This window comes from Chryseobacterium populi (assembly GCF_000282115.1).
GTDB lineage: Bacteria > Bacteroidota > Bacteroidia > Flavobacteriales > Weeksellaceae > Chryseobacterium > Chryseobacterium populi.
Window position 1 is genome coordinate 1 of record NZ_AKJY01000027.1, and the last position, 57,671, is coordinate 57,671.

51 protein-coding genes and 1 pseudogene (1 of these 52 running past the window's edge) are annotated in these 57,671 nt (G+C 36.1%); 30 read left to right on the plus strand and 22 right to left on the minus strand.

The features are described from left to right. Window positions 1–132 precede the first annotated feature (132 nt). Window positions 133–2,205: an alpha-ketoacid dehydrogenase subunit alpha/beta gene (locus PMI13_RS08165; protein ID WP_034670232.1), complete on the plus strand. Its 2,073-nt coding sequence runs from the start codon at window positions 133–135 to the stop codon at window positions 2,203–2,205. A 98-nt stretch (window positions 2,206–2,303) separates the two neighbouring features. Then, window positions 2,304–3,335 carry a bestrophin family protein gene (locus tag PMI13_RS08170; RefSeq protein WP_007842607.1) on the plus strand — a complete coding sequence of 344 codons (1,032 nt, stop codon included), beginning with the start codon at window positions 2,304–2,306 and terminating at the stop codon, window positions 3,333–3,335. 43 nt (window positions 3,336–3,378) lie between these two features. Here PMI13_RS08170 and PMI13_RS08175 read toward each other — a convergent pair whose 3' ends face one another. Continuing rightward, window positions 3,379–3,837 (minus strand): Lrp/AsnC family transcriptional regulator, encoded by a 459-nt coding sequence (locus tag PMI13_RS08175; protein ID WP_007842610.1) that lies wholly within the window; start codon window positions 3,835–3,837, stop codon window positions 3,379–3,381. Between the two features lie 154 nt (window positions 3,838–3,991). Between PMI13_RS08175 and PMI13_RS08180 the strand changes: the two genes are divergently transcribed. After that, window positions 3,992–5,218: an aminotransferase class I/II-fold pyridoxal phosphate-dependent enzyme gene (locus tag PMI13_RS08180; RefSeq protein WP_007842611.1), complete on the plus strand. Its 1,227-nt coding sequence runs from the start codon at window positions 3,992–3,994 to the stop codon at window positions 5,216–5,218. 138 nt (window positions 5,219–5,356) lie between these two features. Here the strand turns inward: PMI13_RS08180 and PMI13_RS08185 are convergent, their stop codons facing one another. The 4 genes from PMI13_RS08185 to PMI13_RS08200 form a co-directional block, all read right to left on the minus strand. After that, entirely contained in the window at window positions 5,357–6,361 is a 1,005-nt protein-coding gene (locus PMI13_RS08185; RefSeq protein ID WP_007842612.1) for a glycosyltransferase, read from the minus strand. Window positions 6,362–6,505: 144 nt separating this feature from the next. Beyond that, window positions 6,506–7,276 (minus strand): GLPGLI family protein, encoded by a 771-nt coding sequence (locus tag PMI13_RS08190; RefSeq protein WP_007842613.1) that lies wholly within the window; start codon window positions 7,274–7,276, stop codon window positions 6,506–6,508. Continuing rightward, window positions 7,269–8,027, minus strand: coding sequence for a GLPGLI family protein (locus PMI13_RS08195; protein ID WP_034670234.1), 759 nt, complete (start codon window positions 8,025–8,027; stop codon window positions 7,269–7,271). Before PMI13_RS08195 ends, PMI13_RS08190 begins: the two co-directional genes overlap by 8 nt. Before the next feature lie 38 nt (window positions 8,028–8,065). Further along, window positions 8,066–8,275, minus strand: a complete 210-nt coding sequence (locus PMI13_RS08200; RefSeq protein WP_007842617.1) for a hypothetical protein — start codon at window positions 8,273–8,275, stop codon at window positions 8,066–8,068. Between the two features lie 154 nt (window positions 8,276–8,429). On the opposite strand from PMI13_RS08200, the gene PMI13_RS08205 reads away from it, so the two are divergent. The 3 genes from PMI13_RS08205 (at window position 8,430) to PMI13_RS08215 (ending at window position 11,160) form a co-directional block, all read left to right on the plus strand. Beyond that, window positions 8,430–8,798, plus strand: a complete 369-nt coding sequence (locus PMI13_RS08205; RefSeq protein ID WP_007842619.1) for a helix-turn-helix transcriptional regulator — start codon at window positions 8,430–8,432, stop codon at window positions 8,796–8,798. A gap of 497 nt (window positions 8,799–9,295) precedes the next feature. Beyond that, entirely contained in the window at window positions 9,296–10,309 is a 1,014-nt protein-coding gene (locus PMI13_RS08210; protein ID WP_007842621.1) for an SDR family NAD(P)-dependent oxidoreductase, read from the plus strand. 44 nt (window positions 10,310–10,353) lie between these two features. Further along, window positions 10,354–11,160, plus strand: a complete 807-nt coding sequence (locus PMI13_RS08215) for a helix-turn-helix domain-containing protein (RefSeq protein ID WP_007842624.1) — start codon at window positions 10,354–10,356, stop codon at window positions 11,158–11,160. Window positions 11,161–11,177: 17 nt separating this feature from the next. Here the strand turns inward: PMI13_RS08215 and PMI13_RS08220 are convergent, their stop codons facing one another. Both PMI13_RS08220 and PMI13_RS08225 read right to left on the minus strand, forming a co-directional pair. After that, a complete protein-coding gene (locus tag PMI13_RS08220) occupies window positions 11,178–11,588 on the minus strand; it encodes a hypothetical protein (protein ID WP_007842627.1) in 411 nt (136 codons plus the stop codon). A gap of 119 nt (window positions 11,589–11,707) precedes the next feature. Then, window positions 11,708–12,871, minus strand: a complete 1,164-nt coding sequence (locus tag PMI13_RS08225) for a THUMP domain-containing class I SAM-dependent RNA methyltransferase (protein WP_007842629.1) — start codon at window positions 12,869–12,871, stop codon at window positions 11,708–11,710. 137 nt (window positions 12,872–13,008) lie between these two features. Between PMI13_RS08225 and PMI13_RS08230 the strand changes: the two genes are divergently transcribed. Together PMI13_RS08230 and PMI13_RS08235 are read left to right on the plus strand one after the other, a co-directional pair. Further along, window positions 13,009–13,737 (plus strand): class I SAM-dependent DNA methyltransferase, encoded by a 729-nt coding sequence (locus PMI13_RS08230; RefSeq protein ID WP_007842630.1) that lies wholly within the window; start codon window positions 13,009–13,011, stop codon window positions 13,735–13,737. Continuing rightward, a complete protein-coding gene (locus PMI13_RS08235) occupies window positions 13,734–14,468 on the plus strand; it encodes a ZIP family metal transporter (RefSeq protein WP_007842631.1) in 735 nt (244 codons plus the stop codon). The genes PMI13_RS08230 and PMI13_RS08235 overlap by 4 nt, the downstream gene beginning before the upstream one ends. A gap of 74 nt (window positions 14,469–14,542) precedes the next feature. Here PMI13_RS08235 and PMI13_RS08240 read toward each other — a convergent pair whose 3' ends face one another. Together PMI13_RS08240 and PMI13_RS08245 are read right to left on the minus strand one after the other, a co-directional pair. Next, a complete protein-coding gene (locus tag PMI13_RS08240) occupies window positions 14,543–15,925 on the minus strand; it encodes an OmpP1/FadL family transporter (protein WP_007842634.1) in 1,383 nt (460 codons plus the stop codon). Between the two features lie 54 nt (window positions 15,926–15,979). Then, window positions 15,980–17,053, minus strand: a complete 1,074-nt coding sequence (locus PMI13_RS08245; RefSeq protein ID WP_007842636.1) for a hypothetical protein — start codon at window positions 17,051–17,053, stop codon at window positions 15,980–15,982. A 144-nt stretch (window positions 17,054–17,197) separates the two neighbouring features. Between PMI13_RS08245 and proS the strand changes: the two genes are divergently transcribed. The 5 genes from proS to dnaJ all read left to right on the plus strand — a co-directional run bounded on the left by proS (window position 17,198) and on the right by dnaJ (window position 23,529). Continuing rightward, window positions 17,198–18,673 carry a proline--tRNA ligase gene (gene proS / locus PMI13_RS08250; protein WP_007842638.1) on the plus strand — a complete coding sequence of 492 codons (1,476 nt, stop codon included), beginning with the start codon at window positions 17,198–17,200 and terminating at the stop codon, window positions 18,671–18,673. A 117-nt stretch (window positions 18,674–18,790) separates the two neighbouring features. Next, a complete protein-coding gene (locus PMI13_RS08255; protein ID WP_007842639.1) occupies window positions 18,791–20,098 on the plus strand; it encodes an OmpA family protein in 1,308 nt (435 codons plus the stop codon). Between the two features lie 112 nt (window positions 20,099–20,210). Then, window positions 20,211–21,545, plus strand: a complete 1,335-nt coding sequence (locus tag PMI13_RS08260; protein WP_007842640.1) for an Nramp family divalent metal transporter — start codon at window positions 20,211–20,213, stop codon at window positions 21,543–21,545. Between the two features lie 230 nt (window positions 21,546–21,775). Then, on the plus strand, window positions 21,776–22,312 hold the full coding sequence (locus tag PMI13_RS08265) for a nucleotide exchange factor GrpE (RefSeq protein WP_007842641.1): 537 nt from the start codon (window positions 21,776–21,778) through the stop codon (window positions 22,310–22,312). A 98-nt stretch (window positions 22,313–22,410) separates the two neighbouring features. Continuing rightward, window positions 22,411–23,529 carry a molecular chaperone DnaJ gene (gene dnaJ / locus PMI13_RS08270; RefSeq protein ID WP_007842642.1) on the plus strand — a complete coding sequence of 373 codons (1,119 nt, stop codon included), beginning with the start codon at window positions 22,411–22,413 and terminating at the stop codon, window positions 23,527–23,529. 69 nt (window positions 23,530–23,598) lie between these two features. Here the strand turns inward: dnaJ and PMI13_RS08275 are convergent, their stop codons facing one another. Next, window positions 23,599–24,522, minus strand: coding sequence for an acyltransferase family protein (locus PMI13_RS08275; protein WP_007842643.1), 924 nt, complete (start codon window positions 24,520–24,522; stop codon window positions 23,599–23,601). Window positions 24,523–24,564: 42 nt separating this feature from the next. Next, entirely contained in the window at window positions 24,565–25,446 is an 882-nt protein-coding gene (locus tag PMI13_RS08280) for a DUF808 domain-containing protein (protein ID WP_007842644.1), read from the minus strand. Between the two features lie 223 nt (window positions 25,447–25,669). On the opposite strand from PMI13_RS08280, the gene PMI13_RS08285 reads away from it, so the two are divergent. Continuing rightward, complete coding sequence (locus PMI13_RS08285) at window positions 25,670–26,539, plus strand: alpha/beta hydrolase (RefSeq protein WP_007842645.1); 870 nt, start codon at window positions 25,670–25,672, stop codon at window positions 26,537–26,539. Between the two features lie 184 nt (window positions 26,540–26,723). On the opposite strand, the gene PMI13_RS08290 is transcribed toward PMI13_RS08285, so the two are convergent. Both PMI13_RS08290 and prfB read right to left on the minus strand, forming a co-directional pair. Further along, on the minus strand, window positions 26,724–27,419 hold the full coding sequence (locus tag PMI13_RS08290; protein ID WP_007842647.1) for a DedA family protein: 696 nt from the start codon (window positions 27,417–27,419) through the stop codon (window positions 26,724–26,726). Between the two features lie 86 nt (window positions 27,420–27,505). Further along, window positions 27,506–28,618 carry a peptide chain release factor 2 gene (gene prfB / locus PMI13_RS08295; protein ID WP_007842649.1) on the minus strand — a complete coding sequence of 371 codons (1,113 nt, stop codon included), beginning with the start codon at window positions 28,616–28,618 and terminating at the stop codon, window positions 27,506–27,508. Between the two features lie 97 nt (window positions 28,619–28,715). On the opposite strand from prfB, the gene PMI13_RS08300 reads away from it, so the two are divergent. Further along, window positions 28,716–28,982, plus strand: coding sequence for a hypothetical protein (locus PMI13_RS08300; protein ID WP_034670240.1), 267 nt, complete (start codon window positions 28,716–28,718; stop codon window positions 28,980–28,982). A 144-nt stretch (window positions 28,983–29,126) separates the two neighbouring features. On the opposite strand, the gene PMI13_RS08305 is transcribed toward PMI13_RS08300, so the two are convergent. After that, on the minus strand, window positions 29,127–30,482 hold the full coding sequence (locus tag PMI13_RS08305) for an ATP-binding protein (RefSeq protein WP_007842656.1): 1,356 nt from the start codon (window positions 30,480–30,482) through the stop codon (window positions 29,127–29,129). Between the two features lie 116 nt (window positions 30,483–30,598). Between PMI13_RS08305 and PMI13_RS08310 the strand changes: the two genes are divergently transcribed. The 3 genes from PMI13_RS08310 to PMI13_RS08320 are packed head-to-tail and all read left to right on the plus strand — an operon-like array spanning window position 30,599 to window position 33,117. Continuing rightward, complete coding sequence (locus PMI13_RS08310; protein ID WP_007842658.1) at window positions 30,599–31,510, plus strand: ABC transporter ATP-binding protein; 912 nt, start codon at window positions 30,599–30,601, stop codon at window positions 31,508–31,510. After that, on the plus strand, window positions 31,503–32,348 hold the full coding sequence (locus PMI13_RS08315; RefSeq protein WP_007842659.1) for an ABC transporter permease: 846 nt from the start codon (window positions 31,503–31,505) through the stop codon (window positions 32,346–32,348). Before PMI13_RS08310 ends, PMI13_RS08315 begins: the two co-directional genes overlap by 8 nt. A 19-nt stretch (window positions 32,349–32,367) precedes the next feature. Further along, window positions 32,368–33,117 carry a hypothetical protein gene (locus PMI13_RS08320; protein ID WP_007842661.1) on the plus strand — a complete coding sequence of 250 codons (750 nt, stop codon included), beginning with the start codon at window positions 32,368–32,370 and terminating at the stop codon, window positions 33,115–33,117. 230 nt (window positions 33,118–33,347) lie between these two features. Here PMI13_RS08320 and msrB read toward each other — a convergent pair whose 3' ends face one another. The 4 genes and pseudogenes from msrB to PMI13_RS08340 form a co-directional block, all read right to left on the minus strand. Continuing rightward, entirely contained in the window at window positions 33,348–34,442 is a 1,095-nt protein-coding gene (gene msrB, locus PMI13_RS08325) for a peptide-methionine (R)-S-oxide reductase MsrB (protein ID WP_007842663.1), read from the minus strand. A gap of 20 nt (window positions 34,443–34,462) precedes the next feature. Next, window positions 34,463–34,898, minus strand: a pseudogene (locus PMI13_RS08330) (DUF417 family protein). Window positions 34,899–34,977: 79 nt separating this feature from the next. After that, window positions 34,978–35,250, minus strand: coding sequence for a hypothetical protein (locus PMI13_RS08335; protein WP_007842665.1), 273 nt, complete (start codon window positions 35,248–35,250; stop codon window positions 34,978–34,980). Window positions 35,251–35,263: 13 nt separating this feature from the next. Continuing rightward, entirely contained in the window at window positions 35,264–35,818 is a 555-nt protein-coding gene (locus PMI13_RS08340) for an RNA polymerase sigma factor (RefSeq protein ID WP_007842668.1), read from the minus strand. A gap of 401 nt (window positions 35,819–36,219) precedes the next feature. Between PMI13_RS08340 and alaS the strand changes: the two genes are divergently transcribed. The 4 genes from alaS to PMI13_RS08360 all read left to right on the plus strand — a co-directional run bounded on the left by alaS (window position 36,220) and on the right by PMI13_RS08360 (window position 44,386). Then, window positions 36,220–38,823, plus strand: a complete 2,604-nt coding sequence (gene alaS, locus PMI13_RS08345) for an alanine--tRNA ligase (protein WP_007842670.1) — start codon at window positions 36,220–36,222, stop codon at window positions 38,821–38,823. A 187-nt stretch (window positions 38,824–39,010) separates the two neighbouring features. Further along, window positions 39,011–41,464: a DUF5686 family protein gene (locus tag PMI13_RS08350; RefSeq protein WP_007842672.1), complete on the plus strand. Its 2,454-nt coding sequence runs from the start codon at window positions 39,011–39,013 to the stop codon at window positions 41,462–41,464. A gap of 183 nt (window positions 41,465–41,647) precedes the next feature. Beyond that, complete coding sequence (locus PMI13_RS08355; RefSeq protein WP_007842674.1) at window positions 41,648–44,065, plus strand: hypothetical protein; 2,418 nt, start codon at window positions 41,648–41,650, stop codon at window positions 44,063–44,065. A gap of 87 nt (window positions 44,066–44,152) precedes the next feature. Further along, window positions 44,153–44,386, plus strand: coding sequence for a hypothetical protein (locus PMI13_RS08360; RefSeq protein WP_007842677.1), 234 nt, complete (start codon window positions 44,153–44,155; stop codon window positions 44,384–44,386). A 37-nt stretch (window positions 44,387–44,423) separates the two neighbouring features. Here PMI13_RS08360 and folP read toward each other — a convergent pair whose 3' ends face one another. After that, window positions 44,424–45,269, minus strand: a complete 846-nt coding sequence (gene folP / locus PMI13_RS08365; protein ID WP_007842682.1) for a dihydropteroate synthase — start codon at window positions 45,267–45,269, stop codon at window positions 44,424–44,426. Between the two features lie 233 nt (window positions 45,270–45,502). On the opposite strand from folP, the gene PMI13_RS08370 reads away from it, so the two are divergent. The 7 genes from PMI13_RS08370 (at window position 45,503) to tpiA (ending at window position 52,622) form a co-directional block, all read left to right on the plus strand. Then, window positions 45,503–46,069, plus strand: coding sequence for a DUF1599 domain-containing protein (locus PMI13_RS08370; RefSeq protein WP_007842684.1), 567 nt, complete (start codon window positions 45,503–45,505; stop codon window positions 46,067–46,069). Between the two features lies 1 nt (window position 46,070). Further along, entirely contained in the window at window positions 46,071–47,177 is a 1,107-nt protein-coding gene (locus tag PMI13_RS08375) for a BT_3928 family protein (RefSeq protein WP_007842686.1), read from the plus strand. A 70-nt stretch (window positions 47,178–47,247) separates the two neighbouring features. Then, window positions 47,248–47,598 carry a tellurite resistance TerB family protein gene (locus tag PMI13_RS08380; protein ID WP_007842687.1) on the plus strand — a complete coding sequence of 117 codons (351 nt, stop codon included), beginning with the start codon at window positions 47,248–47,250 and terminating at the stop codon, window positions 47,596–47,598. A 26-nt stretch (window positions 47,599–47,624) separates the two neighbouring features. Next, the gene (locus tag PMI13_RS08385) at window positions 47,625–49,751 is read left to right on the plus strand and encodes a S9 family peptidase (protein ID WP_034670245.1); all 2,127 of its coding nucleotides are present in this window, start codon (window positions 47,625–47,627) and stop codon (window positions 49,749–49,751) included. Window positions 49,752–49,800: 49 nt separating this feature from the next. After that, window positions 49,801–51,189, plus strand: a complete 1,389-nt coding sequence (locus tag PMI13_RS08390) for an AAA family ATPase (RefSeq protein WP_007842692.1) — start codon at window positions 49,801–49,803, stop codon at window positions 51,187–51,189. Next, window positions 51,179–51,856: a DUF4276 family protein gene (locus tag PMI13_RS08395; protein ID WP_007842694.1), complete on the plus strand. Its 678-nt coding sequence runs from the start codon at window positions 51,179–51,181 to the stop codon at window positions 51,854–51,856. Before PMI13_RS08390 ends, PMI13_RS08395 begins: the two co-directional genes overlap by 11 nt. Before the next feature lie 7 nt (window positions 51,857–51,863). Beyond that, entirely contained in the window at window positions 51,864–52,622 is a 759-nt protein-coding gene (gene tpiA, locus PMI13_RS08400; protein ID WP_007842695.1) for a triose-phosphate isomerase, read from the plus strand. Window positions 52,623–52,918: 296 nt separating this feature from the next. On the opposite strand, the gene PMI13_RS08405 is transcribed toward tpiA, so the two are convergent. The 3 genes from PMI13_RS08405 to dnaG all read right to left on the minus strand — a co-directional run bounded on the left by PMI13_RS08405 (window position 52,919) and on the right by dnaG (window position 57,154). Next, window positions 52,919–54,181 (minus strand): esterase-like activity of phytase family protein, encoded by a 1,263-nt coding sequence (locus PMI13_RS08405; RefSeq protein ID WP_007842697.1) that lies wholly within the window; start codon window positions 54,179–54,181, stop codon window positions 52,919–52,921. 186 nt (window positions 54,182–54,367) lie between these two features. Next, the gene (clpP, locus tag PMI13_RS08410) at window positions 54,368–55,054 is read right to left on the minus strand and encodes an ATP-dependent Clp endopeptidase proteolytic subunit ClpP (protein WP_007842699.1); all 687 of its coding nucleotides are present in this window, start codon (window positions 55,052–55,054) and stop codon (window positions 54,368–54,370) included. Window positions 55,055–55,174: 120 nt separating this feature from the next. Then, window positions 55,175–57,154, minus strand: a complete 1,980-nt coding sequence (dnaG, locus tag PMI13_RS08415) for a DNA primase (protein ID WP_007842701.1) — start codon at window positions 57,152–57,154, stop codon at window positions 55,175–55,177. A 206-nt stretch (window positions 57,155–57,360) separates the two neighbouring features. Between dnaG and tsaE the strand changes: the two genes are divergently transcribed. Beyond that, on the plus strand, window positions 57,361–57,671 hold the 5' portion of the coding sequence (tsaE, locus tag PMI13_RS08420) for a tRNA (adenosine(37)-N6)-threonylcarbamoyltransferase complex ATPase subunit type 1 TsaE (protein WP_007842703.1). The gene runs 97 nt beyond the window's last position; 311 of the gene's 408 nt are visible here — the first part of the coding sequence; the start codon lies at window positions 57,361–57,363; the stop codon falls past the right edge of the window.

The window sequence follows — 57,671 nt, forward strand, 5'->3', positions numbered from 1 at the left end:
ATTCTTGAGGTAAAAACAGGTAAAGAAGTTATTTCTAAAAAGCTTATTAAGGAATAATCTTTCACATGATGCAATCTTTACAAAATACTAACAAGCGTTAGTATTTTGTTTTTTTATGTATCTTTGCTTTCTATGGAAAATACACTTCACGAAAAAGTTTCTCAGGATATTTTACTTAAGGCTTACAACCATATGATGTTGGCAAAAGCAATGGCAGACATCTATGAAGAGAACAGAAATGTTTGTAAATATGTTCATAGTACATCAAGAGGCCACGAAGCCATACAGCTGGCTACCGCCTATCAGTTAAAAAAAGAAGACTGGGTTTCACCTTATTACCGGGATGAAAGTATTCTGCTGGGAATCGGGTTTGAACCTTATCAACTGATGCTACAGCTGCTGGCAAAAGCTGACGATCCTTTTTCAGGAGGTAGATCTTATTATTCTCACCCTTCGAGCAGAGATGAAAATAAGCCAAAAATTATTCATCAGAGTTCAGCGACAGGAATGCAGACCATTCCGACTGCAGGAATTGCACAGGGTATAAAATATATTCAGGACTTTAATTTACAGCAATTTGAAAACAATCCGGTTGTCATTTGCAGTCTTGGAGATAATTCTATGACAGAAGGTGAAGTGAGTGAAGCACTTCAGTTTTCAGCTTTACACCAACTTCCAATTATTTTCCTTGTACAGGATAATGAATGGGGTATTTCCGTGACCAAAGAAGAAGCCAGAACTTGTGATGCCTACGATTTTGTAGCCGGATTTACAGGCTTGAGCAGAATGAGAGTAGACGGAACGGATTTCGCTGAAAGTTTTGAAGTGATGAAAAAAGCTGTAGATTTCGTACGAACTGAAAGAAAACCATTAGTAGTATGTGCAAAAACAGTTTTGATCGGTCACCATACTTCAGGAGTAAGAAGAGAATTCTATAGAGATGAAGAGGATTTAACGAAACACAGAGCGAAAGATCCGGGAGAAATCCTTAGGAATCAGCTTCTTGAATCCGGAGTTGATGAAGAACTATTAAAACAGATCACGAAAAAAGCCCGCTTAGAAACTGAAGAAGCTTTTGAAAGAGCTAAAAATGCAGAAGATCCGAAACCGGAAACTGTGATGCAACATATTTTTGCTCCTACCCCGATTATTGAGGAAACAGGAACACGTGAACCTGCAGGCGGAGAAAAAATCGTAATGGTAGACGCTGCCATCCATGCCATCCAGGAATTGATGTGGAAACATCCCGAGGCTTTACTTTATGGACAGGATGTCGGGGAAAGAATCGGTGGGGTTTTCCGTGAAACGGTAACTTTAGGTAAAAAATTCGGCAGCAAAAGAGTTTTCAATACCGCAATTCAGGAAGCTTATATTATTGGTTCCACAACAGGGATGAGTGCCGTTGGCTTGAAACCCATTGTAGAAGTACAGTTTGCAGATTATATCTATCCGGGAATCAACCAGCTGATCACGGAAATTTCAAAATCAAGCTATTTAAGCCAGGGAAAATTCCCTGTAAGTAATATTATCCGTGTTCCGATCGGAGCTTACGGAGGCGGAGGCCCTTATCACAGTGGCAGTGTGGAAAGTATTTTAGCGAATATTAAAGGGATTAAAATAGCTTATCCAAGTAACGCCGCAGATTTTAAAGGCTTATTAAAAGCCGCTTATTACGACCCGAATCCGGTAATTATGCTTGAACACAAAGGCCTTTACTGGAGCAAAGTTCCAGGAACCGAAGACGCAAAAACCATAGAACCGGCAGAAGATTATATTTTACCTTTCGGGAAAGGAAAAGTGATCATTGAAGCTGATAAAAATGAAACTGAAAAAGGAAGGACCTTATTGGTGGTAACTTACGGAATGGGTGTTTACTGGGCTAAAGAAGCTGCAAAAAGCTTTAACGGAAGAGTTGAAGTAATAGATTTGAGAACCCTGATCCCTCTCGATGAAGAGCTGGTTTTCGAAAGAGTGAAAGCTCACGGGAAATGTATCGTTCTGACAGAAGAGCAGCTTAATAATTCATTTGCAGAAGCTTTTGCACACAGAATCTCCAAAAACTGTTTCAGATATCTTGAAGCCCCGGTAGAAACAATAGGGTCTTTGGATGTTCCGGCTGTTCCTATCAATCTGGTACTGGAAAAAGAAATGCTTCCAAATGCCGAGAAACTCAGTGAAAAAATTGATGAGCTATTAAAACATTAATTCAGATAAAACTTTAAACCTCTAAAATAATTTTAGAGGTTTTTTTTGTACATTTTTTATTATCTTTAATAAACTTGCACTAAACTTTACATGCACTTATGATCACTACAAAATATTTCAATTACAGGCAGGTTCTCAATTTATCCGGCACTCATCTGATCTGGATTTCGATCTGGTGTACATTGATCGCTGCTCTTTTCTATTTTTTCAACTGGCACTGGATGACCATCCCCTGGGTTCCGGTAGCACTGATCGGTACCGCTGAAGCGTTTTTGGTTGGTTTTAAAAATAATCAGGCTTATGACAGGCTTTGGGAAGCCAGAAAAATCTGGGGTGGAATTGTAAATTCAAGCCGGTCATTAGCTTCCATGGTGTATGCTTTTAACACTGATAATGAAGAAGTAGGCACTTTTGATCTGGAAGACCGGAGAAAAAAAATCGTTTATCGTCATATTGCATGGCTGTATGCTTTTCGTGAACAACTGCTGGTACCTACCGAGTGGGAACACATCAGTGCAGAGGAAGAACATTATCATCATATCAACCAAAGAAGGAACAGATTGATCAAAGCGGGGTTTCCGGATTATGGAAGAACTCCGATTTTCCTTAATAAATATCTCTCTGAGGAAGAAGCGGATCTGCAATCGGATTATAAAAATTTTGCAACTTATCTTATTTCAAAACAGGCAAAAGATATAAATGAGCTAAAAAATATCAAGGCTATTTCAGACTTCAATCAAATGCAGTTACAGACGTGCCTGAATGAATTTTATGGTTTTCAGGGACAGGCAGAAAGAATTAAAAAATTTCCGTCACCAAGACAGTTTGCAAGTACTGCGTTTATTTTCAATGTTCTTTTTATCATGTTACTCCCTTTAGGCTTGGTCAATGAATTTGCAAAACTTGGTGACTGGGGTATCTGGACTTCTATTCCCTTCTGTATCATTATCGGCTGGATTTACATTATCATGGAACTGGTAGGCGATTATTCGGAAAATCCGTTTGCAGGGCTTATGTTTGATGTTCCGATGCTCTCTATTTGCAGAAACATTGAAATTGATTTATTACAAATAGCCGGAGAAACCGATCTGCCGGATCCTATTGTTTCTAAAAATGGGGTATTAATTTAAAATACTACAGGGCTTCGGATATAATTAATCTACATTTTCAGTTTTATAAAACAATCGACGTTGTATTTTTCACCTCAGAGATCATAAAAGAGCTGTGCGTACTGGCTATATGCTGTAAGGTAGTCAGTTTGCTCAACATAAAATTCCGGTAATCTTCCATATCTTTCACCCCGATTTTTAAAATATAATCGTAATCACCACTTACATGAAAACATTCTGTAACCTCATGGAGATTCATGATCTCACGTTCAAACTGAAGTACATACTCTTTTTTATGCTGCGTTAATTTCACATGGCATAAAACAATAAAATCCCTGCTCACTTTATGTTTATCCAACAAGGCAACATATTTTGAAATCACTCCGGAATTTTCAAGCTTTTTAATTCTTTCATAAACTGCCGTCACAGATAGCCCCAGCTTGTAAGAGAGCTCTTTGGTGGTTTGCTTAGAATCTTCCTGCAAAAAAAGAAGCAGTTTCTTATCCGTTTCATCAAAGTTCATAGATATTTTTTTGGTAAAAGCTTACAGCGATCAAATATACTAAACTTTTTTTCGGCAATAATAAATAAAAATAGATTTATATTCTAATATTTCAAAATACCATTGTAATAATTATGGAATTAATTCAAATTTAGCAGAACAAAATCTAAGATTTATGAAAGACTTTAATGCAGCCAATGAAATACAGGATTTACAGTATTTCGGTGAATTCGGTGGAGTGAACCCTTCTATTTCAGACAGTTCTACATATACTTTTCTTTCTGCAAAAACCATGTTTGATACTTTTGAAGGTAATGCAGACGGATGTTATTTATATTCCAGACATTCATCTCCCATGAACCTGTATCTTTCACAGGCCCTGGCAAAACTGGAAAACACAGAAACAGCCAATGTTACCGCATCGGGAATGGGTGCCATTACTTCTGTTTTGATGCAGGTCTGCAAAAGCGGTGACCACATTATTTCCAGCAGGACCATTTACGGTGGAACTTATGCATTCCTTAAAAATTTCCTTCCTCCTTTCAACATCAGTACCACTTTCGTGGATATTAATAATTTTGAATCTATTGAAAACTCCATACAGCCCAGTACAAAAGTTATTTACTGTGAAAGTGTGAGCAATCCTCTTCTTGAAGTTGCCGATCTAAGAAGGCTTTCAGAGATCTGTAAAAAATACAATTTACAGCTGATTGTAGACAATACATTTTCTCCACTTTCCATCTCTCCGAAATTGTTGGGGGCAGATATTGTCATCCACAGTTTAACGAAATTCATCAACGGAAGCAGTGATACTGTTGGTGGTGTTTATTGCGGAAGCCAGGAATTCATTAATGATACCAAAAATGTCAATACCGGAGCGTGTATGTTGCTTGGACCTACGATGGATAGTATGCGTTCGGCAAGTATTCTGAAAAATCTGAGAACACTTCACATCCGAATCAAACAGCATAGTCATAATGCCATGTACCTGGCTCAGAAATTTGAGGAAGACGGATTACGCGTGGTCTATCCCGGATTAAAATCCCACAGAAACCACGAATTAATGAAAAGCATGATGCATGAAGAATATGGGTTTGGCGGATTATTGACTTTAGATGCCGGAACGACAGAAAAGGCTAATGAATTAATGGAAATGATGCAGCAGGAAAACCTCGGATATCTGGCAGTAAGCTTAGGATTTTACAAAACTTTATTCTCGTGTTCCGGAAGCTCAACTTCTTCGGAGATTCCGGAAGAAGAGCGGGCTGCAATGGGAATTTCTGACGGACTGATCAGATTTTCAATAGGCCTTGACCACGACATCGAAAGGACCTATCAAAAAATGAAAGAATGCATGGAAAAAGTCGGCGTTCTTAACCATGAAAGCATATCTATATCCTAATTTTTATCATTGTTTATAAATGCTGTTGAAATTTCGACAGCATTTATTTTTATCCCTAAGAATCCTGAAGGAATTAATTTTAATCAAGCAAACTTAATATTCTTAACCGCTTAACCGGCCTTAATGGTTTAAAAAAGATTATTTTTTATGAAAATGCTTCGGAAATGCATCTTCCGCTTTCATCCTGAAGACATTCAGCAAAATCCATGATTTTAAAAAACCGTAACCGTACGAAAACATCTGAATATAAGTGGAAATCACCGCCATTGCTGCAATACTTATATTTTTAGTCACGATTAGCGCATGAAAAAGGACCATAAAAGTATACAATCCATACAAAGCCAGGATAATTCCTCTTCCTAAAAAGAAATATTCAATAAAGCCTAAAATATAACCTAACAGGAATAAAGTCGGGAATGCAAAAGATATCTTTACATAATTCGGATGTCTCTGATTAAGAATTGGCCTTGCACAGCCAAACTGGAATACCTGTTTTGAAAACTTCCCGAAATCCACTCTTCGTTTATGATAGACTGCAATATCATCAAAAAATGCTGTGGTAAAACCATTTTCCCAAAGCGTCATTGACAAATCCGAGTCCTCACCTATTCTCATCTCTGAAAATCCGCCCACCTTATCAAAAACAGTCTTTTTCACGCCCATATTAAAACTTCTCGGCTGAAATTTTGAAACCGTTTTTTTATTCCCTCTGATTCCGCCTGTTGTAAAAACCGAGGTCATGGAATACGAGATCGCTTTTTGCATCAGGTTAAAGCCTTTATGGGCCTTGTCCGCACCCCCGAAAGCATCACAGGGAATTTCTGCTATATCTTTTTTAATATTTTCAATATAATCTTTTTCTACAATGACATCACTGTCTACAAAAATCAGCCATTCGTTTTCCGCTCTTCCGGCACCGTAATTTCTTGTAAGACCGGGTCCGGAGTTATTTTTTCTGAAATATCTGATGCTCAGGAAGCTTTCAAAATGATGTATGGTCGGTTTCAGATCAATCAGGGAACCATCATCTACGATAATAATTTCAAAATCTTTATCGGTTTGTTGGGTAAGTGAAGTGAGCAGTTCGAAAAGCTCATCTTTTCGGTTAAAAATAGCAACGATGATGGAAATTGTAGGCTTCAAATCTGAAAATTTTTCAAAATTACTTATTCACGAAAGAATGCGCAAACAAGTAGGCAAAAATATAAAACGAAAAATCTTCATATAATATTTTTTCTACAACCAAAATAACTTAACTATTAATTCAAAAATTAACAAACTCATTTATTATTCAAAAGGTTTCAATTCCAGAGGATTGTTAAACATCTTTTTCTTTTTATCAAATATCTCTTGTGTTTGTTTTCTCATTCCCTCGTCCAGATCCGGAAAACCAGCAATTGTAAACTCCATATTATACCGGGCAGTTAAATAATTTTTTTTACTCATTAATTTATAACTCGAAAGGTTATATTTAAAAGTCTCAGAGTTTTTCTCAACTTTTGTAGCTATAAAATGGTAATCATCTCGTGTATCGTATAATTCAAAGATCAATCCTGGTAAGCCATTAAATTTATAAGGTCCTAAAGACTGAGGATATTCCTTAGAAAAATAAGCAATCCACCTTCTTCCGTATTTGTTGGTTGCTGCCATTTGACATTTTATTCCATTAATCATTTTTGTTTCTCCGTAAAGAACCCATTTTAATGATTCAGATTCTTCGTATCTTATTTTAGAATCTATTGCAATGGTGAAAACTGTTGTTTTATTATTTATTTTAATCACTCTTTCATTAAAAATGATATTGTTTGATTTAGAGTCAATTCCATCCTTAGATTTGTATTTTCCTGAATCAAAAAGATACAAATTATCAATACCAAAATAAAAATCTTGGGAGTTTCCAATCAAAATAAAATTTTTGTTTTTTTTTAAACTATCTCCTAATTTAAGATTTGCGTTATATGTTATTTGTATTGTAGGCTTTATTTCAATTTTTTGAGCCATTCCCATTAAAAATGAGAAAATCAAGAGGTAAAAGCATTTTTTCATATCTTCATTCAAAAGGCTTTAATTCTAATGGATTATTTTCTAATTTTTTTAATTTCTCTAGTAAACCCTGAAAATACATACTGTCTTGCCCTTCCATTCCAGGAAATCTTGCCATTGTAAATTCCAAATTATATTTAGCTTTTAAATATTTTTCTTTTGGAAAATTTTTAAATTCATTAAGGTTAAAATCAAAATCATCATTATACTTTCCCACTTTAGTAAGTGTAAAGTGATAATCATCTCTTGTATCATATAATTCAAAGATCAATCCCGGTAAACCTGTAAATTTATATGGACCAAGAGATTGAGGATATTCCTTAGAAAAATAAGCTATCCACCTCCTTCCATATTTATTGGTTGCTGCCATTTGACAATTCACACCATTAATTATTTTAGTCTCTCCATATAGAACCCATTTTAAATCAGTTTTTTCCTGATATCTTATTTTTGTATCTGCTAAAGAAATAAAAATATTTGTCAATCCATCTTTTCGTATCAATCTTTCCTGAAAATAATCGCTTATTGCTCTTGTGTCAATCCCTTTTGGAGTATATTGCCCTGTATCATTCAAATAATTCTGCCCTGCAGCAAAATAATAGTCTTGAGAATTTCCAATTAAAACAAATTTTTGATCATGTCTGTTCTTTTCTCCTAGCTTTATTGAAGCATCATAATTAACAACAATAGAAGTCTCTATATTTATTTTTTGTCCAAAAAACTTTAAACAAAACATAATTAAAAATAAAATTAATCTTTTCTTCATCTTATTATTAATAGGCGGCGTGCACTCCGCCTAATGAATTAAGGGTTAATTATTACATCAATCTCATCACCACATTCAACAAGATTTGCGGCTGCAATCCAGTTTTGCATTTGCTGATAAGTATAATTTTCAGGAAATGTAGTATAATGCTTTACACCACATGTAGAAGTCCAAACCGCTTGAAGGGTTCTCGCAAATGCCATAATGGAAATACCCATCATAGCACAAAATAAAATTTTCTTTTTCATTGTTTTGTTTTAATTGTTAATACTCTTTTTAGTTTTCTAAAAGTATTTCCGGATAACTTTTGCCACAAATCTATATCCCTACCTTTTGAAATACAAATAAAAATTATTCGAATTTATTCGCATAATTTTGTTTTATATTTGTAAAAAAATTTCTATGATCAAAGAAAAATTAATCAGGATGAGAAAAGAGAAAAAATTTTCTCAACAAGATATAGCTGAACATTTAAACATAAGCCAGACCCAATATCTCCGTAAAGAAAAAGGTGAAGTAGAAATTAAAGATGATGAGTGGGAACGTATTGCAAAACTGTTAGATGTTGAAGTTGAAGACATTAAGCAGTTTGACTCTGACAACTCCATCAGCCAGAACTTTGAAAATAATACAGGTAACTATATTGGAAGTAATAATGTATATTGTAATGTTCCCGAATATTTATTAGAAAACCAACAGGAATACATAAATATGTTGAAAAAAGAAATTCAAGAATTAAAGGAAAAAATTATAAAATTGGAACAAAGATAACCTCAGCTTAAGTTTCAAACCTTCCATACAAGTCCAAAATATATGTTTTGGATTTTTTTATTGCTCTTCATAACTGTATCAATGATATTTTCAGGTTCTGAAATCATCCGACGGGGTCTCGAATAAGTCTGTTGATCTAATGAACCTCAAAATTAAGGTTCATAACCGGAAATTTAGGGGTTCGAAACGTCAAAAAAGCACTTCTATAATGTGAAAAATGCGGTTCATAACCGAAACAAGGGATTCCAGAACCTCAACGGAGTATTCCAGAACCCCAACGGATTATTTTGAGACATAAACATAGATATCCAGAACCTAAAATCTTCTTCACAAATCCTTCAAAAATATAGGAATGGCTAATCTTTTTTATTAAATTGAAGTACAACTTTTCAATTAATAAATAAAATGACATTTCTAACAAAGCAATTTGACATTCTCAACACAATCATCAAACCTGATCTGCTCTAATTTTGTCTCAACAAATTAAAGTTAAAAAAATGAATACTTATCAGAAAAATTTACAGCAACCTATCGGATCAGGTTTTAATGCACAGTCTACTGCTCAGGAAGTAATCGAAGGAATTAACCTTACCGGAAAAACGGCCATCATTACAGGTGGTTACGCAGGAATCGGTTTAGAAACTACCAGAACGTTAGTTACAGCTGGTGCAAAGGTTATTGTTCCTGCCCGGGATATTGAAAAAGCAAGAAAAAATTTAGCCGGAATTAGTCCTATTGAACTGGAATTACTCGATCTAATGGATCCCGGATCTATTGATGCTTTTGCAGAAAAATTCATAGCTTCAGACAGAAAACTCGATCTGCTGATCAATAATGCAGGAATCATGTGGGTCCCTTTACGAAGAGACAAGAGAGGTATCGAATCTCAACTTGCTACAAACTACCTGGGGCAGTTCCAGCTTACGGCAAGGCTTTGGCCCACTTTAAAAAAGGCTGATGGAGCAAGGGTGATCAATGTATCATCTTATGGCCACCAGATGTCATCTTTCGATTTTGAAGACCCTAATTTTGAACATCGTGAATATCAGACATTACTGGGTTACGGACAATCAAAAACCGCATGTAATCTTTTTGCTGCCGAACTGGATAACAGGGGAAAAGAATTCAAGGTAAGAGCCTACTCTTTACATCCGGGATCTGTTTATGGAACCGATCTGGGAAGAGATGAACCCATTGACCTGTATATCCAGATGGGAACCCATGATCAAAATGGAAAAATAAAGCCTGAAGTTGAAGCTAAATTAAAAACCATCCCACAAGGTGCTGCCACGACAATATGGTGTGCTACGAGCCCTTTGCTTGATGATATTGGCGGTGTATATTGCGAAAACTGTGATATCGCTGAAATCGATCATGGCCAGATTGAACACCGGTACGATGACCCATCAACGATAAGAGGTGTTCAGTTGTATTCCCTGGATAAAGAAAATGCCGGACGTTTATGGACATTAAGTGAAGAAATGACAGGAATAGCATTCAATGTTGAATAAATGTTTTTAAATGAATAGTTTTGTTAGTGAAAAATGATAAGCCAATGGATTTTCATATCAAATATATCACACCGGACATCAAGCTTTCCACCTATGATGATAAACTGTTTAAAACGGAAACAGTTTTTGAATACCATATGCTGGTCTGGTTTATATCCGGTGAGACAAAAATCATCCAGGCTGACCGGTCTTACACTTTTCAGGCGGGTGATATTTTTCTGATTCCGAGAAACCACCTGGCAACCATAATCAATTACCCAAAGGACGGGCTTCCGCATAAGGCTGTAGTAATGCACCTTACCACAGAACGTCTTAAAAAATTTTATTCCAACATTGATACGGAGCCAAAAAACCTCAGGAAAAAAACCGGAATTCACATTTTTAACAATCATCCTTTATTGGAAAGCTGTATGGCTTCATTAATCCCTTATTTTGATATGAAGGAACCTTTTCCTGAACATATCGCTTCACTGAAAATCATGGAAGCCATTAGTATTATCAGGGAAATTGATAAAAATACTGATGCCGTACTGGCCGATTTTGAAGAGCCCGGAAAGATTGACCTCATCAGCTTTATGGAGAAAAACTATATGTTTAATATGCCATTGGAAAGATTCGGATATTTAACAGGACGAAGCCTCTCCACTTTTAACCGGGATTTCAGAAAGGCTTTTCAGAGAACACCTCAGCGATGGCTTACCAAAAAACGCCTTGAGCTGGCCTATTATCAGCTTACTGAAAAGAATAAAAAGCCAACGGATGTTTTTATGGAAGTAGGTTTTGAGGATCTGTCGCACTTTTCTTATGCTTTTAAAAAACAGTATGGATATGCGCCGTCTGGTGTGAGGTAACCTGAAAATAATTAATATCAGAATAATCCGGATTCAAAATAAATACATAAAACCACTGAAATACAAAATAAAATAGCTGAACAACTGAAAAACAGCCATTGGAATATATTTTTGAAATGATAAAATTCAAGGGTATGCAGGATAAAAAAGAATATCATTGAGACTGCAACTCCTATTAGAGAAGCCACAATCAAAGTTTGTACATAATTCTCCGCAGGTAACGGATCTTTAAATACGATAAATAATAGTATTAATGCTATTATAATAAAAACTGAACTGATTTTTTCAACAAGATATTTTGTTTTTCTAGTTTTTTTAGTTCTTCTGAACTTATCATCATAGCTGAGACTCCCGGAGGATGGGTTGCCGAAAAACAGATCAAGAAAATCCAATACAAATTCTACGGTTTCAAAAATATTCCAGGACATTTATTTAAATTTTGAATGAATGCAGGCTTCGAGAGCCTCAGCCTGCCGTACTTTTCATCAGTATTTAGATAATTTTGTTTATCAAACAAGCAGGCTGAGGCTCTCGAAGCCTGTTTTTCTTATTGATTTTCGAGCTTATGAACTTTCTTCGTTCCCTCATACATTTCGTACTGTAAAAATCGGGTTTCCAGTTTTCCGTTGAAAAGCTTGATTTTTCTTGAAGGGCGAAGGCCTATCTTTTTTACGGCTTCCAGATCGGAAGAAATCAGCCACGCTAATGTGTTTGGGTAATCGGTCTTGAAAGTATCTCCTATCTTTTTGTAGAAATCATCATCGCTGATAGAAATTCTTTCGTCATACGGAGGATTGAAAACCATCAGTAAAGGGAAAAGCTCTTTTTTAGAGTCAAAGAAATTCTGTTTTTTCACTTCGATCACATCTTCCATTTCCGCAGACTCAATATTAATTCTTGCTGCATTCAACATTCTTGCATCGATATCGTAACCTACAATTTTCCCGGTAAATTCTTTGATCCTGTTTACTCTGACTTCTTTGATTTTGTTAAACAGTTCAGCATCGTAATTTTTCCAGTTCTGGAAAGCAAACCTTTTTCTGAAAAGCTGTGCAGGAAGATCCATCGCAATCATCGCCGCTTCTATTAAAAGCGTTCCGGAACCGCACATCGGATCAAGGAAATTACCTTTTCCGTCCCAACCTGCAAGCTGAAGCATTCCGCTTGCGAGAACTTCATTAATAGGAGCTTCACCCTGTTCTTTTCTGTATCCTCTTTTGAATAAAGGATCACCGGAAGAATCCAGGGAAATAGTCACCAGCTCTCTGTCGATATGAAGATGGAATTTAATATCCGGGCTTTTAGGCTCTACATTCGGACGTTTTTTAAACTTCTCCTGAAAATAATCCACAATGGCATCTTTCATTTTCAGTGTTACAAACTGGGAATGCTTAAATGTTTCGGAATTTACGGTTGAATCGATCGCAAATGACTGGTCAACATCCATAAACTGTTCCCATTCCACTTTAAAAAGTCTGTCATAAAACTGGTGCTGGTTAAAAGCTTTAAATTCAAAAACAGGAATTAAAATTTTTAAAGCAGTTCTTGCAGAATAATTAATTTTATAAAGGAAGCCAAGGTCACCTTCACAATTTACGGCTCTGTTTTTAACTTCAACGTTACGTCCGCCCAATCTTTTGATTTCTTCTGCCAGGATCGGCTCCAGTCCGAAGAATGTCTTTATCTGAATTTTTAGATTTTCTGTATCCATATTATTACAATTAAAAGATTTAATGATTTAAAAACTAAAAGATTAGGGGTTCAATTTTTAAATTAATTGAATCTTTCAATACTTTAATGTTTAAAATACTTTTCTTTTAAGACCACAAATTTAGTTATTTTTGCATTATGGAATGGTTTGAATCTTGGTTTGATACCCCTTATTATCATTTACTTTATAGCAACAGAGATTATACTGAGGCAGAAAATTTCATTACAAAACTTACTGCCGACCTTCAGCTGCCGCCTTCTGCCAAAATCATTGACCTGGCTTGCGGGAAGGGAAGACACTCTGTTTTTCTTAATAAACTTGGATATGATGTGCTGGGGCTCGATTTATCAAGGCAGAGCATAGAATTTGACAAACAGTTTGAAAACCAGACCTTGCTTTTTGATGTTCATGATATGCGAAACCCTATTGATGCAGATCCGATGGATGCTGTTTTCAATCTTTTTACAAGCTTCGGGTATTTTGATAATGAAAGTGATGATAAGAAAGTTTTCCAGTCTGTTTATAATTCTTTAAAGCCCAGCGGATATTTTGTTCTGGATTATCTGAATGAAGAATATGTAAGGAGAAACATTCTTCCTGAATCAATCATCAGCCGCGGAGAGATTAATTTTAAAGTCTGTAAAAAGATTGAAGGCAGGCATATCATCAAGGATATCCGTTTTGAAGTTGACGGAAAGCCCTATCATTACTTTGAAAAAGTAAAACTTCACACTTTGGAAGCCATTAATTCCTATGCTACGGAATGTGGTTTTGAAAGGATAAAAATATGGGGTGATTATCAGCTGAATGATTTTCAAAAAGACACTTCAACCCGTTGCATCAATTTATTTAAGAAAAAAGTATGATCATAGTTCTTTTACTGATTTTAAGTGTAATTACAGGGGTATTCCTTGGAAAATATTTTGGTAAAAAGGAAAAGCTGGCAAAAAATTTATTGATTTTAAGTGCCGGTTTTTTAATTACGATTTGCTTAAATGAAGTTTTTCCACAAGTTTATACTTCTGAGGAAAGCGGCAACCTGGGAATTTTCGTTATCCTCGGTGTGCTGTTACAGATGATCCTGGAGGCACTGACTAAAGGTTTTGAGCACGGGCATTTTCATCATCATAATGAACATAATATACTTCCCGTTGCCCTAATGGCAGGATTGTTTATTCATGCATTTATTGAAGGGATTCCTTTGGCCAATGAAGACAACCTTGCCTCTCCTTATCTTCTGGGGATTATATTTCACAATATCCCGATCTCATTTATTCTGGGTGCTTTTTTGTTCAACAGAAAAGATTCTGTACAAAACAAACCCTCCTATCCTTCATTACTGATCGTTGCTTTATTTGCACTGGCATCTCCTTTGGGAATGTTATTGGGAAATTATTTCAACCCTGATTTACAACCTTATTTCCTTGCCATTGTAGGTGGGATATTCTTACATATTTCTTCGGTTATTATTTTTGAAAGCAACAAAAACCACAATATCGACTGGTTAAAAATAGGCCTGGTGATCGTAGGGGTTTCTCTCGCCCTGATCATGCATCTGTTCCATTCTCATCCTCATGCAGGTCATCATCACCATTAAAAAAAATTGATATAAAAATAAAAGCTCCGGACATTGTCCGGAGCCTCATTTAATCACTTTACACAATCTGGAAATTAGAATTTCCATCCAAATGTAAGAAAGAAGTTATTTCTGTTGTTTTTCACGTCAGATACTGCGTATGAATCGCTTGATATCAATTTGTTTGATGAATAATATCCGGCTTCTATATTATTTGCAGGATCTACAGTCCCTTGCATGAACGGATTGCTATACTTCGTGCTTATATTCTGATAAGTCGCATCAATATAGAATGATTTGAAATCATATCCAAGACCGAATGACAAAGCATTTCTGTCGTTTAAGATAAGATTGCCGTAAGACTCATCTCCTACTGAACCGTCATTATTAAATCTGCTGATGGTAAGCGCATCCAAAGGATTGGAAGCATAGGAATATCCTCCTCTTACCCTGATCTGCTTCACTCTGTATTCTGCACCTACTCTCACTTCAGATACGTTTTTATAATTATCTTTGAAGAAATCGTTCAGTTCTGATTCTGCAGGCCCATACTCTTTATATTTTGGTCTCGTTAAACCAAGGGTATAATCTATGTTCATTGAAAAGCTTTTGCTTGCAACGAAAGCAGCACTTACCGTGGCTTTAAGAGGTGTGGTCAGCTTTCTGTTTTCTACAGCATAATCATCACCGTATACAGGATCATTATAGAAATTATAGCTTCTGTCGATATCCCAGAATGTAGGAGTTTCCAATGATGCCCCTAATCTGAAATTAGGGCTTAATTTACCAATTACCCCTAATGAAGCTGAAAAACCGGACGATCTTTCATAGTAAGGTGTATTTTGCTTACTGAAAAGCTCGCTGGATCCGTTTTGAAGGGAGGTAAAAGATGCCGTATCAGACTGATCCATAGTCAGGTTGAAAAAGTTCAGTCCTGCCCCGATATATACATTATTGTTGTAGTTGGCTCCTACCCCAACGCTTGTTTTAGACAAATTACCATAACGGTCGTAAGCGTGACGTCCTAACGATGAGCTGTTATTTTCATCAAAATCATAGATTATATTACTGTTTCCCGGTGTTTCTACATAATTTTCTATAGATTGATTGGAAAAGTTAACCCCGACATTGATAAACTTCCATGCCCTTTCGGTCATCAATTGAAAAGTCATGATCCCACCTATGTTTCCGAGATCTCCTTTATTGATATTATATCCGTAAGAAGATCCTGCAAAAGAGGAGGTATTTTTATTACTTGTAATGGATAATGTAGCATTCACTTCTCCAGAAATAGCAACCCCTAATCCTGCAGGGTTGGTGAGCAGAGAACTTGCATCTCCACCCAAAGCCCCGTTAGATCCTCCCATGGCATTGAACTTTGCAGAACCTGTCATTGGAGAATTAGAGTATACATCAATAGAATTCCTGATCGCGGAAACATCCTGAGCCTGTGCAAAAAATGCAGCAGAAATGCTCATTATTACTAAAGATTTTTTTAACATTATTTTTTTGAATAGTTATTAAGTTTGAAATTATCTTCCGCCTCTGAAACCGCCGCCACCGCCGCCGGATCTGAATCCACCACTGCCACCGGAAGAACCGCCTCTGAAGCCGCCACTGCTTCCTGAACTTGAGTTGTTGAAACCACCGGATCTGAAGCCACTGTCATTTCTGTATCTTGGCTGAGACTGTTGTTGGTCGTAATTATAGTTGGGTCTTGTCTGAGGATTCGGATTACGGTATCCGGATTGATTTCTGAAGCCACCGTTATTCTGCTGTCTGAAGCCGCCATTAGTATTTCCTTGTCTGAAACCACCGTTGGCATTTTGTCTGAAGCCGCTATTCGCGTTCTGTCTGAATCCTGATCCGCTGTTTTTCAGACCTGATCCGTTCCCGTTTCTGAAACCTCCGTTGTATCCGTTATATTTTTTCAGGCCGTTACCGCCGGCATTGCTGTTAAATCCTCTTCCGTTGGCACCGCTTCTTCTGTAAACAGGATTGTAATATCCGTTCCCCCAGTATCCGCCTCCGTACCAGCCACCATAATATCCACCCCAGAACGGGTCGTAATATCCCCAATATGGAGAATATCCATAACCCCAGTAAGGATTATATCCGCCCCAGCCCCAGGAATTTCCCCAGCCGAAAGACATACCGAAGCTCCAGCCCCAGCCTCTGTTCCAGCCCCAATAAGGACTGTAACCTCCATACCAGCCCCAAGGTGAGCCCCAGCTCCATGAATTATCATAATAATTCGTTTGAGAACCGGCAAAATTTCCCCAGTCAGAATCTGTGGCATTCCCATTCCAGTTGGTATCACTCCATGAGTTATATCTGTTATCCTGTTCCTGGGAATTGGCTTCCGCATTTTGTATAACGTTTGAATCTTGATAATAGTCGTAGTAGTCTCCTACTCTGTTTCCGCCATCATTGATGATCACTCCTTCTGGCAGTGTATCTTTGTTGGGATCATAATAGACCCCGTCGGTCTCGCTATACCCACCCATTTGGGTTCCGCAAGACATCAGCAGTAATCCGCCTGATATAGCCAAAATGCCTTTAGATTTTAGCAAACCAAACAAATTTTTATGTATATTTCTTTTCATGATAACGTAAAAATTTTTAATTTAAATTATATTTGCAATCTGTACCAAAAATGTACCAAAAACACTGGTAAAAAATCTATCAAAAATAGATTTTTATTTTTAGATAACAATAATATAGAAAAGTTAAAAAAATTAAAAAAAATAATGGCAAAATTAACCTCAAGAAGCGAAGATTACAGCAAATGGTATAACGAATTGGTTGTAAAAGCAGATTTAGCTGAAAACTCAGGGGTGCGGGGATGCATGGTGATCAAGCCATACGGATATGCAATCTGGGAAAAAATGCGTGATGAAATGGACAAAAAGTTTAAAGAAACAGGTCACGTTAATGCTTATTTTCCGCTTTTTGTGCCCAAGAGCTTGTTTGAGGCAGAAGAAAAAAATGCAGAAGGCTTTGCAAAAGAATGTGCCGTTGTTACCCATTACAGATTAAAAACAGATCCGGATAATCCACATAAACTAATCGTGGACCCGGATGCTAAACTGGAAGAAGAACTCATTGTACGTCCAACTTCAGAAGCAATTATCTGGAATACTTATAAAAACTGGATTCAGTCTTACAGAGACTTACCGATATTGATTAACCAATGGGCCAATGTTGTACGCTGGGAAATGAGAACCCGTTTATTTTTAAGAACGGCAGAATTTTTATGGCAGGAAGGGCACACCGCTCATGCTACCAAAGATGAGGCTGTGGAAGAAGCGGAAAAAATGAACAAGGTATATGCAGATTTCGCTGAAAACTTTATGGCAATGCCGGTTATCCAGGGATTAAAGACTCCATCCGAAAGATTTGCAGGAGCTGATGAAACCTATTGCATCGAAGCATTAATGCAGGATGGTAAAGCTCTTCAGGCGGGAACTTCTCACTTCTTAGGACAGAATTTCGCAAAAGCTTTTGACGTAAAATTCACCAATAAAGAAGGAAAAATAGAATATGCTTGGGCTACTTCATGGGGCACTTCCACCCGTTTGATGGGAGCTTTGATCATGACCCACTCCGATGATTTCGGATTGGTACTGCCTCCTACTTTAGCCCCGATCCAGGTGGTTATTGTCCCTATCTTCAAAGGAGAAGAACAGTTAGACCAGATCAGCGAGGTTGCACTGGATATCCAGGCTAAATTAAAAGCTAAAGGTATTTCTGTGAAGTTCGATAATGATACCCATAATAAGCCGGGCTGGAAATTTGCAGAATACGAATTAAAAGGAGTTCCTGTAAGAATTGCAATCGGGCCAAAGGATCTTGAAAACAAATCCGTAGAAATCGCAAGAAGAGATAATCTTACCAAAGAAACTCATTCTATTGAAGGGCTGGATTCCTATATTGATGAACTATTGAAAACGATCCAGAAAGACCTTTACAATAGGGCCTTAAACTTCAGAAAGGATAATATCACTAAAGCAGATACCTATGAAGAGTTTAAAAAAGTTCTGGAAGAAAAAGGAGGTTTTATTTATGCTCATTGGGATGGTACAGCTGAAGAAGAAGAACAGATCAAAGAAGAAACAAAGGCAACAATCAGGTGTATTCCTTTGGATGATGACGTAGAAGCAGGCATTTCGCTTATTTCCGGAAAACCGTCACAGAGACGTGTACTATTTGCTAAAGCCTATTAAAATTTTGATAATTTTTCAAAATTTTAATTAAAGTTTAAAGAAATATTTAAAGAAACTAACTTTTAAGCAGATTTTTTGTTTAAATTTATAACAACATTAATCTCAAAAAAATTTATTATGTCTTTAAACGTCATCGACTTAATTAAAGGACAATTGGGTCCTGCTTTAGTGTCTCAGGCTGCATCACAGCTCGGAGAAAGTGAATCTGGTATTTCAAAAGCAATTGGAGGCCTTTTGCCGGCAGTTGTGGGAGGATTAGCAAACAATGCAGACAATCCCGGAGTTTTAGATGCAATTAGTGGAGCCTCATCCAGCGGGATTTTAGGAAATCTTCTCGGGAACTCTTCTAATAACTCTATTATCTCTACTTTGCTGTCATCAATTTTTGGTGATAAAATTGGAGGATTGGTCAACTCAATTGCTACTTTTGCGGGGATCAGTAATAATTCATCAAGTTCTTTATTAAATTTGGTGACAGGAGCCACATTAGGATCTGTCGGGAAATATGCGGCCGATAATAATCTGGATAAGTCCGGTATTTCAGGTCTGCTGAATGACCAGAAAGGAATTATTTCCACCTTGTTACCTGCAGGGCTTTCTTTAGCATCATTAAATATTGGTGACTGGGCTAAAGGATATAAGTTTGATAATGATAATGATGCAATAAAAACACCGCCTCAGGAAGAACCTAAAATAGAAGTTACCAGAAGTACCACTCCTACCGGAACCAATCCGGACAGGAATAATGAAAGTGGCGGTGGCGGCTCTATATGGAAATGGCTGCTTCCGCTTCTGTTACTGATTGCAGCTGCCTATTTCTTATGGAAGCAATGTGAGAAAAAAGAAACAACCACCACAACGGTTGCAGGGGACTCTACTGGTACACCTATGGATACAGCAACGGCAGTTTCTCCGGCAGATACCGCAGCAGCAATGCCTGCTACCACAAAAACCGATGAGAATATCGACCTGAACGGTACAATTCTTAAAGGATATAAAGGCGGAATGGAAGATCAGATGATTGCTTTCCTGAAATCTGATGGCTACAAAAATGCTAAAGATGATGCTGCTTTGAAAGATAAATGGTATGATTTTGACCATGTAAATTTCAAAATGGGAAGCTCTACCGAATTGGAAGCAGGTTCTCAGGGACAGCTTGAAAATCTGTCAGCAATTTTAAAAGCTTTCCCCGATGCCAAAATTAAAATTGGAGGGTATACAGATAAAGTGGGTAATGAAGCCAATAATGTAAAACTTTCAACAGCCAGAGCTACTTTTATCAAAGATTGGCTTGGGAAACAAGGGGTTGGAGCACAGGTTTTAGAAGCTGAAGGCTACGGAAGCAAATTTGCTACAGTAGATGCCAAAGCTTCTGACGCCGAAAGAGCTGTTGACAGAAAAATGGCAGTAAGATTTGCAAAATAATCTTTCAACAATATAAATTTAAAATCCCGGAAAAATTTTCCGGGATTTTTTCTTTTCGTATGTATGGTTTTTTCATTTATTTAATTACATTTGTTAGTCAATTCTAACATTTATGAATTTTAATTTAAAAAACGCCTGGCGTAAAGATAAATCAACACCTTCATTATCGGAAGTTTATTCGTCCATTAAAGTCCCAAAAAATGGGAGTTTCTGGAGAAAATATCTGGCCTTTGCAGGTCCTGGGCTTATGGTTGCTGTTGGATATATGGATCCCGGAAACTGGGCTACGGATATTGCCGGTGGCGCTCAGTTTGGCTATACTCTGCTTTCCGTAATTCTTATTTCAAATATTTTTGCGATGGTTTTGCAGCATTTATCCGTAAAATTAGGCGTTGTTGCAGAAAGAGATCTGGCACAGGCCTGCAGAGATCATTTTAATCCTACCACCAACTTTATCCTCTGGATACTTTGTGAAATTGCTATTGCAGCCTGTGATTTAGCCGAAGTAATCGGTTCTGCCATTGCCTTAAACTTACTTTTCCATATTCCATTGACGTGGGGAATTGTTATTACAACAGTGGATGTACTGATCATCCTGCTTCTTCAGGCAAAAGGTTTCAGATGGATTGAAAGTATCGTCGGCGGGCTTATATTCATTATTCTCGCCTGTTTTATTTATGAGATCGTCATCTCAAAACCTGCAGTCAATGAGATTTTAGGAGGCCTGGTTCCGCAAAAAGAGATTATCCAGAATCCCGCAATGCTCTATATTGCAATAGGAATCCTTGGAGCAACCGTGATGCCCCATAATCTCTATCTCCACAGCAGCATTGTACAGACAAGAGACTATACCCGTGACCGTGAAGGAAAAAAGGAAGCAATAAAATTTGCCACTCTAGACAGTACGGTTTCCTTAATGCTGGCTTTTTTTATCAACGGAGCCATACTCATTCTGGCAGCTGCAACGTTCCATATCACCGGCAATAAGCACGTTGCTGATATTCATGATGCCTATAAAATGTTAACGCCTATTTTAGGGGCCTCCATGGCAAGCATTGCGTTTGCCATTGCTTTATTAGCCTCAGGTCAAAACTCAACATTAACGGGAACTTTAGCCGGACAAATCGTTATGGAAGGCTTCCTCAACATAAGACTGAAACCCTGGCTGCGAAGATTAATAACAAGGCTTATTGCGGTAATTCCGGCATTAATCGTTACCATCCTGTATGGTGAAGAGGGAACGACGGAATTATTGGTTTTAAGCCAGGTTATTTTATCCATGCAGCTAAGCTTTGCGGTAGTTCCCCTGGTTATGTTTACCAGCGATAAAGCCAAAATGGGTGAATTTGTCAATAAGCCATTTCTAAAGGTTTGTGTCTGGATAATTTCTTTTATCATTATTATTTTAAACCTTTATTTATTATACCAGACTTTTTTTGGAGAATAGTCAATAGTGAAAACTGAATTGTGAGAGGTGAATTTATATCATTTGCCAATTTTAAATATCCGGATTCTTAATAAAATCAATATTGAAAATAAAGACAGGTTTAAAAATTGACTATTGACTTTTCACTATTGATCTTTCACCATATCCGCTTTCACTTTTTGTGACTTAATGTCCAGATTTCTTATTTGGCCGAATCTTTGACTAAAACATCTTTAAAATAGTTATTGAACATGGAAAATCAGGATATCAACGAAGAAAACATCAATAAACAAGAAGAAAACAACATTCAGAACGAAACATCTTCTGAAGAAAATGTGACAAATACTCCTACTGCAGAAGAACTTTTGGCAGAAGAAAAAGATCGTTACATCCGTCTTTATGCAGAATTTGAAAATTATAAAAAAAGAACTTCCAAAGAGAAAATGGAATTCTTCCAATATGCCAATCAGGATATGATGGTTTCTATGCTTGGGGTTTTGGATGATTTCGAAAGGGCCTTAAAAGAAATTGCTAAAAACGGAAATCCTTCAGATCTTCAGGGGGTTGAACTTATTTATCAGAAATTCAAAAATAAACTGACTGAAAAAGGGTTAAAAACTATGGAAGTAAAAGCCGGAGACAGCTTTAATGTAGATCTTCACGAAGCGATTACCCAAATCCCTGCCCCTTCAGAAGATTTAAAGGGTAAAATTGTAGATGTTATCGAAACCGGCTATACTTTAGGTGATAAAGTAATCCGTTTTGCAAAAGTGGTAACGGGAAATTAATATTAATAAGTGATAAATGATGAGTGGTAATGGTTTATATTTACTTCTTCCTCTCTGAATTTTTATTATCATTTATCAATAATCAATCATAAATTGTCATGTCAAAAAGAGATTATTACGAGGTTCTTGAAATCAGCAAATCTGCATCAGCCGATGAAATAAAGAAAGCATACCGTAAAATGGCCATTAAATTTCACCCTGATAAAAATCCGGGAGATAAGGAAGCCGAAGAAAAATTTAAAGAGGCTGCTGAAGCTTACGAAGTATTAAGTGATGACCAGAAACGGGCGAGATATGACCAGTTTGGTCACGCAGGTGTTGGCGGAAACGGAGGATTCGGCGGTGGAGGATTCGGCGGCGGAATGAATATGGAAGATATTTTCAGCCAGTTTGGAGATATTTTCGGTGGTCATTTCGGTGGCGGTGGTTTTGGCGGCGGGGGACGTCAGCAGGTGAAAGGTTCTAATTTAAGGATCAGAATTAAACTGAATCTTGAAGAGATGGTGAACGGAACCCAGAAGACTCTTAAAGTAAAGAAAATGAAGATGGCGGAAGGCGCCACTTCAAAAACCTGTCCTACATGTAACGGTTCAGGGGTTCAGTTGAAAGTAATGAACACCATGTTCGGACAAATGCAAACCCAGACGACCTGTGGAACCTGTCAGGGAATCGGAAAAGTTGCGGATAAAATCCCGCCAGGTGCCAATGCACAAGGCTTGGTAAAGGATGAAGAAGAAATCACAATCAATATTCCAGCAGGAGCAAGAGACGGAATTCAGCTTAATGTAAGAGGAAAAGGGAATGACGCTCCATTCGGTGGAATCCCTGGAGATCTATTGGTGATTGTAGAAGAGGAAGTAGATAAAGTAATCAAAAGAGAAGGTGACAATCTTCACCAGGAATTATACATTTCATTTGCAGAAGCAGCATTGGGAACTAAAAAAGAAGTTCCTACCGTTGGCGGAAAAGTGAAGATCACGATCGAACCTGGAACACAGTCCGGAAAAATTCTAAGATTAGCAGGAAAAGGCCTTCCAAGTATCGACAGCTATGGTAAAGGTGATATGTTTATTCATATCAATGTATGGACACCGCAAAAGCTGACAAAAGAACAGAAAGAATTCTTCGAAAACCAGATGTCAAGCGGAGAAATGGTTGCAGAACCTTCCGGAAAAGAAAAAACTTTCTTTGACAAAGTGAAAGATTTATTCAATTAAAAATATCTAAGAGGCCTTAATTAAAGGTCTCTTTTTTTATTTCAAGCCTCAACGAAAATATAAGTAAGCTTAAAGCAGATATTTTATTTTCCTGTTGGCATATACCAGAAGTATGCTTACTATCAGCAATACCACTATAAAAACAGCAGTTTCATAAGCGGAGAAATGCCTTCCCAACATCAGCTTCATAAGAAGTGGATGAACCAGATAAATTGCTGTAGATAGGTTCGCTAAAATTTTAGAATCAGAAAGCAGTACTTTACTTTTGCCATATAAAAACACTAGAGGACAGGCTATCATCAATGAAAAAAGCAGATCAATACTATCTTTTTTGTTTAATCCAATAAATTGATAATTACAAAAAGCTTCAAAAATAACCAACCCGGTTACCAGCAGAACCTGGAACAATGAAGGCTTTAACTTTACCTCTGTATTCAGCTTTTTAATCAGAAAACCTATTGAAAGAAAGGGAAAGCAAACAAATAAAAAATTCCGGTACAATGGATATGCATTTAAAGTGGAATCTGCTTTTCCAGGGAAAGGGTGAAGATTTCCCAAAAGCTGAATACCATATCCACAACAGAATAATATCAGGCTCATTGCAGCCAGAGTAACGGTAGATTTCTTTCTTAAAAAAAACAATATAATGCCTGCAAAAAAAGTCCCGATCAGATACCACAAATGATGGTAACCAAAAATCACATTCAGTATCCATGAATCATCATCTTTCCAGAACGGAATATAGATAACCGACCAGAGCGCATACAGTAAAAATAGTCTTACCAGCCATTTTTTCAGTTTACCGGCAGTATCGATATGATAGAAATAATATCCCGTTATAATCAGAAAAACCGGCACTCCAATTCTAAAAAGCCCGTTAACCAATACATAGCTCAGCTTCGGATAAGAATCTCTCAAAAGATGCATATGTAAAAAAACGACAAAAAATGCCAGTATGATTTTCAGTACATCTATGGATAAACTTCTCCTCATATTTTAAATATAACTGATATTCTGAAGTTTTACAGACAAAATCTATCTGCGGATAACAAGGGAATATATTTTCTTTCCCAGGGTAAAAATAGCTACAGCTGCAAGCCCACCTGCAATTCCGAATGTAAATTCTTTCAATATGGATGGCCAGGTCGGAAATAACTCATGAAGGTAATGGATATTATGAGCAAAAATGCCTCCCGATACCAGAATCAGAGCAATGGTGCCCACTACTCCCAACATTTTAATAATAACCGGCAGGGCTTTGACCAATAAATGTCCTAATTTTGAAAAAAAACCTTTGTCATTGCTTTTTCTGATCAGCTTAAACCCGGCGTCATCCATTCTTACAATCAGAGCAACGATTCCGTAAACCCCTACCGTTGCTAAAAACGAAACAAAAGTCACCGTAAGAATCTGGGTCAGCAAAGGATGATTTTCCTGGATCACAGTTCCCAAAGCAATAATTACAATTTCTATGGAAAGGATAAAGTCTGTAGTAATCGCAGATTTTATTTTTGCTTTTTCAGAGTCTTCAGAATCTTCACTTTTCGTGCTTTCTTCTACCACTTCATGCCCTTTTTTGGCACGGTGAAACAGAAATTCGATAATCTTTTCCATACCTTCAAATGCCAGGTACAGACCTCCCAGGATAAGAATAACTTCGATCGCCGGCTTGTACAGCCAGTTAAGCAAAAACGCAACAGGAAGTATAATTAATTTATTGATGAAAGAACCTTTTGTAATCGCCCATAAAACCGGCAATTCCCGGGAAGAAAGAAATCCGGTGGCTTTTTCCGCATTTACAGCTAAATCATCTCCTAAAATCCCTGCTGTTTTCTGTGTTGCCAGTTTACTTGTAACGGCCACATCATCCATCAAAGCCGCGATATCATCTAAAATTGCAAAGAAACCGGATGCCATATTATTTTAATCTTTTTTTAATATATGTTAAGTCGGACAAAAATAGTTATTTAATTCTAGTTTTCATTTTCTTTTAGAATGAATTTAACAAAGAAAAGATAATCATATCAAAAAAGAGATGAGAATTAAATTTATTTTTTCAAGCTAAAAATCAACATTCAGTAAGAGAAAAATCATAAGACCCCGACTACTTTTTACCACTATATTTGTGTACATTTAACCTATGAAAAAGCTCGTTCTCAGATATCATTTTTTTGTTTTAGGATGTATCAGCTTTTTACTCAATTCATGTAATTCCAGATTCCGGGTCTGGGTAGGGACCAATAACCAGCAAAAAATTTACAATTTAAAATACGGTGAACATAAAAGACAGAAAATGGATGTCTTTCTACCTTCAGAATATGCCAAAGATTCCCCGGTTGTTTTGATTGTACACGGTGGTGCCTGGAAATATGGACGGAAAGAGCATATGATCCAGATTCAGAAAATGCTGTTTAATCATAATATTCCAAGTATTAATATGAACTACAGGCCGGTCTCAAAATCAAAGAAGATCACCTACCGGGAGCAGCTGGAAGATATACGCTCAGTAATCACTAAATTTAATTCATTGGCCGACAAAGCAGAATTACAGCCTGATCATTACATCCTTTTAGGTGAAAGTGCGGGCGGTCACCTTGCCTTATTATACGGCTACCAGAATCCGGACCAGATTAAAAAAATCATTTCTCTGAGCGGCCCAACCGATTTTTATTCCGAAGAATATTTACGTTCTTTTTATTCAAAATATACATCCCCTACGGTTCAGAAAGTGGTAGGTACAAAGTTTAACCGTAAAAATGTCTCTGAAGAATTTAAAAAAGCAAGTCCCATTGCCAATATTACCAATGTTCCTACCCTTTTATTTCAGGGAAATCAGGATTTTCTGGTAAATCAGCATCAGGGCTTAGCATTAGATTCCGCCCTGGCAAGTCAAAATATACCTCATAAACTGATCTTTATGAAAAACACGGGACACGCACCCAGATTTTTCAGTAAAAGGAAAAGAGACAGTATTATTTATCCTAATATTCTGGAATGGGTTAAGGAGTGAAGAGTTATGAGTTATGAATTATGAGTTAAGAGTTGAGAGTTGAGAGTTGAGAGTTTAAAGAAGGTCTGACGGTAGATGTTAAATTATCCATTAACATTGATAACTCTTAACTCTTAACTCATAATTCATAACTCTAAAAAAAGCTGCCCCTTCCGGAACAGCTTTTATACTTTAACTTTTATAGTTATTCAAAATCCTGATCTTCATATTTGGAAAAATCTTCTTTTTTTCCAAATAAAAATTTGATAATCACCGGCAGTGTTGTTACTAATACAATTACTAAAATAATAAGTTCCAGTTTCTTTTTCAGATCGATTCCGAACTGCTCGATAAATAATTTATCCAGATAATGCCCTGCAAAGATCAAAAGGAATGACCACAGAACAGCTCCGATAATATTATCTCTTAAGAATTCTTTTTTATCCATTTTCACGATTCCCGCTACAATAGGGGTAAAAGTTCTTACCACCGGTAAAAACCTTGCCATTATGATAGCCAAAGCACCATGTTTTTCAAAGAAATTATGAGCCTGATAAAGGTATTTTTTCTTAAAAAGCATTGTATCCTGCTTCTTATATAATGTAGGACCTGTTTTTACTCCAAAATAATATCCCACTTCATTTCCTATGATAGCGGCAAGAGAAACACTTGTTGCCAGAATGGTTGTATCTAAAAAATCGTTCCCTGTGGAACCAAAAGTCTCTTTGATGATTTCAACGGCATAAATTCCTGAAACAAATAATAAAGAGTCACCCGGTAAAAAAAATCCTACAAACAGACCTGTTTCAGCAAAAACAATAAATAAAATCAGCCAAAACCCACCCATTTTGATATAAAACTCAGGGTTTAATAAATCCTTCCAACTATTGAAATCTTCCATACGTATTGATAAGTAACAAAAGTAAGCTTAAAAAATCTGAAACGGAAATATATTATAAGATTTTAACTAAAATTCAAACATGATATTTATAGGTCCATATCATCATCGGAAACTGCCGTCCCATCTGCCATCAGAAACGCTTTAAGGAATGGGGTAAGGTTTCCGTTCATTACAGAATCCACATCAGACGTTTCATGCCCGGAACGTACATCTTTTACCAGCTTATAAGGATGCATAACATAATTCCTGATCTGGCTTCCCCACTCGATTTTCATTTTATTGGCCTCAATTTCGTTTCGGGCTCTCATTCGTTCTTCAAGCTCCATTTCATATAACCTAGAACGAAGCAATTGCATAGCCTTTTCTTTATTCTGAAGCTGTGACCGGGATTCTGAGTTTTCAATAATAATTCCTGTAGGGGCGTGACGAAGGCGTACTGCTGTTTCCACTTTATTTACGTTCTGCCCGCCAGCACCGGAAGACCTCATTGTTTCAAAGCTGATATCCGCAGGATTGATATTGATTTCAATAGTATCATCCACCAACGGATAAACATATACAGAAACAAAACTTGTATGTCGCTTGGCATTACTGTCGAAAGGTGAAATTCTTACCAAACGGTGCACACCATTTTCTCCTTTGAGGTATCCGAAAGCATATTCGCCATCTATTTCCAAGGTAACGGTTTTCACTCCGGCAACTTCACCTTCCTGAAAATTGAGTTCCCTGATTTTATAGCCTTGTTTTTCTGCCCACATGGTGTACATTCTCATCAGCATGGAAGCCCAGTCACAACTTTCCGTACCTCCGGCTCCGGCTGTGATCTGTAATACGGCAGAAAGCTCATCCCCTTCATTGGAAAGCATATTTTTAAATTCGAGGTCCTCAATTTTTTCTACCAGTTTCGGGAAAGCTTCGTCCAGTTCCTTTTCAGAATCCGGATCTTCTTTTGCAAATTCCATCAATACTTGCAAGTCTTCAAACTGGGTATTGATATCTTCGTAATCTTCCACCCATTTCTTTTTAGAGCGAAGCTGTTTAAGGAACGCTTCCGCCTCTTTCGGAGTATCCCAGAAGCCGGGAGCTGCTGTTTTCTCATCATCATTGGTAATCTCTATCTTCTTTTTTTCAATCTGAAGATATTTATGAAGGTCTTCAATTCTGGATTGAACTTGTTTTATCTGGTCGTTATTAATCACGAATTTTTTCTTTTTTGCAAAAATAAGGATAAAATAAATTTAATCTTTAGCTATATTTACATTTATCAAAACTAATAATCTAAAAATACAAATGAGCATGAACACATTAATTAATGAATCCAGCGGCAATTTTACAAACCTTAAAAAGATTATCAATTTCCTGGATATGATTCCCAACGCCTCTGAAAGCCAGATTGACCTGGTTACCCACAAAATTTTAAAACATCTTGAAAATGGTGCTCTACCGGAAAAAATAAAAGGAGCCATAGAGAGCGAACTGATCATTACTTATGGTTATTATTCCTTTGAATTTGATGTAGATCGGGTAACGGAAGAGATTATGAATTGGTGGGAAAGAAGGTAATGAGTTGAGAGTTATGAATTATGAATCATTAATATATTAACGGCTAATTTAATATTTGCCATAAGGTTTTTCTTTCAACTCATAATTCATAACTCATAACTCATAACTCATAATTCATAACTCTCAACTCATAGCTCTAAATGCTCAACTTTTATCCGTTTCTTCTCCATTATGGTGAAAACCGATTTCCCTTCTCGGCTCTTCTACCACTCTATAGGTTTCAAGCTCAGTTCTTAAAGCCTGTATCCTGTATTGAAAATCATCAAGGTTATTAATGATTGCATCAGCTAAAAATCTTGCAATCTGCTCCAGATATTCTTCGGTAAGCTTTCCGGTTGCATCTCTTAAGGCTCCGTTCAGAAGATTCTGGTCTATTTTCAGATTTTCATTTTTGGTTCTCTGATAAAGGTTTTTGATACGTTTTTTCAGGCTCTGTGTAAAATCAATCAGCATGGTATTGCTGAAAACCTTCATTCTGGAGGATACTCCGTGCCAGAAAGGAACTTTATCCGCCTTATTATTTTTAAGGATTTTATAAAGCAGGGAATCATTCTCCAATCCTTTGGTCATCGCATAAAGAATAATTTCAGAACGCTCTGCTGCATTGGGTGGAAAAACCGGAATCATCACATCAAATCTACCCGGAGCCAGAATTTCTTCATCTATTTCAGATACCGAATTGGCAGAGCCCACCATCAATAGACCTTCCTGTTCAAATTTTCCGATATAGTGAAGAATCATTTCCTGGGTTTCCAGGTTGCAGGAAGCCACATCCGTTTCCGCTTTTCTTTCCATCATAATTTCATCAAAATCATCAAGAAACAGAAGCACTTTATCCTGGCTCATCATGGTCACCAGAAAATCGTTAAAATCAGTTTTATTTCCGTCTACAAAAGAAGTTCCCAGATAATTCTTCTTTACCTCCTTAAACTGGTAACCTATAATCTCCGCAATCTTATTGGCCCAGAAAATTTTACCGCTTCCCGGAGGACCGTATAAAATAATTCCTGCCGGCTTATTAATTCCCCAGTCTTTGATCTGCCGCTCATTTAAAAAGGGTTCCAGAACTCCTGAAATATAGAAAAAAAGATCTCTGTATCCAATAAAATCTCTATGCTGAAGACTCGTTTTATGTCCAAAATAATTGTATACAAACTGGTAATTCCCGCCTAATTTATTGTCAATTCCGTAGCTGGAAATAGAAGAACGGAAAAACCCGTTATCAAAAATATTCGGATTGGTTTCTTTTATGGCTTTTTCTACCTTTTCTTTAGGCTGATTAATGGTTTTCGCTATTTCCTCCAAAGTCTTGGTCTTATCAAGGTCTTTTTCATACTGTCTCAAAAAATCTACATTTTCACGGGCAAATTTTTCAAAATCTGTTTTCACCTCAAAGTTTGTACTGACACAGATCCCCGGCTCAAGATCAAAATCCTGTATAAACTGTTTAATAGCTTCTGCCGAAACATTCAATTCCTTTGCAAGTTCGATTAACTTCATATTCACAAATTATACTATCAAAATTAATGTTTTAATCTTAAAAATTTCAGACAATTTAATCTATTCTTGTAACATTTCGTAAATTATATAGACTACTACTATGTAAAACAAATTACATGGAGAAAATTTTATCAGTCAAAAATCTGACTAAGAAATTTAAGAGAGTCGTAGTAAACAATATCTCTTTTGATGTGGAAAGAGGTAATGTTTATGGTCTTCTTGGACCCAACGGAAGTGGAAAATCAACAACATTCGGAATGCTTCTTTCAACGATAAACCCTACAAGTGGAGACTGGTACTGGTTTGGAAAGAAAGGCACCGACCCTGATACACTGAAAAAAATAGGTGCAATCATTGAACAGCCCAACTTCTACCCTTACCTCAGCGCTGAAACCAATCTGAAAATAGTAGCAGAGATCAAACATGCTCCTTACGAGAGGATTGATGAAGTTTTAAAAACAGTGGGTCTTTTTGAAAGAAAAAAAGATACTTTCAGAACTTTTTCACTGGGAATGAAACAGCGTCTGGCTATTGCTTCCGCAATGCTCAACAATCCTGAAGTGATGATTCTGGATGAGCCTACCAACGGCCTTGACCCTGAAGGAATCATTCAGATCAGGGAGATTATCTCTAGTATTGCCAAACAGGGTATTACGATTATCATCGCAAGTCACCTTCTGGATGAGATTGAAAAGATATGCAGCCATGTAATCGTACTTAAAGAAGGGAATTCGATCTACTCCGGAAGAGTGGATGAAATGACCAATAATAAAGGTTATTTTGAATTAAAAGCGGATAATAATACTCAGCTTTTAAATGCACTGGAAGAGTTGCAGTGGTTTACTTCCGTTAAATCTGACGGCGAAATTATTAAGGCACAGATCCGCGAAGACGCTTCCGTTTCTGCATCAGCCCTGAATCAGAAACTTGTGGAAAGAGGGATTTTCCTGTCTCATTTAACGAAGAAAAAGCTGTCTCTTGAAACTCAATTCCTTGAACTTGTAAAAAACACAAACAACCATGCTTAAATTATTAAAACTCGAATATTACAAAAACCTGAACTACAGACCATTTAGGGTTTTTACCATCCTGTATTTTGCTATTTTAATTGCGTTGCTTTTCATTGGGCTGGTTGATTTCGACCTTTTCGGGGCAACCATCAATTTAAAAGAACAGGGGATTTACAATTTTCCTGAAATCTGGAATTTCACTACATGGATTGTTGCTTTACTGAAAATCTTCCTGGGACTAATCATCGTTTTTTCCATTTCACAGGAATTCAGCAACAGGATGTTTAAACAAAATACCATTGACGGATTAAGCAGGAACGAATTTATTGGCTCCAAGTTATTAACTATAGGTATTTTTACTGTTGTATCAACTTTAATTGTATTCTTAATTACCATCTTGCTGGGATATCAATATTCCAATACCACAGAATCTGGAATGGTTTTTAAAGAAATTTTCTTTATCGGGAACTATTTTGTAAAGCTGTTTACTTTCTTTTGTTTCCTGATGTTTCTTTCCATTCTGTTGAGAAAATCTGTGTTTGTTTTTCTTGCATTCTTTGTTTTCTGGATCGGTGAAAGTATTCTGACAGCCATAGAAACATTTTCAAAGGTAAGCGGAATGCAGGGCCCTCAGAGAAATGAAGTGCTTCAAAATGACTTTTTTATCACTCACCTTCTCCCGCTGGAAAGCATGTCGAGCCTTATTCCCAATCCTATGATGAGGCTGAATATGGCCAAAATGATGGGATTAAAATATGAATTCCATTACCCTACGGAAAGTATGATCGCATGTTTGGTTTGGTGTGTTATATTTATTTTTGGTTCTTACTGGATCCTGAGAAAAAGAGATTGGTAGGACTTTGGCTAAAAAATCAATGAATTTTAAATATCTAAAAATTAAAGTGGTTCGTTCGGATCACTTTTTTTGGCTTAAAATTTTCATTGGATTTTGGAAAATAATATCCCTGAAAAAGGTTTACTACGTTCCGGGACTAATCAGTGCTTTGCTGATTCCGATTTTGTTTTGGTATTATGGAAATCAGAAATTCGACACCATCAATCTTAATATGATTGATATCGGACTTCCTGCTAAAATCAGGTCCAGAGGTGATATTAATAACAAAATTTCTTTTGAGCCAATGAGAAAATGGAATTACAAAAAGGTAAAAATAGATCCGAATGCTGCAAAAGCGAATTCTCAACTTTATATTTCAGAAATCAAAAAACTTAAAGAAAGAAATCAAAAAGAAACCGGAATTGAATTCATTCTGGGTGATAAGAATACCTATGGTGATTTCGTTTCTCTGTTAAACGACATGATCATTGCAGAACAGGAAGAATATACTTTGGATATTGAAAAAACGGGACATCTTTTTGCTATTCATTCTTATATAAATCCGAATTCCGAGCCTTGTTTGCTTTGTAATGATTATATTGTTGCTATAGATTCCGGAGTTGAAAATAATGGAGAAGCTTATTTAAAATTTATTGAGCCCAAAGGCTATGAAAAGTTTAAAGATGTTTTAAGAAAACTACCCGGAGAAGTTTTTCTTATTATTTTCAGTTTCTTAATATTGCTGAATCTTTCTATACTCAGTATTAAAGAAAGATTTCAAATGCAATGAATTAGTTAATCGCAAAGTCGCAAAAGATGACCGTCCTACCCTATGTTTTTAAGACGCAAGAAAATCATAGATTTTCGGCTATAAATTTCTACGTGATTTATTTTTCTCAATAGCATATGATTAAACTTCTTTGCGCCTTAAAGCATAGCACATTTAAAAAACTTGCGGCTTTGCGTATAACTTAAAACAAAAAAGGCCGTCTTTCGACAGCCTTACTTTCACTTGATTATTTACTTTTTATCCAGCAGAGAAATGTATTCTCCATATCCTTTTTCTTCCATTTCCGCTTTTGGAATAAACTTCAGTGAGGCACTGTTGATACAGTAGCGTAAGCCTCCTTTATCCGCCGGGCCGTCATTGAAAACGTGCCCCAAATGGGCATCTCCGGTTTTACTTCTTACTTCCACTCTGGTCATTCCGGCAGACCTGTCCATTTTTTCATCAATTAATTTTTTAGTAATCGGTTTTGAAAAACTTGGCCATCCGCAACCGGATTCAAATTTATCTGTTGAAATAAATAAAGGCTCCCCCGTTGTAATATCTACATAGATCCCTTCACGGGTTTCATCCCAGTATTCATTCTGGAATGGTCTTTCTGTTCCGTTTTCCTGAGTTACCCTGTATTGTTCCGGAGATAACTTATCTTTTAAAACTTTTTTATCCTGTTTTTGATATTTTGCCTTTGGAAGTGGGTTTGCATTTCTCGCCATTTCAAAAAGTCCCGGTTCAATATGACAGTAACCTCCCGGATTTTTATCCAGGTATTCCTGGTGATAATCTTCCGCTTTATAAAAATTTTTCAACGGAATGGTTTCAACCACCACCGGCTTATTATAATTTTTAGCCAATTTCTGAACCTCCTCTTTTACTACAACATCATCTCCTTTTTCGGTATAATAAATTCCGGTTCTGTACTGATCTCCTCTGTCATTTCCCTGTTTGTTCAGACTTGTAGGATCAATGGTTTTGAAATAAAGATCAATTAATAATTTCAGGTCAACCTGAGTGGCATCATATTTCACTTTTACGGTTTCCGCAAAACCTGTTGTATGACTTACCACTTCTTCATAAGTTGGATTGTTGGTTTTCCCGTTAGCATAACCTACCTCGGTAGCCACAACTCCGCGAATCTGTTGAAAAAAATGTTCTGTTCCCCAAAAACACCCGCCTGCAAAATAAATTTCTCTTACGTTTTTATTGTCCATAATTTCTTGATTTTCTTTTTCTTTTTTTACTTCTTTGGGCTTTGAATTTAAAAACCCTGATTTTGTAGCAAATACGGCTATACCCAGAATAATTCCAAGCATTATAAGTATATTTTTCATATTTATCTTTTTATTCATTTTTAATTATTTTGAAACAGTGTTAATCCAAATCCCAGAAACATCACGTCTTTCAGGATAAAAAAATCTGTAACAGGTATTCCATCCACTATTTTCCATATTCCCGGTGTTGTAAACAAATAGCTTAATGTCACTAGAAAAGTAATGGTCATTGCCACTCCTGCATATCTTTTCAGAAATGCAAATTTCACACTAAATATCAGTAAAAAGGCAATGATAATTTCTATCACTCCGATAGCATTTGACACAGCCTGAACGCCCATAAAATCATAGACGAAAAAAGTGAGAAAATGGTTTTCCACCAAAGGTTTTATAGCATTGGCTTCCGTCGGTGTAAATTTGAAAATTCCGATCCATAGTAAAATAAGAGCAGCTCCGAAAAAGCGAAAGGTAATATCCCGGTCTTATTTTTGTAAATTGTTGTAATGTTCCGTTCATATTTTAAGATTTTGAATGACTACTTTAATATTTTCAAAAGTATAGTCGGAACAATTTCAAAATCCTGACAAAGTTTTTCTTAAATGTCTAATTTTTCGAGCACTTTGTTTTTAAAATCCTGAATATCAGATTGATTAACTTCACTCTCCTCTTTCTGAGAAAGTTTTCTTTTCAAAATATCGTCTAAAATTTCCAGCTTTTCTTTGTATGCCCTGCACCATTTACAGATTTTAAGATGCACGGAAAGCTTCCAGTCTTCTTTCCTGGAAATGGTCTGTGCATTTCTTTTTTCCATGAGCAGGGTTGCTTCACGGCAAGGCAAAAATATCAGATGAATAATTTTTTTTAACATTTTTTATAATTCATTACGATCTCGCAAACCAGTTAAAATCCAGGCATTCTCTCAGCTGCATTCTACTTCGTTGAAGAATCTTCCATAGATTAGTCGTAGAAATATTTAATTCCTGACTTACTTCCGGTGCTTTTTTTTCATGAAGATAATACATTTTTAGTGGAATTTTCCATCTGACCGGTAATTCTTCAATACAATCTTCCAGAGTCTTATTAAAATTCTGATCATCCAAAAGCTCCGTTTCTTTATCTGAAGCATCCCAATCATTCAGCACATCATTATTTTTCCATGAACCTGTTTCATCAAAAAAATGATCAAGACTGATCTGTGGTTCCGATTTATACTTTTTTCGGTAAAAATCGGAAACTTTATAATTAAGAATGCTGTAAAGCCAGGTTAAGGGTTTACTTTTTTCTTCAAAAGAATCATATGACGTAAAAGCAGACAGAAAAACCTCCTGAACAACATCTTCAGCTTCACCCTTATCTGAAAGCAGATACATAGCCCTTCTCAAAAGAGCCCCGGAATATTGCTCCACCCAACTTTTCAGTACTTCATTTTTCGTCATATTAATCTTTATCTTTTCAGATCATAACGAAGATAATAAGTTAAAAGGAAAAGTACAAGAAATATGTATCACTAAATTCCCCTCCTCTGGAGGGGTGGCGAAAATTCTTTTAGAATTTTTGACGGGGTGGTTAATAATGTAAATTTTAAAAGGGAATGGTCAACAGTCAATTTTTCCCGGTCTGGATTACAGCGAAAAAGGGAAAATAGCTACTAAAGAGAAGGAAGCCGGATGATGGAAGTTTATAGGATTGAAAACAATAAATTTCTTCTTCATTGAAATAACGAAATGTAAATTTTATAAACAATTTAAAACGTAAAACTATTCTTTTACATTACTTTAAAAATCTTAAATTTGCATCTTATCAAAAAATTGTAAAAAGCAAAGCAACATATATCATTATGACATCACAAGAGATACGTCAAAAATTTTTAGATTATTTTAAAAGCAAAGGCCACCTTATCGTTCCTTCAGCACCAATTGTGTTGAAAGACGACCCTACTCTAATGTTTAACAATTCCGGAATGGCACAGTTTAAGGATTTCTTCCTGGGCTACAAAACACCTGCCGCCCCGAGGATTGCCGATACACAGAAATGTCTGAGAGTTTCAGGGAAGCACAATGACCTGGATGATGTAGGTAGAGATACTTATCATCACACCATGTTTGAAATGTTGGGAAACTGGTCTTTCGGTGATTATTTCAAAAAAGATGCTATTGCTTTTGCCTGGGAACTATTGACGGGAGTTTACGGAATTCCGAAAGAAAACCTGTATGTAACGATTTTTGAAGGAGATGCTGCTGAAAATCTTGAAAGAGACCAGGATGCTTATGATTTCTGGAAATCCCATATTTCCGAAGACAGAATTATCAATGGAAATAAGAAAGATAATTTCTGGGAAATGGGTGAAAGCGGACCTTGCGGGCCATGTTCGGAAATTCATGTTGACTTGAGAACACCGGAAGAAAAAGCTAAAATTTCAGGACTTGATCTTGTGAATAACGACCACCCTCAGGTGGTAGAGGTCTGGAACCTGGTTTTCATGGAATTCAACAGAAAAGCTGATAAATCCCTGGAAAAGCTTCCTGCGCGCCACGTTGATACCGGAATGGGCTTTGAACGTCTTTGCATGGCGCTTCAGGGGAAATCCTCCAATTATGACACCGATGTTTTCACTCCGCTGATTGCTAAGGTTGAAGAGCTTTCAGGAAAGAAATATACAGGGACTTTAGAAGACGAAAAAGATATTGCCATCCGTGTGGTGGTAGACCATATCAGAGCCGTTTCTTTTGCAATTGCAGACGGACAGTTACCTTCAAGCGGAGGAGCAGGTTATGTGATCAGAAGAATCCTGAGAAGAGGTATTTCTTATTCTTACAGATTCCTGGGGATGAAAGAGCCTTTCCTTTATAAATTAGTTGCCGTTCTTCAGGAGCAAATGGGAAAATTCTTCCCGGAACTTGAAAAACAGGGAACGCTGGTAACCGAAGTGATTAAAAGTGAAGAAGAATCTTTCCTTAAAACCATTGAAACCGGATTGATCAGAGTTGAAAAATTAATTCAGCAGACGATTGCCGACAATCAAAAGATATTACCTACCCTGGAAGTTTTCGAATTGTATGATACTTATGGTTTCCCGGATGATTTAACAAGAATTATCGCGGAAGAGAAAGGTTTGACGATTGATGAAGAAGGCTTTAAAGCTGAAAGGGAAAAACAAAGATTGCGTTCAAAAGAAGATTCTGCTCAAAAAGTTTACGACTGGGTAACCCTGGAAGAAAGAGATGAAAACTTTGTCGGTTATGATAAAATTGAATCTGAAACTTACATTACAAGATACAGAAAAGTAGAAAATAAAGACGGTGAATTTTATCAGGTGGTATTGAGCGAAACACCTTTCTACCCTGAAGGTGGTGGACAGATCGGTGATAAAGGGATTCTTGAAAATGCTGTTGAAAGCTTTGACGTTTTAGAAACTAAAAAGGAAAACGGATTGATTATTTCTTTAATCAGCGGACTTCCTAAAGATGCAGGTGCAGTTTTCTATGCTAAAGTAAATGCAGCTGACAGAAAGAACTCTCAGGCTAACCACTCTGTAACCCACCTGTTGCATGAAGCTCTGAGAGAAGTTTTAGGAACTCACGTTGAGCAGAAAGGTTCATTTGTCGGCCCTGATTATCTGCGTTTTGACTTCTCCCATTTCAATAAAATGACAGAGGAGGAATTAGCTTTAGTTGAAAATAAAGTAAACCAGAAAATCAAAGACAGTATCGCTTTACAGGAATTCAGAAATATTCCGATCAAAGAAGCTTTTGATAAGGGAGCCACAGGTCTTTTCGGTGAAAAATACGGTGATTATGTGAGAATGATCCAATTTGGAAGTTCAAAAGAACTTTGTGGAGGAACTCACGTAAAAAATACCATTGAAATCGGTCACTTTAAAATTGTTTCCGAAAGCTCTGCTGCTGCGGGAATCAGAAGAATTGAAGCCATTTCGGGAGATAAGTCTGAAGAATATTTCAAAAATTTAGAGAAGCAGGTTACAGAACTTTCACAATTGCTGAAATCTAAAGATATTGTAAAATCGATTGAAAAATTAATCGAAGAAAACGCTTCATTAAGATCTGAAGTTGATGCCTTGAAGAAAGAAAAAGCAAAAGGAGAAATCAGTGATTGGAAAAACGCTTATGAACAGAAAGGAGATAAACAGCTTTTAGTGAAGAAAACGTCTCTTGATGCAGGATCTGTAAAAGACATTGTATTCCAGCTGAAAAGAGAAATTCCGACCTCTGTGACAATCATACTTTCTGATGCAGATGGTAAACCAATGATCACTGTTGGGGTTTCTGATGATTTAGCAGCTAATTATCAGGCAGGAGCTATCATAAAAGATCTAGCTAAAGAAATCCAGGGCGGCGGCGGCGGAAACTCAGGTTTTGCCACTGCAGGCGGAAAAAACCTTGACGGCCTGGAAAATGCGTATCAAAAAGCACTGAATGTTTAATTTTACAATTCAAAAAAGATTTAAAATCTAAAATAATTGTTCATTATTTCATTTGAACAACTCTTAAATCAGCTGTATTATTGTTCAATACAGCTGATTTTATTTAAATTTTTAACAAAACATTATATTTTCCCCTATGGTTTTGTAACCTTCTTATCTATAGTTTTGTCTTATCTATAAAAAACTAATGACAAAGCTTTTATCCTCTTTATTTCTATTTTTTACGGTTTTATTTTTCAGCCAGAGCCAACTCAAGGTTCTCAACAAAACCAACAACCAGCCTATTCAGAATGCAGCGGTTTACTGTGATGACAACTTGCTCGGCAAAACCAGCCACGAAGGCATGTTATCATTCAAAACAAAATGTAAAAAAGTGGAAATTCTTGCCAGTAATTTTGAAGATGCTTTATCAGATGTAAAAAAAACGATGGAAGTGTCTTTGCAGCCATTATCTGAGAAGAGGGATAATATCGACAGGGTTGTCATTACGGATAAAAGTGATCCCAGAGCTCTGAAAATTTTGGATGAAGTTAATAAAAGAGCCAAAGAAAATTCTCCAAAATCTTTGGATTCATATAATTTTAAATCTTATTCAAAGTTTTCTATTGATGTAGATCAGGATTCTGTTGACATCTTTAAAAACTTCCTGGCTGTCAGGAAAGATTCACTTTCAAAAGCTGAAAAAAGAGAATTCAGGCAAAAAGAAGGCGAAAAAAAAGATTCGCTGATCACCGAAGATTTTATCAATGCAACAGAGGAAAGCCAGATGTTTCTTTGGGAAAAAGCAACGGAATACAAATATTCCCGGAAATTTGGTGAAAAAACCAATATCATAGACAACAGAATGTCGGGATTTAAAAATCCGATTTATGAGGCTTTGGCTATTAATATTTCTAATTTAGACAGAGTTCCGAGACAGCTAAGACCGGAAAACAGGAAATTATTTAATTTCTATCTTTCTGATACTTTACAGATGGACGGCAGAAAAACCTATGTTATCAAATTCAAAGAAATTACAGATAAGAAAAAACAGAATCCAAGAAAATTTAATGGTAAAATATATATAGACGCTGAAAACTTTGCCCTGAAAAAGTTTGAAAGTGTTAATAAAAAACAAAACGAAGGGAACATTGTTTCTGTCTGGAAGCCCATCAATAATAAATGGTTTCTAGATTATGAGGATATTAAATTAAAAATGAGCAGCCAATCTTTCAACACTTCTAAAAAAGACAGTCTAAAAGAGGGAGAAAGGACCCAATACAACAAAAAGAAGTTTGGAAATTATCTGTATGTAAAAAACCGTTTCTTTGATTTTAATCTGAATGAAGCACAGAAAGCATCCGATTTTAAAGGCTATTCCCTTGAAATGAAAAACACAGACGGAAGCCTGCTTCAGCAATACAGAACTGACAGTCTTACGGCAAGAGAAAATTCAACCTACACAAAAATTGACAGCTTTGTACAAAAGCACGATTTTGAAAAGAAACTGAACTTTTTAACTCAATTAATGCGGGGAAATCTGCGTTATAAAATCGTTGATTTTGACCTCACCAAGTTTTTCAGTTATGATAAATACCAGGGATTGCGTTTGGGAGCCGGCGTAAAGCTCAATGAAAGGTTCAGTAAAACATTCTCACCTGATGCCTATTTCGGTTATGGTTTTAAGGATCATCACTGGAAATATGGTCTGGGTCTGGATATGAAACTTTCCGACAGAAGAACCTCCGTTTTCCGTATCGATTATGTAGATGATGTTTTCGCAGCGGGAAGATTTAGCAATAATATGTGGGATATGATGATGAAAGTTTCAGATATTAATCTCGACCTTCACAATGCAACTTTTTATAAAAATCAGAAATGGGGGGCTTCCTTCCTTTATGACCTGACGAATTCATTAAGCATGAAAATTGCGGTAAATAAGGAAAAACAACAGGCATTTTTTGATTATCAGTATAAAAATATGGGCAATAGTTTTGACAATATAAGTACTACACTTTCTTTAAAATTTGCTCCGAACGATAAGAATATTATGACTCCAGGCGGAAAATTCACCTATGAAAAAAGCTTTCCCCAGCTTTTTGTGAATTATGAAAAGGGAATTGAAATTTTAGGTGGTGAGCTTAATTATCATCGTTTAGATGCACTCATTATTCATCAGTTCAGATCTAAACTGGGCCACACCAATATGAAACTTTTCGGTGGAATATCTTCCGGAACTGCACCGATCTGGAAAAATTTTGAAATTGCCGGCCAGAACGACAAAAACGTTGATAAGTGGTATTCGAATATCAGCACACCATCCAATTTAGGATTTTCAACAATGCCTTCAGGAACATTTTTCGCAGATAAATTTGTTGCTTTTAGAATATCACAAAATCTTCCGTTCAGATTTAAGACTTTTGGGACAAAATATTCAGATATAGAACTTGAATATCAATCTGCCATAGGCAATTTAAAAAACAGGACAGACCATCAGTTCGATTTCCAGGTGCTCGATCATTACTACCAGGAAGTAGGATTTATCTGGAACAGATTTCTGGGCAGGAATTTTGGGGTAGGCTTATCTTATCGTTTAGGATATTACCAAACCTCTGAATTCAAAGATAATGTCGGAATAAAAATAAGATTAAATGCATTTTAGAAAAACAGATTCCATAAAGAATATTAAATTAATTACAGAATAGTATGGTCATACATTTATACAATTAACAATAACTCAATCATAGTAAAATCCTATCAGACCAGATAGAAAAAACTAAAGTAATACTTTGTAAAAAGCTTTTTAAAAAAAAGAAATATCATTAATTTTGACAAGTTTTTTTACATGAAAAGGGTCTTATTAGTTATATTTTTCTGGACATCTGTTTTTGGTTATTCACAATCAAAAATTACCGTTATTGATGAGTCGGACAAAACCCCTGTTTCCCAAGCCGAAATTCTCTGCAATGGTAAAATCATCGGCAGGACAGATTCACAAGGCATTTTAGAATTCAAAACCCAATGCAGAAGTGTTGAAATCCGGGCAAGCCATTACCAGAAAGAAACAGTTCCGGTAGACGATAATATGGAAGTTTCGTTGCTTAAAAACTCTTCCAAAACCACTACTATTGAAACTGTAATCCTTGAGGACAAAAGTGATCCGAGAGCATTGGATATTTTAAAAAAAGTCAATCAGAATTTTAAGGACAATTCACCTAAAAGCCTGGAATCATATACTTACAAATCTTATGAAAAAGTTTCTCTTGATATCGATGAAGACAGTATTTCCCAGTTTAACCAGTTCTTTAATGATTCCAACCTTTTCAGAAAAAAAAGAGAAAAAGATTCAATAAATAATCTTTCCGCAAGACAGATCTTTTCAAAAAGTAAATTGTTTCTCTGGGAAAGAGCCCAGGAATTTTTATATTCTAAAAAATACGGTGAGAAAATCAATATTCTCGACAACAGAATCTCCGGATTGAAACAGCCCATCTATGAAATGATTGCTTTACAGCAAAGCAACAGAGATAAAATCCCGGGCCAGATTAAGCAGGAAAACAGAGGTTTATACAGGTTCTTCCTTACTGATACCCTCGAACTGGATGGGAGAAAAAACTTTGTCATCCGCTTCCGTGAAGTGAATTATAAAAAAAAGGATAAAAAGAGGAAATATAACGGTGCCATCTATATAGATACAGAAACTTACGGAATAAAGAAAATAGAAAATTTCAGCAAAATTAAAAATGATGGAATTATTACAAGCACCTGGATTTTCTACAATAACAAGTGGTTTCTTTCTGATGAAACCGTTAGGCTGCGGATGAGTAAAATGGGCATGGAAGAAGAGGAAAATAAGGAACAGCCCAAAGAAAACCTACCCAAAAAAGACAAGAGAAGTTTCGGAACCTATGCATTTCTTACGTCAAAATATTTTGATTTCAAATCGCCCGTTGAAGAAAATCAAAAGGATTTCAAGGGTTATACTTTCTCTGTAAAAAATGCTGACGGAAAGTCACTTGATTTATACAGAACAGACCCTTTAACCGAGCGGGAAAAGAATACCTACACAACTATCGACAGCCTTGGAAAACTCTATAATATTGATAATAAAGCAAAAATATTAACCGGGTTGATCAATGGGCAGATCAGAGTGGGAGTTGTCGATTTTGCAGTGGATGAAATTGTAAACTACAACCTGTATGAAGGATTCAGAGTGGGTCTGAAAGCCAAGCTTAATGAAAACTTCAATCCTTACTTTTCTCCGGATTATTATTTCGCATACGGCTTTAAAGACGACAAATGGAAATACGGAATCGGCCTTGATATGAAAACCACCCTTGAGAAACAATCATTTTTCAGGCTTGAATATTACAACGATGTAACCTCATCAGGAGAATTTTACAGGAAACTATGGAATTTCAAAATGCGGATGATGAATTACGGAAATAACCTTAATAATGATAAATACTTCCATTACAGAGGAGCATCACTCTCTTATCTGAATGATGTCACCAACGGGCTTACCGTTATTTTCGCAGCCAGAAGAAATTTTGAGGAAGCTATGTTTGATTATCAGTTCAGAAACCGGGGGCCGGCATTTGAAAATTTCAATACTTTATTTACCCTGAAATTTTCACCGAATTCCACCAATATCATGACCCCTCAGGGGAAATCTATTATTGATCAGAAATATCCGGAACTTTATTTCAATTATGAGCAAAGTTTTAAAATAATGGGCGGAGATTTTAATTATACCCGTTTTGATGCACTTTTTGTTCATAATTTTAAAACAATACTGGGAACAACAGGATTCAGACTATATGGCGGATTAGTGCTGGGAAATGCCCCGATATGGAAAAATTTCACCATGAACGGTCTTGCTTCTCCAGGCAGAGATATCAATTTCAACCTTACATCTTATCTTGGTTTTGCAACCCTGGAAGGAGGAAAATTTTATAATGACAAATTCATTGCTTATTATTTTACCCATAAACTCCCTTTCTATTTCAAAAGTATTGGCCAGAATGTTTCAAGCTTTGACTTTGTTTTAAGAGGAACCATCGGTGGTATGAAACATCCGGAATACCATCAGTTTCAGTTTAAAAAGCTGGATCACCTCTACCAGGAAGTTGGTTTAGAATGGAATAATTTTCTATCAAGCTATTTTAATTTGGGATTATTTTACAGGGTAGGTTATTATACAACACCGAATTTTAAACAAAACTTCGCCATACAATTTAAATTAAAACTATTGGAATTTTAATCCTCTCAATTCCCCTCCCACGGAGGGGTGGCGAAAATTCTAACAGAATTTTTGACGGGGTGGTTAACAACAATTAAATATTTCAACATGCAAAAAATAGAAATAAAAGCAGATCAGTTTTTTGAATTATTAAAATTAAAAGATACCTCAATGTGGGAAATCTTTGCCCAGATGATCGACGGAAATGAAAAAGAAATTATCTTCCTCAATCATGAAGACAAAATCCTTTTCAACTATATTCTGCCAACAGCACAGGAAAAACTGGAAGAAGACAGAAAGGAATTTTCAAAACAGTTTTCTGAGAAGCTGGGTAGTTTTTAGAGTTATGAATGATAACTCATAACTCATCATTCATAACTCATAATTTTACAAACTTCTGAATCGTTTTTTTGGCTTCGGCAACATCATGGACCCTCAGGATTTTTGCCCCCTGCTTCAGAACTTTCATATGAAGTTTCTGTGTTTCTTCGTTGATATCCAAAGGCGATTTTCCGAGCGGTTTATATATGAATGATTTTCTTGAAATACCAATTAATAAAGGAAATTTTTCAAACCCAAGATATTCTACTTCATCGATCATTTTCATCTGATCTTCAATGGTTTTCCCAAATCCGAAACCGGGATCCAGAATGATATCTTTCACTCCTTTTTGCAACAGTTCATTTATTTTTCCTGAAAAATACCGGTTAATTTCCATGGTAATATCTTCAAATCTGATTCTTTCATGCATTGTCCCGTAAGATGGATTAACATGCATCAGGATGTAAGGAAGTCCGGTTTCAGCAGCAGTATCAAACATTGTATCATCGTACTGCCCTCCCGAAATATCATTAATCAGATCAATCCCTTCATTATAACCGAACCTCACTGTTTCCGAATAAAAAGTATCCAACGAAATGAGGGCTTCTGGAAATTTTTTTTTAATCTGGGAAATAATCGTTCCGATTCTTCCTATTTCCTCTGTACTGCTTAAAAACTCCGCATTAGGACGTGTGGATTGAGGACCGATATCGATAATTTCTGCGCCGTCTTTTAACAGTTTTTCTGTATGTTGCAAGGCTGATTTTTCATTATTAAACTTTCCGCCATCCGAAAACGAATCCGGAGTAAGGTTTAAAATCCCCATAATTCTGGGTATATTCAGATCAATTAATTTACCGTTGCAGTTTAACGAATGAGTATTCGATGATAAATGATTTCGCATACTGCAAAATTAAAAACTTTTGGGAGTTATAAGTTAGAGTGATGAGTTATAAATTATGAGTGATGAATTATCTGGAATAAATAACAGACAAGGATAATTTAAACTCTCATCTAAAATCCTTTTCTCAACCATCAAACTCATCACTCATAATTTATAACTCATCACTCAAAAATTTCCCCCTCATTCCCGTTACCTAAAACCGAATTCGTATATTTGAAAGATTAAGAGAATTTATGTTAAAAACTTCAATACAGTTCCAGAAAGTTATTGTTCAGTGCCGGGATCTTTTCAGTAAAAAAATGCAGGATTACGGTGCTGCATGGAGGGTGTTAAGGCCAAGCTCCATTACAGACCAGATTTACATCAAAGTAAACAGAATCCGTACGTTACAAATGACTGATAAAAGAATGGTGGATGAGAATGAAGAAGATGAATTCATTGCTATTGTGAACTACTCTATCATCGGGCTTATTCAGCTTGAGAAAGGCCTTTCAAATGATTTTAACGAGAATAATGACGAGATTTTAAGCCTTTATGATAAATATGCCAATGAAGCCAGAGCCTTAATGGAAAAGAAAAATCATGATTACGGGGAAGCCTGGAGGGATATGAGGATTTCATCCATTACAGATCTTATTTACCAGAAAGTCCTCAGAACAAAGCAGATTGAAGACAATCAGGGAAAAACAATCGTTTCTGAAGGATTGGATGCCAATTATTTCGATATGCTGAATTATGCTGTATTCTGTCTTATAAAATTCTCTGAAAAGGAAAACAATTTCGAACCCAAAACTATTTAACATGATCAAAGGTTTATTACGTTTCATTATTGCCGTTATTTTTATTCTGTCAGGCTTTGTAAAAGCAGTAGATCTGGTAGGATTCTCCTTTAAAATGGAAGAATATTTTTCACCTGCTGTTTTCAATATGCCATTTTTTGAAAAATTTGCACTTCTGTTTTCTATAATTGTAGTGGTATTGGAGCTTTTCTTAGGATTTATGCTTTTAGTAAAGCTGAAACTTAAATTTACCCTTTCAGCATTGATTGTACTCTGCATATTTTTCGGTTTTCTTACTTTTTACTCAGCTTATTATAATGTAGTGACAGACTGCGGATGTTTTGGGGATGCGATCAAATTTACCCCTTGGCAGAGCTTTATTAAAGATGTTGTTCTTTTGGCCGGCTTAATTATTTTATTTGTTTTATACCGGAAAGATTTTGTCAGAAAAGATGAGTACAGTAATACAAAAAAATCTCCATCCAAATTCAAATACTGGTTATTAGGTCTGTTTTCATTGGCTATGGTATACATTATGGCCCAGGGAATCTTGCATGAACCGTTAATTGATTTCCGCGATTATAAGATCGGAACCGATATCAAAAGTGAAAAAGAAAAAATTGCTAAAAATCCGTCTGAATACAAAACTTTTTACTCTCTTAAAAATCAGAAAACAGGAGAAGTTTTAAAAGTTAACCAGGACGATTATATTAAAGAAACAAAATACTGGGCAGAAGGTTCTCCATGGAAAATCGAGGAAGGAAAAAATGAATCTGTCCTGGTAAAAGAAGGCTATAAATCTGAGATCGTTAAATTTAAAATAGAAGATCCTACAGGAATCGAACTTACAGAAGAAATCATCAAAGCTCCGAAAGCTATTTTAGTTTTTTCCTATCATCCAAAAGATGTTCCGGCTGACCTTCTTCAAAAAGTTGAGGCAAAAGTAAATGCTCAGAAAGGAGCAGTCATTTATGGTGTTTCGACGGATCAGAATACTTTTAAAACCATTAAGAATGCAATGATGGACGGAACTGCCATCAAAACCATAGCCCGAAGCAACCCGTTTGTACTGATCCTTCAAAATGGTAAAATTGCAGATAAGCAGCCTGGAAAAGATTATATTAAATAAGTTAAAACGATCAGTTGTGAATGGTGAATAATCACCCAAAACTATACAATTATCAAAATTAAACATACTCATGCAAAAATCAAATAAGCCCATTGCCGGTTACCATTTATTAATGATACTTTCTTCTGTTGACGGAGAATTTGCACCTGAAGAAGGAATGCTTATTCAGCAATATCTGGCAGACGAATTTCCTTTTAAAATAAATCTCGATAACGAGCTGGAGACAATTGCCTTACTTCAGCCGGAAGAATGGAAAGATCATTTTGAGTTTCATGCCCGCTGTTTTCATGATGATTCTACAGAAGAAGAGCGTGTAAATTTTGCAAAATTTGCTAAGAGCCTCATCAAAGCCGATCATAAAGTAACTGATGAAGAGCATACTTTTTATAAGCTTTTAAAAAATATGTGGCATCTCGAATAACCGCTTACACCAAACAAAATATAACAATGAGAAAATTTTATTTAGGATTATTAATCATGAGTGCTTCTACAATTCAGGCTCAGAAATTTCCTGATCTTAAAGCTCCCATCGCGGAAAAACAGGAACATATCAGAGAAATACACGGAGATAAAGTAAATGATCCCTACTACTGGATGATCGATTATTTCAAAAAAGGAAAAGATTCCACAAAAATTGTTGACTACCTGAAAGCAGAAAACAGCTACTGGGAGGGGATGATGAAAGATACAGAACCTTTTAGGGATAAACTTTTCCAGGAAATGAAAGCCAGAATCAAGGAAAAAGATGAATCTGTTCCTACTTTTAAAAACGGATATTATTACTATACCCGAACAGAAACCGGAAAACAGTACTTCAAGTATTGCAGAAAAAAAGGAAGCCTTAATGCTCCTGAAGAAATTATCCTGGATGTTGACCAGCTTGCTGAAGGACATCCGTATTATTCTGCTTCAGGATTTAGCATAAGTCCGGATAACAGCAAAATAGTTTATGGTGTAGATGATGTTTCCAGAAGACAGTATAAATTATTTCTGAAAGACCTGTCCACAGGAAAAACAACTGATCTAGGCATTAAAAACACAGAAGGAGATGCAGTATGGGCCAATGATAATAAAACTCTCTACTATACAGAAAATAATCCTGTAACCCTATTATCTGAAAAGATCAAAAGGCATACACTGGGAACAGATCCGGGAAAAGATGCTGTGGTTTATGAAGAAAAAGATAAATCCAATTATATCGGTGTAGAAAAATCAAAGAACGAAAAATTTATTCTGATTTATTCTGCTGCCACTACCTCGTCTGAAACAAGATACCTGAATGCAGATAATCCCAATGGAACATTCAGGGTTTTTCAGCCAAGGATAAAAGATGTATTGTATACCATAACTCCTTTGGAAGATAAGTTCCTGATCACAACCAATAAAGATGCCTTAAACTTTAAAGTGGTAGAAACTCCTTTAGATAAAACAGGTGTTGAGAACTGGAAGGATTTTATTCCTCACAGAAAAGATGTATTGATGCAGGGAATCAGTGAGTTTAAAAACTATCTGGTTTTCAGTGAGAGGCAAAACGGCCTGTCCCAGTTGGTGATCTTCGACAGAAAAACAGGTAAAAAGGAGTTTGTAAAATTTGATGAGCCCACCTATACCGTATCTCCCGCAGGAAATCCGGAGTATAATACGGATAATTTCCGTTTCGGATATACTTCTATGATCACACCAAGCTCTCAATTTGAGCAGGATTTAAAAACCGGAAAAAGGACATTACTAAAACAGCAGGAAGTTCTTGGGGGTTACAATAAAGATAATTATGTAACAGAAAGACTTTTTGCTACAGCAAAAGACGGCACCCAAATCCCTCTTTCCATTGTTTACAAAAAAGGATTTAAGAGGAATGGGAACAGTCCATTATTGCTTTATGCTTATGGCTCTTACGGAAATTCTTCAAATGCATCTTTCAGCAGCCCCAGATTAAGTCTTTTAGACAGAGGCTTTGTTTACGTAATGGCTCATATCCGTGGCGGCCAGGAAATGGGCAGACAGTGGTATGAAGACGGTAAAATGATGAAAAAGAAAAATACTTTTACAGACTTCATTGATGCAGGGGAATATCTGGTTAAAGAAAAATATACCTCGCCAAAACATATGTATGCTCAGGGAGGAAGCGCCGGAGGTTTGCTGATGGGGGCTATCGTTAATATGAGCCCCAATCTGTGGAATGGTGCAATTGCTCATGTTCCGTTTGTGGATGTAGTGAATACAATGCTTGATGAAAGTATTCCATTGACAACCAACGAATACGACGAATGGGGAAATCCCAATAACAAAGAGGCTTATTTCTATATGAAATCCTATTCTCCGTATGAAAATGTAGAAAAGAAAAATTACCCTAATCTTTTGGTAACAACAGGTTTACACGATTCTCAGGTGCAATATTTTGAACCCGCAAAATGGGTGGCAAAGCTGAGAGATATGAAAACCGACAAAAATATATTATTATTAAAAACAGATATGGCTTATGGCCACGGTGGTGCTTCAGGAAGATTTGATTACCTGAAGGATACAGCTCTGGTCTATGCTTTTATGTTTAAATTAGAAGGAATTAATCAATAAATTATAATTAAATTTGTTTTGCACTTCTTAAAACAACAATTTTGACAAAATGATTACAAAGATTAAAATAAACGGATTTAAATCATTTCATAACTTTGAAATGACTTTTACCCCATTTACTATAATCGCAGGTACAAATGCTTCTGGTAAAAGTAATCTTTTTGATGCTTTAGAGCTATTGTCAAAACTTGCAGAATCTGATAATATAAAAAAAGCACTTCAAAGCCAAAGAGGAGATTTTTTAGAATTATTTAGCATGTATGATAAAGGTATATATGCAGATGTAATGGAATTTGAGGTAGAAATGCTTGTGAATCAAAAAGTAAAAGATGCATGGGGTAATGAAGCTGTTTTAAAATATACTAGGCTTCAATATCAATTGAAACTAAAAAGATTTGTAAACCCATCTGGATTAGATGATATTGCTGTAATTCATGAAAAACTTATTAACTTAAAAAAAGATAATGAAGACTTATGGATTAAAATAATTCCAAAAAATAAAATTGAATTATGGAGGCCAAAAGTAGATGGAAATAGAAAAGGAAAACCCTATTTAGATACAATTAATAAAAATAGTATTGATACAGTAGTTATTCATCAAGATGGATCAAAAGGGACTTTCCGCCAAATACCAATTGTTAATGCTAATAGAACGGTTTTAAGTAGTATTGATAATGTTGATTTTAAACATGTACTAGCCGCAAAAGAAGAGATGAAATCTTGGAAGTTTCTACAATTAAACCCCGATGATTTAAGAGAACCAACTAACAAAAGTAACGGGGAAGATGAAATTACAAGTTCTGGTAAAAATTTGGCAGCCGCTTTATATAGGATTTCTCTTAATAATGACTTTGCACTAAAGGAGATTTCCAGAAAATTGAATAAATTTCTTCCTCAATTTATTGATGTAAAAGTTTTTGATGATAAAGAAAATCGTCAATTTATCATAAAGTTAATTGATGTTGATAAAAAGGAATACACGTCACGTGTACTTTCAGAAGGAACATTAAGAATTCTAACATTATGTATTTTAGAATATGATGATAACTTTGGAAGTTTATTATGTTTTGAAGAACCTGAAAATGGAATACATCCTGCTAGAATTTCTACAATGTTAGATTTATTGGCAGATCTCAGCACAGATTTTTCTGATAATGAACTGCCTTTAAAACAAGTAATTGTAAATACTCATTCTTCTGTTCTAGTCGGTAATTTCTGGGCCACTTATGGGAACGATGAAAATAAGTCTTTATGGTTTAGTAAAATGGTTACAAAAATTGATTTTTTTGGAGATAACAAAATAAAATTTGAAACCACAAAGCTATCGCCTGTTGATAAAAACTTTATTGCTGAATTATTCACAGATAGAAAAGTCTCAATAGTAGAAGTTCAAGATTATTTAGACAAAGGAAATTTTTCTTCAGTAAATGAAAAGTAGTCAATTATTTATAGGAGTAATCTCCGAAGGTCCCACAGATAATAGATTTTTATTTTCTATAGTAAAACGGTCTATAGATGAAATAATTTTCGCATACGGCGGGACAACTGAAATATATATTGAAGAAATTAAAAAAGATACGGGAAAATCTTTTGTAAATCAAATTATTGATGCAAATAGAAATCATCATAGAGAAAACTTTATAAACATTCTTTTAATACATAATGATTCTGATCATAAAGATGACTCTAAAGTATTAAATGATAAATTCAACCCCTTGATGGATGAGATAAAATCAATTGATAATGAAGTAATCTGTAAAGAAATTATCCCAATAATTCCTGTTCAGATGATAGAAGCTTGGATGTTAGCCGATATAGATCTTTTTCTTGACGTAATTTCCGCAGCCAAAAATAAAGCAGATTTAAAACTTAATGGCAATCCTGAATCTTTTACTGATCCTAAAGACAAAATAAAAAAAGCTTTACAAATCATAAATCAAGAAAAACCTAAAAAAAGAAGAAAAGATTTGCAAATAAATGAATTATACCAATTAATCGGTCAAAAAATAGAAATTGAAAAATTATTAGAGCTTAATTCCTTTAGAAAATTTCATAATAATTTAATAAGCTCTTTAAACAAATTAAAATTTATATATAAACAATAAATAGTATATGAGAAGAAAAATAGTTGCAGGAAACTGGAAAATGAACAAAAATGTAATTGATGCTCAGCAATTAATGATCCAATTACTAAGTTATAAAAATAACAATACAACCAAATGTGAAGTGTGGATCGCACCACCGTCTTTATATTTAATGATGGCAAAAGATATCTTCGAAAAAGATGAGATCGGTGTTTTCTCTCAGGACATGAGTGAGCATGAAAGTGGCGCTTATACCGGTGAACTTTCTGCAGACATGCTGGAGTCTATCGATGTAAACGGCTCATTAATAGGACATTCTGAAAGAAGACAATATCACGGAGAAACAGACTCTCACTGCAACAGAAAGATCAAATTAGCGCTTGATAAAGGTTTGATTCCTGTTTACTGTAATGGTGAAACTCTTGAACAGAGAAAAGCTGGTCAGCATTTTGAAGTCGTAAAAAACCAAACTGAGGTAGCCTTATTTACACTTTCAGCAGAAGAAATTAAGAAAGTGGTGATTGCTTACGAACCAGTTTGGGCGATCGGAACAGGTGAAACAGCCACTCCGGAACAAGCCCAGGAGATCCACGCTCATATCAGAAGTATTATTGCTGCAAAATACGGTCAGGAAGTTGCTGATGAAATATCTATCCTTTACGGAGGCTCAGTAAAGCCGGATAATGCAAAAGAGATCTTCTCCCAACCGGATATTGATGGAGGATTGATTGGCGGAGCTGCTTTGAAACTGGAGGATTTTTCTAAAATTATTGAAGGCTTTAATTAATAAAACATTCATAACGATAAAAAGACTGTCTAAAAAATAGGCAGTCTTTTATTTTTCATAAACTCCTTATAAGTTTCGGCTAAAGCCATTGGAAGAAAGTGGTTTATTAAAACAACGGGCTAAAGCCCGTTTCTATTGATTCAATGCAGCTAAATACCATAATTTAAACCATAAACATCTAGTATAAATCTGTAAAATCCGTGGAAACTAAAAACTTCTATATGCTTCAGCTCAGATCGCAATAAAAATTAAAAAAGCCGTCTCAAATATCTGAAACAGCCTTTTACAAAATCTAATTATTGAATATCGACTATATACATAGTTCCTTTGTCCTGTTTTCCTGTCTTAGGAAGAATTTTAGTTTTCGGATTTCCGTTTCCATCATCTACTACACCAAAATCATCATCATTAAAAACCACCAGCTTATTATTGCCTAAATAAACAATTCCTTCAAATTTATCATGCTCGTATCCTATTTTTGTTACCAGATCAACTGCTAAAGTTTTAGAAACCGGTTGTAATCCGGCTGCTGAAATTTCACTCCAACTGCTTTGCTCAAGGGTTTTGCCATTAATTTTCAGTCCATCAACAGCTGCAAGATCTGTTCCGCTGACATCTGAAGCACCTGTCAGGTTGATTCTGTATACTTTTTTAATTCCGCCCTGAGAACCGAAATTACCGTCTCTCTCAATCACCAGGAATTCACTGTTACTGACTGCTGTGATATCACATACAGAGTCGGAAGCACCGCCATCCTGTTTATATAAATACTGCTTTGTCTGCCCTGTTGCAAGGTCAAAAGTGACAATTCTTGTCAGAGTTGTATTGGTTGCCAGGGCCTTTGTAGGAACATACATTGTCGACTGCATTGTGCCGACCAGCATTTTTCCGTCAGGAGTCATGCACATCCCTTCCATTCCCCTGTTAGGTCTTCTTTTCGCTAAAACAGCGGGTAATTTTCTGTTTCCGGTATTTACTCCGATAGGGCTTATTCTCTCCATTTCCACTCCATCAGCACTGTAATGAACGATATGCGGGCCATATTCATCGGAAACCCAGAATGTGCCGTCTGCTGCTGCTACAATACTTTCACTGTCAAGTCCATAATTATCTGTTCCTAAAGGATTTCCATTTACATCATAAGCTGTCTCACCCGTACTTCCCATTCCCGCAGGATTTGGAAGCCCTGTAATAGGCTGTCCGGAAGGATTTTTAAGCTTAATATATCTGATCACCTCAATATTCCCTTCGGCATTAATTTTAAAATGCATAATCGTAGGCGTAAAATTAGGTGCTGAAAATTTTATCCCGTTTAAATACGCTGTATTCGGTCCGCGATCGGTGATTACATAAAATTCACTTTTTCTCGTAGGATGTGCCGTTGCACCAGACCCGAATCCGCCGTTAATCACTTCTACTCCGTTTATTGTAGTCAAAGTATTAAAAGGAAATTCCTGGGGTAATTTAGAATAATTGACATCATTATTGTTGGCATTATCATCATCCTTACAGGCTATAGCAGCAGTAAGCATAAGAACAGATAACAGAAGTTTTTTCATATTAACTTTTTTGTGACTGCGAATGTAGAGAGCGATTGTGAACTGATCTTGAATGTAATGATAAATCTGTTTTAAATATTAATTATTTAAACTTAAATGGGATAGATCACTTTTTAATTATTTCTTAGATGTAAAATAAAAAAGCGCACCAAACAGGCACGCTTTCATCTATATTTTAAAGAAAAATTATTTCTTCTCTTTAGATCTTTGTAGAACCTCATCTACCATTCCGTAGTTTTTGGCTTCCTCAGAAGTCATCCAGTAGTCTCTGTCAGAAGATTTCTCAACCCACTCATAAGTCTGTCCTGAATGTTCTGCAATAATATCATAAAGCTCCTGCTTTAATTTCAGCATTTCTCTTAAGTTGATCTCCATATCTGAAGCTACTCCCTGTGCACCTCCTGAAGGCTGGTGAATCATTACTCTTGAATGCTTAAGTGCAGAACGTTTTCCTTTTTCTCCGGCAACCAGTAATACGGCTCCCATAGAAGCGGCAATACCAGTACAGATGGTTGCTACATCAGGCTTAATGATCTGCATCGTGTCATAAATTCCTAAACCGGCATATACACTACCACCGGGAGAGTTGATGTAGATCTGAATATCTTTTGAAGGGTCAGCACTTTCCAGGAATAAAAGCTGAGCCGTAACGATATTAGCAACCTGATCATCAATCCCTGTTCCCAGGAAGATGATTCTGTCCATCATCAAACGTGAAAAAACGTCCATCTGGGCTACATTTAATCTTCTTTCTTCCATAATGTATGGCGTAAGATTCGTTGGACCATACATTCCCATATACTGATCGGTAACCAGACCGCTGTTTCCTAAATGCTTTACAGAGAAATCTCTGAATTCTTTTTTAATGTCCATATTTCTATTTGTATTATTTTACAATTTATCTGAAATTTAAATTACAACTTTTATTCCTAAAATTTTATAGGACTTTTTGTCACAGCAGGGAAACTTATTGAGCAACAGTTTGTCTGTAAACTACTTTTTACTGCCTCCGTAAATACCTTTTATCGGAGAATATTCAATAATATCACTTAATTTCATTGAGACCTGCTTCAGTAACGTAATTTTTTTTAAAAGCTCAAAATATTTCACCTCATCATTATCACGGTGCTCATCAAGCTCACGACCGGTTTCTTTAATTAGATAATCAATATACCGGTATTTATGCAAAAGGACATCACCCTCTACCTGTTCTGCTATTTTGTCTCCGTAATTCGGAGGATAAATATTTCTGGAAGACCAGTTTTCAAGCTCATCCAAAGGGATCAGGGCATCAACAACCTTAGAAGTAATTTCTTCCTCCATAAAAGATACAAAAAAACTTCCGCTTCTGAGCTCATCATTCTCAATTCCTTCTTTCACCTGATTGATGATAATCTCATTTCCTTTAACTAAAAATTCATAATTTTCTTCTTCAAAATGATGCAGAATTTCTTCAATAACCGTTATCTGGTATTCTCCGTTTTTTTCATCCTTCCTGTTCAAGACAACATCGCCAAACATCAGCATATGATCGACAAGTTTGCTTTCCATAAATAAGACATCATATAAAAACGGATCTCCTTTATCCTCATCCAAAGGAACAATTTCCATTTTAGCGGGAGCATTTTCCTTTTGCTGAACATACTGTGTCTGGTTCTGTGTGATCTGCTTCTGAACATCAAGCTCATTAAACAAACTCTGCTCAGAAAGCCCGAATTTATTGGAAACCTCTTTAAGATACACCTCTCTTTTCAGGGCATTTTGCACAAAACCAACCGATTTTACAATATTCCGGATGGCTTCGGCTTTCTTGATAGGATCATTTCCTGCTTCTTTTAAAAGTATTTCAGCCTTAAAATCAATAAAATCCATCGCTTCATTTTCGATGAATTTTTCAACATAATCCTGCGGATGTTTTCTGGCAAAGGAATCCGGGTCATCTCCTTCAGGGAAAAGCAGGACACGAATGTTCATCCCCTCTGTGAGGAGCATATCTATACTTCGGAAACTGGCTTTAATCCCTGCATTATCTCCGTCGAAAAGAATGGTTACGTTTTCCGTAAGCCTTTTGATAAGTTTGATCTGCTCCGTTGTTAAAGATGTTCCGGAACTTGCCACCACGTTTTCAATCCCGGACATATGAAGGGAGATCACATCCATATATCCCTCTACCAAAAGACAGACATTTTTTCTTGAAATAGCCTGCTTACCTTGATTTAACCCGTAAAGGACATTGGATTTATGATAAATTTCCGTCTCCGGAGAATTGAGGTATTTCGCTGTTTTGACATTATTTTTCAGGATTCTGGCTCCAAATCCCAAAACCCGCCCGGAAAAGCTATGAATCGGGAATATTACCCTTTCCCGAAAACGGTCTACTCCTGAAGGTGTATTTTCCGGAAAAATGGATAGCCCGGATTTTTCAAGAATTTCTTTATTATATCCCTTGTCTAAAGCATAAGCTGTAAATGCATTTTTCTTTTCGGGAGAATAACCAAGCTGGAACTTTCTGATAATATCATCTTTAAGCTCACGCTCCCTGAAATAAGCAAGTCCTATACTTTTTCCTTCTTCAGCTTCCCAAAGGAAATTTTGAAAAAAATCATTGGCTATTTCATGGATCTTATACAATGAATCTTTCTCAGACTGTGCATTTTTTGCTTCTTCAGAAAACTCACGCTGATCTTCTTCAATCTCAATACCGTATTTCTTAGCTGCATGACGAAGTGCTTCAGGATAGGTAAAGTTTTCAATTTCCATTAAGAAAGAAATAGCCGTTCCTCCTTTTCCGGTAGAGAAATCTTTCCATATCTGTTTACTTGGTGAAACTACAAAACTGGGAGATTTTTCATCGTGAAACGGGCTCAGCCCTTTATAATTAGACCCTGCCCTCTTCAATTGCACATATTCACCCACAATCTCTTCAACCCTGATTGTGGAGAATATTTTATCTATGGTCTGTTTGGAAATCATGATGTAAAAATAAGGAAAATTTGAGAGTTTGCGTGTAAGAAGATTGGGAAGCTCAAAGCCGGGAACCGAAGGCTAATTGCAGGATCTAAATTAAATTTTCTTTTCATAATGAATTCTCTTGTTATTCAACAATATGACATCAATTCCCCAAATCCGCCGACTCTCAGAACTCTAAAAATTCACTATTTTTGCACCAAATTACTTTTATGCAATTCAATATAAAAAGTATCGGAGACTGGCAGAATATCGTCGATCAGATTATCCCGAAATTAAAACATCATATTTTCCTGCTGAAAGGAAATCTGGGAGCAGGGAAAACCACCTTTACACAGTTTTTGCTTAAAAATCTGGGAAGCTCAGATGAGGTAAGCTCTCCCACTTATTCTATCATTAATGAATATAATACACCCAAAGGAAAAGTTTATCACTTTGATCTTTACCGCTTAAAAAATATTGAAGAAGTCTACGACATAGGAATCGAAGAATATCTGGACAACGCTTTTTTGTGTATCATAGA

Coding starts and splice junctions, on each gene's coding strand:
- PMI13_RS08165 (WP_034670232.1), top strand. CDS start 133: ATGGAAAATACACTTCACGAAAAAGTTTCTCAGGATATTTTACTTAAG.
- PMI13_RS08170 (WP_007842607.1), top strand. CDS start 2,304: ATGATCACTACAAAATATTTCAATTACAGGCAGGTTCTCAATTTATCC.
- PMI13_RS08175 (WP_007842610.1), bottom strand. CDS start 3,837: ATGAACTTTGATGAAACGGATAAGAAACTGCTTCTTTTTTTGCAGGAA.
- PMI13_RS08180 (WP_007842611.1), top strand. CDS start 3,992: ATGAAAGACTTTAATGCAGCCAATGAAATACAGGATTTACAGTATTTC.
- PMI13_RS08195 (WP_034670234.1), bottom strand. CDS start 8,027: ATGAAGAAAAGATTAATTTTATTTTTAATTATGTTTTGTTTAAAGTTT.
- PMI13_RS08200 (WP_007842617.1), bottom strand. CDS start 8,275: ATGAAAAAGAAAATTTTATTTTGTGCTATGATGGGTATTTCCATTATG.
- PMI13_RS08205 (WP_007842619.1), top strand. CDS start 8,430: ATGATCAAAGAAAAATTAATCAGGATGAGAAAAGAGAAAAAATTTTCT.
- PMI13_RS08210 (WP_007842621.1), top strand. CDS start 9,296: ATGAATACTTATCAGAAAAATTTACAGCAACCTATCGGATCAGGTTTT.
- PMI13_RS08215 (WP_007842624.1), top strand. CDS start 10,354: ATGGATTTTCATATCAAATATATCACACCGGACATCAAGCTTTCCACC.
- PMI13_RS08220 (WP_007842627.1), bottom strand. CDS start 11,588: ATGTCCTGGAATATTTTTGAAACCGTAGAATTTGTATTGGATTTTCTT.
- PMI13_RS08225 (WP_007842629.1), bottom strand. CDS start 12,871: ATGGATACAGAAAATCTAAAAATTCAGATAAAGACATTCTTCGGACTG.
- PMI13_RS08230 (WP_007842630.1), top strand. CDS start 13,009: ATGGAATGGTTTGAATCTTGGTTTGATACCCCTTATTATCATTTACTT.
- PMI13_RS08235 (WP_007842631.1), top strand. CDS start 13,734: ATGATCATAGTTCTTTTACTGATTTTAAGTGTAATTACAGGGGTATTC.
- PMI13_RS08240 (WP_007842634.1), bottom strand. CDS start 15,925: ATGAGCATTTCTGCTGCATTTTTTGCACAGGCTCAGGATGTTTCCGCG.
- PMI13_RS08245 (WP_007842636.1), bottom strand. CDS start 17,053: ATGAAAAGAAATATACATAAAAATTTGTTTGGTTTGCTAAAATCTAAA.
- proS (WP_007842638.1), top strand. CDS start 17,198: ATGGCAAAATTAACCTCAAGAAGCGAAGATTACAGCAAATGGTATAAC.
- PMI13_RS08255 (WP_007842639.1), top strand. CDS start 18,791: ATGTCTTTAAACGTCATCGACTTAATTAAAGGACAATTGGGTCCTGCT.
- PMI13_RS08260 (WP_007842640.1), top strand. CDS start 20,211: ATGAATTTTAATTTAAAAAACGCCTGGCGTAAAGATAAATCAACACCT.
- PMI13_RS08265 (WP_007842641.1), top strand. CDS start 21,776: ATGGAAAATCAGGATATCAACGAAGAAAACATCAATAAACAAGAAGAA.
- dnaJ (WP_007842642.1), top strand. CDS start 22,411: ATGTCAAAAAGAGATTATTACGAGGTTCTTGAAATCAGCAAATCTGCA.
- PMI13_RS08275 (WP_007842643.1), bottom strand. CDS start 24,522: ATGAGGAGAAGTTTATCCATAGATGTACTGAAAATCATACTGGCATTT.
- PMI13_RS08280 (WP_007842644.1), bottom strand. CDS start 25,446: ATGGCATCCGGTTTCTTTGCAATTTTAGATGATATCGCGGCTTTGATG.
- PMI13_RS08285 (WP_007842645.1), top strand. CDS start 25,670: ATGAAAAAGCTCGTTCTCAGATATCATTTTTTTGTTTTAGGATGTATC.
- PMI13_RS08290 (WP_007842647.1), bottom strand. CDS start 27,419: ATGGAAGATTTCAATAGTTGGAAGGATTTATTAAACCCTGAGTTTTAT.
- PMI13_RS08300 (WP_034670240.1), top strand. CDS start 28,716: ATGAACACATTAATTAATGAATCCAGCGGCAATTTTACAAACCTTAAA.
- PMI13_RS08305 (WP_007842656.1), bottom strand. CDS start 30,482: ATGAAGTTAATCGAACTTGCAAAGGAATTGAATGTTTCGGCAGAAGCT.
- PMI13_RS08310 (WP_007842658.1), top strand. CDS start 30,599: ATGGAGAAAATTTTATCAGTCAAAAATCTGACTAAGAAATTTAAGAGA.
- PMI13_RS08315 (WP_007842659.1), top strand. CDS start 31,503: ATGCTTAAATTATTAAAACTCGAATATTACAAAAACCTGAACTACAGA.
- PMI13_RS08320 (WP_007842661.1), top strand. CDS start 32,368: ATGAATTTTAAATATCTAAAAATTAAAGTGGTTCGTTCGGATCACTTT.
- msrB (WP_007842663.1), bottom strand. CDS start 34,442: ATGAAAAATATACTTATAATGCTTGGAATTATTCTGGGTATAGCCGTA.
- PMI13_RS08335 (WP_007842665.1), bottom strand. CDS start 35,250: ATGTTAAAAAAAATTATTCATCTGATATTTTTGCCTTGCCGTGAAGCA.
- PMI13_RS08340 (WP_007842668.1), bottom strand. CDS start 35,818: ATGACGAAAAATGAAGTACTGAAAAGTTGGGTGGAGCAATATTCCGGG.
- alaS (WP_007842670.1), top strand. CDS start 36,220: ATGACATCACAAGAGATACGTCAAAAATTTTTAGATTATTTTAAAAGC.
- PMI13_RS08350 (WP_007842672.1), top strand. CDS start 39,011: ATGACAAAGCTTTTATCCTCTTTATTTCTATTTTTTACGGTTTTATTT.
- PMI13_RS08355 (WP_007842674.1), top strand. CDS start 41,648: ATGAAAAGGGTCTTATTAGTTATATTTTTCTGGACATCTGTTTTTGGT.
- PMI13_RS08360 (WP_007842677.1), top strand. CDS start 44,153: ATGCAAAAAATAGAAATAAAAGCAGATCAGTTTTTTGAATTATTAAAA.
- folP (WP_007842682.1), bottom strand. CDS start 45,269: ATGCGAAATCATTTATCATCGAATACTCATTCGTTAAACTGCAACGGT.
- PMI13_RS08370 (WP_007842684.1), top strand. CDS start 45,503: ATGTTAAAAACTTCAATACAGTTCCAGAAAGTTATTGTTCAGTGCCGG.
- PMI13_RS08375 (WP_007842686.1), top strand. CDS start 46,071: ATGATCAAAGGTTTATTACGTTTCATTATTGCCGTTATTTTTATTCTG.
- PMI13_RS08380 (WP_007842687.1), top strand. CDS start 47,248: ATGCAAAAATCAAATAAGCCCATTGCCGGTTACCATTTATTAATGATA.
- PMI13_RS08385 (WP_034670245.1), top strand. CDS start 47,625: ATGAGAAAATTTTATTTAGGATTATTAATCATGAGTGCTTCTACAATT.
- PMI13_RS08390 (WP_007842692.1), top strand. CDS start 49,801: ATGATTACAAAGATTAAAATAAACGGATTTAAATCATTTCATAACTTT.
- PMI13_RS08395 (WP_007842694.1), top strand. CDS start 51,179: ATGAAAAGTAGTCAATTATTTATAGGAGTAATCTCCGAAGGTCCCACA.
- tpiA (WP_007842695.1), top strand. CDS start 51,864: ATGAGAAGAAAAATAGTTGCAGGAAACTGGAAAATGAACAAAAATGTA.
- PMI13_RS08405 (WP_007842697.1), bottom strand. CDS start 54,181: ATGAAAAAACTTCTGTTATCTGTTCTTATGCTTACTGCTGCTATAGCC.
- clpP (WP_007842699.1), bottom strand. CDS start 55,054: ATGGACATTAAAAAAGAATTCAGAGATTTCTCTGTAAAGCATTTAGGA.
- dnaG (WP_007842701.1), bottom strand. CDS start 57,154: ATGATTTCCAAACAGACCATAGATAAAATATTCTCCACAATCAGGGTT.